This window comes from Sphaerospermopsis sp. FACHB-1094 (assembly GCF_014696195.1).
Lineage (GTDB): Bacteria > Cyanobacteriota > Cyanobacteriia > Cyanobacteriales > Nostocaceae > Sphaerospermopsis > Sphaerospermopsis kisseleviana.
Genome location: NZ_JACJPT010000015.1, coordinates 1 through 56,637 on the forward strand (window position 1 = coordinate 1; position 56,637 = coordinate 56,637).

Annotated in this window: 63 protein-coding genes, 1 tRNA gene and 3 pseudogenes (1 of these 67 only partly in view); 24 read left to right on the top strand and 43 right to left on the bottom strand. The window is 37.8% G+C overall.

Annotated elements, in window-relative coordinates; translation table 11 throughout:
• The 3 genes from H6F47_RS06770 to H6F47_RS06780 all read right to left on the bottom strand — a co-directional run.
• The coding region (locus tag H6F47_RS06770; RefSeq protein ID WP_190648140.1) for an adenylyl-sulfate kinase at window positions 1–1,110 on the bottom strand (1,110 nt) is incomplete at its 3' end.
• Window positions 1,111–1,600: 490 nt separating this feature from the next.
• A complete protein-coding gene (rplY, locus tag H6F47_RS06775; protein WP_096570713.1) occupies window positions 1,601–1,897 on the bottom strand; it encodes a 50S ribosomal protein L25 in 297 nt (98 codons plus the stop codon).
• 64 nt (window positions 1,898–1,961) lie between these two features.
• Complete coding sequence (locus tag H6F47_RS06780) at window positions 1,962–3,290, bottom strand: adenylosuccinate synthase (RefSeq protein WP_190346809.1); 1,329 nt, start codon at window positions 3,288–3,290, stop codon at window positions 1,962–1,964.
• Between the two features lie 176 nt (window positions 3,291–3,466).
• Here H6F47_RS06780 and H6F47_RS06785 point away from each other — a divergent pair, with 176 nt between their 5' ends.
• Window positions 3,467–4,501 carry an adenosine deaminase gene (locus tag H6F47_RS06785; RefSeq protein ID WP_190346810.1) on the top strand — a complete coding sequence of 345 codons (1,035 nt, stop codon included), beginning with the start codon at window positions 3,467–3,469 and terminating at the stop codon, window positions 4,499–4,501.
• Window positions 4,502–4,721: 220 nt separating this feature from the next.
• On the opposite strand, the gene H6F47_RS06790 is transcribed toward H6F47_RS06785, so the two are convergent.
• Complete coding sequence (locus tag H6F47_RS06790) at window positions 4,722–5,048, bottom strand: rhodanese-like domain-containing protein (RefSeq protein WP_096570707.1); 327 nt, start codon at window positions 5,046–5,048, stop codon at window positions 4,722–4,724.
• 211 nt (window positions 5,049–5,259) lie between these two features.
• Here H6F47_RS06790 and mutL point away from each other — a divergent pair, with 211 nt between their 5' ends.
• Window positions 5,260–6,912 carry a DNA mismatch repair endonuclease MutL gene (gene mutL, locus H6F47_RS06795; protein WP_190648143.1) on the top strand — a complete coding sequence of 551 codons (1,653 nt, stop codon included), beginning with the start codon at window positions 5,260–5,262 and terminating at the stop codon, window positions 6,910–6,912.
• A gap of 242 nt (window positions 6,913–7,154) precedes the next feature.
• Window positions 7,155–8,252: a glycosyltransferase family 1 protein gene (locus H6F47_RS06800; RefSeq protein ID WP_190648145.1), complete on the top strand. Its 1,098-nt coding sequence runs from the start codon at window positions 7,155–7,157 to the stop codon at window positions 8,250–8,252.
• A gap of 65 nt (window positions 8,253–8,317) precedes the next feature.
• On the opposite strand, the gene H6F47_RS06805 is transcribed toward H6F47_RS06800, so the two are convergent.
• The 4 genes from H6F47_RS06805 to H6F47_RS06820 form a co-directional block, all read right to left on the bottom strand.
• On the bottom strand, window positions 8,318–8,791 hold the full coding sequence (locus H6F47_RS06805; RefSeq protein WP_190648147.1) for a DUF29 domain-containing protein: 474 nt from the start codon (window positions 8,789–8,791) through the stop codon (window positions 8,318–8,320).
• 76 nt (window positions 8,792–8,867) lie between these two features.
• Window positions 8,868–9,326 carry a DUF29 domain-containing protein gene (locus H6F47_RS06810; RefSeq protein ID WP_137668485.1) on the bottom strand — a complete coding sequence of 153 codons (459 nt, stop codon included), beginning with the start codon at window positions 9,324–9,326 and terminating at the stop codon, window positions 8,868–8,870.
• Window positions 9,327–9,405: 79 nt separating this feature from the next.
• Window positions 9,406–11,013 carry an NAD(P)H-hydrate dehydratase gene (locus H6F47_RS06815; protein ID WP_190648148.1) on the bottom strand — a complete coding sequence of 536 codons (1,608 nt, stop codon included), beginning with the start codon at window positions 11,011–11,013 and terminating at the stop codon, window positions 9,406–9,408.
• 117 nt (window positions 11,014–11,130) lie between these two features.
• A complete protein-coding gene (locus H6F47_RS06820; protein WP_187039074.1) occupies window positions 11,131–11,859 on the bottom strand; it encodes a hypothetical protein in 729 nt (242 codons plus the stop codon).
• A gap of 222 nt (window positions 11,860–12,081) precedes the next feature.
• Here H6F47_RS06820 and mnmA point away from each other — a divergent pair, with 222 nt between their 5' ends.
• Window positions 12,082–13,137: a tRNA 2-thiouridine(34) synthase MnmA gene (gene mnmA, locus H6F47_RS06825; protein ID WP_096570694.1), complete on the top strand. Its 1,056-nt coding sequence runs from the start codon at window positions 12,082–12,084 to the stop codon at window positions 13,135–13,137.
• A gap of 9 nt (window positions 13,138–13,146) precedes the next feature.
• Window positions 13,147–13,389, top strand: a complete 243-nt coding sequence (locus tag H6F47_RS06830; RefSeq protein ID WP_272110719.1) for a Uma2 family endonuclease — start codon at window positions 13,147–13,149, stop codon at window positions 13,387–13,389.
• A gap of 36 nt (window positions 13,390–13,425) precedes the next feature.
• On the opposite strand, the gene H6F47_RS06835 is transcribed toward H6F47_RS06830, so the two are convergent.
• The 3 genes from H6F47_RS06835 to H6F47_RS06845 all read right to left on the bottom strand — a co-directional run bounded on the left by H6F47_RS06835 (window position 13,426) and on the right by H6F47_RS06845 (window position 14,693).
• Window positions 13,426–13,845 carry a hypothetical protein gene (locus H6F47_RS06835; protein WP_199291085.1) on the bottom strand — a complete coding sequence of 140 codons (420 nt, stop codon included), beginning with the start codon at window positions 13,843–13,845 and terminating at the stop codon, window positions 13,426–13,428.
• Entirely contained in the window at window positions 13,838–14,281 is a 444-nt protein-coding gene (locus H6F47_RS06840) for a type II toxin-antitoxin system antitoxin SocA domain-containing protein (RefSeq protein WP_096570692.1), read from the bottom strand. Before H6F47_RS06840 ends, H6F47_RS06835 begins: the two co-directional genes overlap by 8 nt.
• 187 nt (window positions 14,282–14,468) lie before the next feature.
• A complete protein-coding gene (locus H6F47_RS06845) occupies window positions 14,469–14,693 on the bottom strand; it encodes a CopG family transcriptional regulator (protein WP_190648240.1) in 225 nt (74 codons plus the stop codon).
• A gap of 303 nt (window positions 14,694–14,996) precedes the next feature.
• Here H6F47_RS06845 and sat point away from each other — a divergent pair, with 303 nt between their 5' ends.
• Together sat and H6F47_RS06855 are read left to right on the top strand one after the other, a co-directional pair.
• Entirely contained in the window at window positions 14,997–16,181 is a 1,185-nt protein-coding gene (sat, locus tag H6F47_RS06850) for a sulfate adenylyltransferase (protein WP_137668957.1), read from the top strand.
• Window positions 16,182–16,281: 100 nt separating this feature from the next.
• A complete protein-coding gene (locus tag H6F47_RS06855; RefSeq protein ID WP_190648151.1) occupies window positions 16,282–18,417 on the top strand; it encodes a caspase family protein in 2,136 nt (711 codons plus the stop codon).
• Here the strand turns inward: H6F47_RS06855 and H6F47_RS06860 are convergent.
• Window positions 18,360–18,548 (bottom strand): hypothetical protein, encoded by a 189-nt coding sequence (locus H6F47_RS06860; RefSeq protein ID WP_190648152.1) that lies wholly within the window; start codon window positions 18,546–18,548, stop codon window positions 18,360–18,362. The genes H6F47_RS06855 and H6F47_RS06860 overlap by 58 nt on opposite strands.
• A gap of 25 nt (window positions 18,549–18,573) precedes the next feature.
• Entirely contained in the window at window positions 18,574–19,446 is an 873-nt protein-coding gene (locus tag H6F47_RS06865; protein ID WP_096570686.1) for an S-methyl-5'-thioadenosine phosphorylase, read from the bottom strand.
• Between the two features lie 188 nt (window positions 19,447–19,634).
• Between H6F47_RS06865 and H6F47_RS06870 the strand changes: the two genes are divergently transcribed.
• Window positions 19,635–19,790, top strand: coding sequence for a hypothetical protein (locus H6F47_RS06870; RefSeq protein ID WP_190648154.1), 156 nt, complete (start codon window positions 19,635–19,637; stop codon window positions 19,788–19,790).
• 138 nt (window positions 19,791–19,928) lie between these two features.
• On the top strand, window positions 19,929–20,912 hold the full coding sequence (locus tag H6F47_RS06875; RefSeq protein WP_190648156.1) for a folate-binding protein YgfZ: 984 nt from the start codon (window positions 19,929–19,931) through the stop codon (window positions 20,910–20,912).
• Between the two features lie 332 nt (window positions 20,913–21,244).
• Here the strand turns inward: H6F47_RS06875 and H6F47_RS06880 are convergent, their stop codons facing one another.
• From H6F47_RS06880 to glmM, 8 genes and pseudogenes are all read right to left on the bottom strand, one after another.
• Window positions 21,245–21,919 (bottom strand): DUF5331 domain-containing protein, encoded by a 675-nt coding sequence (locus H6F47_RS06880; RefSeq protein ID WP_190648242.1) that lies wholly within the window; start codon window positions 21,917–21,919, stop codon window positions 21,245–21,247.
• Window positions 21,920–21,974: 55 nt separating this feature from the next.
• Window positions 21,975–22,289 carry a (2Fe-2S) ferredoxin domain-containing protein gene (locus H6F47_RS06885; RefSeq protein ID WP_137669177.1) on the bottom strand — a complete coding sequence of 105 codons (315 nt, stop codon included), beginning with the start codon at window positions 22,287–22,289 and terminating at the stop codon, window positions 21,975–21,977.
• Between the two features lie 153 nt (window positions 22,290–22,442).
• On the bottom strand, window positions 22,443–23,216 hold the full coding sequence (locus H6F47_RS06890; protein ID WP_190648158.1) for a peroxiredoxin-like family protein: 774 nt from the start codon (window positions 23,214–23,216) through the stop codon (window positions 22,443–22,445).
• A 158-nt stretch (window positions 23,217–23,374) separates the two neighbouring features.
• On the bottom strand, window positions 23,375–24,349 hold the full coding sequence (locus H6F47_RS06895; RefSeq protein WP_190648160.1) for a cysteine synthase A: 975 nt from the start codon (window positions 24,347–24,349) through the stop codon (window positions 23,375–23,377).
• Window positions 24,350–24,868: 519 nt separating this feature from the next.
• Window positions 24,869–25,453 (bottom strand): Uma2 family endonuclease, encoded by a 585-nt coding sequence (locus H6F47_RS06900; RefSeq protein ID WP_190346825.1) that lies wholly within the window; start codon window positions 25,451–25,453, stop codon window positions 24,869–24,871.
• Window positions 25,454–25,560: 107 nt separating this feature from the next.
• Complete coding sequence (locus H6F47_RS06905) at window positions 25,561–26,199, bottom strand: peroxiredoxin (protein WP_096570672.1); 639 nt, start codon at window positions 26,197–26,199, stop codon at window positions 25,561–25,563.
• A 141-nt stretch (window positions 26,200–26,340) separates the two neighbouring features.
• A pseudogene (locus H6F47_RS27805) lies at window positions 26,341–26,520 on the bottom strand (glycosyl transferase group 1); the annotation flags it as partial.
• Between the two features lie 160 nt (window positions 26,521–26,680).
• Window positions 26,681–28,147, bottom strand: coding sequence for a phosphoglucosamine mutase (gene glmM / locus H6F47_RS06910; protein ID WP_190648162.1), 1,467 nt, complete (start codon window positions 28,145–28,147; stop codon window positions 26,681–26,683).
• Between the two features lie 397 nt (window positions 28,148–28,544).
• On the opposite strand from glmM, the gene H6F47_RS06915 reads away from it, so the two are divergent.
• The 3 genes from H6F47_RS06915 to H6F47_RS06925 all read left to right on the top strand — a co-directional run bounded on the left by H6F47_RS06915 (window position 28,545) and on the right by H6F47_RS06925 (window position 30,088).
• Window positions 28,545–29,261 (top strand): heme oxygenase (biliverdin-producing), encoded by a 717-nt coding sequence (locus H6F47_RS06915; protein WP_096570668.1) that lies wholly within the window; start codon window positions 28,545–28,547, stop codon window positions 29,259–29,261.
• Between the two features lie 284 nt (window positions 29,262–29,545).
• Window positions 29,546–29,806, top strand: coding sequence for a hypothetical protein (locus H6F47_RS06920; protein WP_137667643.1), 261 nt, complete (start codon window positions 29,546–29,548; stop codon window positions 29,804–29,806).
• An 18-nt stretch (window positions 29,807–29,824) separates the two neighbouring features.
• A complete protein-coding gene (locus H6F47_RS06925; protein ID WP_190648164.1) occupies window positions 29,825–30,088 on the top strand; it encodes a UPF0175 family protein in 264 nt (87 codons plus the stop codon).
• Here the strand turns inward: H6F47_RS06925 and H6F47_RS27810 are convergent.
• The 4 genes and pseudogenes from H6F47_RS27810 to H6F47_RS06945 form a co-directional block, all read right to left on the bottom strand.
• Window positions 30,085–30,441: pseudogene (locus tag H6F47_RS27810) on the bottom strand (XisI protein). The gene H6F47_RS06925 and the pseudogene H6F47_RS27810 sit on opposite strands and share 4 nt — an antisense overlap.
• Window positions 30,438–30,758 carry a type II toxin-antitoxin system HicB family antitoxin gene (locus tag H6F47_RS06935; protein ID WP_137667641.1) on the bottom strand — a complete coding sequence of 107 codons (321 nt, stop codon included), beginning with the start codon at window positions 30,756–30,758 and terminating at the stop codon, window positions 30,438–30,440. The pseudogene H6F47_RS27810 and the gene H6F47_RS06935 overlap by 4 nt, the downstream one beginning before the upstream one ends.
• 23 nt (window positions 30,759–30,781) lie before the next feature.
• The gene (locus tag H6F47_RS06940; protein ID WP_137667640.1) at window positions 30,782–31,543 is read right to left on the bottom strand and encodes a DUF1828 domain-containing protein; all 762 of its coding nucleotides are present in this window, start codon (window positions 31,541–31,543) and stop codon (window positions 30,782–30,784) included.
• The gene (locus H6F47_RS06945; RefSeq protein WP_190648166.1) at window positions 31,543–31,998 is read right to left on the bottom strand and encodes a hypothetical protein; all 456 of its coding nucleotides are present in this window, start codon (window positions 31,996–31,998) and stop codon (window positions 31,543–31,545) included. Before H6F47_RS06945 ends, H6F47_RS06940 begins: the two co-directional genes overlap by 1 nt.
• Before the next feature lie 156 nt (window positions 31,999–32,154).
• On the opposite strand from H6F47_RS06945, the gene H6F47_RS27815 reads away from it, so the two are divergent.
• The 3 genes from H6F47_RS27815 to H6F47_RS06960 all read left to right on the top strand — a co-directional run bounded on the left by H6F47_RS27815 (window position 32,155) and on the right by H6F47_RS06960 (window position 35,056).
• On the top strand, window positions 32,155–33,231 hold the full coding sequence (locus H6F47_RS27815) for a pentapeptide repeat-containing protein (RefSeq protein WP_190648168.1): 1,077 nt from the start codon (window positions 32,155–32,157) through the stop codon (window positions 33,229–33,231).
• Between the two features lie 192 nt (window positions 33,232–33,423).
• A complete protein-coding gene (gene cobW / locus H6F47_RS06955; RefSeq protein ID WP_190648170.1) occupies window positions 33,424–34,476 on the top strand; it encodes a cobalamin biosynthesis protein CobW in 1,053 nt (350 codons plus the stop codon).
• A 118-nt stretch (window positions 34,477–34,594) separates the two neighbouring features.
• On the top strand, window positions 34,595–35,056 hold the full coding sequence (locus H6F47_RS06960) for an ABA4-like family protein (protein WP_190648172.1): 462 nt from the start codon (window positions 34,595–34,597) through the stop codon (window positions 35,054–35,056).
• Window positions 35,057–35,137: 81 nt separating this feature from the next.
• Here H6F47_RS06960 and H6F47_RS06965 read toward each other — a convergent pair whose 3' ends face one another.
• From H6F47_RS06965 to moaC, 5 genes are all read right to left on the bottom strand, one after another.
• A complete protein-coding gene (locus tag H6F47_RS06965) occupies window positions 35,138–35,356 on the bottom strand; it encodes an acetyltransferase (RefSeq protein WP_096570654.1) in 219 nt (72 codons plus the stop codon).
• A gap of 85 nt (window positions 35,357–35,441) precedes the next feature.
• Window positions 35,442–35,798 (bottom strand): hypothetical protein, encoded by a 357-nt coding sequence (locus H6F47_RS06970; RefSeq protein WP_190648175.1) that lies wholly within the window; start codon window positions 35,796–35,798, stop codon window positions 35,442–35,444.
• Between the two features lie 31 nt (window positions 35,799–35,829).
• Window positions 35,830–36,138, bottom strand: a complete 309-nt coding sequence (locus H6F47_RS06975) for a DUF3181 family protein (protein WP_096570650.1) — start codon at window positions 36,136–36,138, stop codon at window positions 35,830–35,832.
• 129 nt (window positions 36,139–36,267) lie between these two features.
• On the bottom strand, window positions 36,268–36,525 hold the full coding sequence (locus tag H6F47_RS06980) for a hypothetical protein (RefSeq protein ID WP_096570648.1): 258 nt from the start codon (window positions 36,523–36,525) through the stop codon (window positions 36,268–36,270).
• Window positions 36,526–36,706: 181 nt separating this feature from the next.
• Window positions 36,707–37,228 carry a cyclic pyranopterin monophosphate synthase MoaC gene (moaC, locus tag H6F47_RS06985; protein WP_096570646.1) on the bottom strand — a complete coding sequence of 174 codons (522 nt, stop codon included), beginning with the start codon at window positions 37,226–37,228 and terminating at the stop codon, window positions 36,707–36,709.
• A gap of 37 nt (window positions 37,229–37,265) precedes the next feature.
• Here moaC and H6F47_RS06990 point away from each other — a divergent pair.
• Window positions 37,266–37,339, top strand: a tRNA-Arg gene (locus tag H6F47_RS06990).
• Window positions 37,340–37,613: 274 nt separating this feature from the next.
• Here the strand turns inward: H6F47_RS06990 and H6F47_RS06995 are convergent.
• The 7 genes and pseudogenes from H6F47_RS06995 to H6F47_RS07025 form a co-directional block, all read right to left on the bottom strand.
• On the bottom strand, window positions 37,614–38,846 hold the full coding sequence (locus H6F47_RS06995) for an MFS transporter (protein WP_137667636.1): 1,233 nt from the start codon (window positions 38,844–38,846) through the stop codon (window positions 37,614–37,616).
• 47 nt (window positions 38,847–38,893) lie between these two features.
• Window positions 38,894–39,904 carry a glycosyltransferase family 2 protein gene (locus tag H6F47_RS07000; protein WP_096572779.1) on the bottom strand — a complete coding sequence of 337 codons (1,011 nt, stop codon included), beginning with the start codon at window positions 39,902–39,904 and terminating at the stop codon, window positions 38,894–38,896.
• Window positions 39,905–39,996: 92 nt separating this feature from the next.
• On the bottom strand, window positions 39,997–40,710 hold the full coding sequence (locus H6F47_RS07005; RefSeq protein WP_096570642.1) for a C40 family peptidase: 714 nt from the start codon (window positions 40,708–40,710) through the stop codon (window positions 39,997–39,999).
• A 284-nt stretch (window positions 40,711–40,994) separates the two neighbouring features.
• A complete protein-coding gene (locus tag H6F47_RS07010) occupies window positions 40,995–41,120 on the bottom strand; it encodes a type II toxin-antitoxin system HicA family toxin (protein ID WP_190346830.1) in 126 nt (41 codons plus the stop codon).
• Window positions 41,117–41,320, bottom strand: a pseudogene (locus H6F47_RS07015) (type II toxin-antitoxin system HicB family antitoxin). The gene H6F47_RS07010 and the pseudogene H6F47_RS07015 overlap by 4 nt, the downstream one beginning before the upstream one ends.
• 99 nt (window positions 41,321–41,419) lie before the next feature.
• Window positions 41,420–41,782, bottom strand: a complete 363-nt coding sequence (locus H6F47_RS07020) for a hypothetical protein (protein ID WP_199291088.1) — start codon at window positions 41,780–41,782, stop codon at window positions 41,420–41,422.
• A gap of 123 nt (window positions 41,783–41,905) precedes the next feature.
• On the bottom strand, window positions 41,906–42,712 hold the full coding sequence (locus tag H6F47_RS07025) for an Rpn family recombination-promoting nuclease/putative transposase (protein WP_242027349.1): 807 nt from the start codon (window positions 42,710–42,712) through the stop codon (window positions 41,906–41,908).
• Window positions 42,713–42,856: 144 nt separating this feature from the next.
• Between H6F47_RS07025 and H6F47_RS07030 the strand changes: the two genes are divergently transcribed.
• Window positions 42,857–43,795 carry a serine hydrolase gene (locus H6F47_RS07030; protein WP_096570635.1) on the top strand — a complete coding sequence of 313 codons (939 nt, stop codon included), beginning with the start codon at window positions 42,857–42,859 and terminating at the stop codon, window positions 43,793–43,795.
• A gap of 98 nt (window positions 43,796–43,893) precedes the next feature.
• Here the strand turns inward: H6F47_RS07030 and H6F47_RS07035 are convergent, their stop codons facing one another.
• The 3 genes from H6F47_RS07035 to H6F47_RS07045 form a co-directional block, all read right to left on the bottom strand.
• Window positions 43,894–44,505, bottom strand: a complete 612-nt coding sequence (locus tag H6F47_RS07035; protein ID WP_190346866.1) for a Uma2 family endonuclease — start codon at window positions 44,503–44,505, stop codon at window positions 43,894–43,896.
• Between the two features lie 61 nt (window positions 44,506–44,566).
• Window positions 44,567–45,634 carry a CDF family Co(II)/Ni(II) efflux transporter DmeF gene (gene dmeF, locus H6F47_RS07040; protein ID WP_199291089.1) on the bottom strand — a complete coding sequence of 356 codons (1,068 nt, stop codon included), beginning with the start codon at window positions 45,632–45,634 and terminating at the stop codon, window positions 44,567–44,569.
• Window positions 45,635–45,703: 69 nt separating this feature from the next.
• The gene (locus H6F47_RS07045) at window positions 45,704–48,913 is read right to left on the bottom strand and encodes a glycoside hydrolase family 15 protein (protein ID WP_096570631.1); all 3,210 of its coding nucleotides are present in this window, start codon (window positions 48,911–48,913) and stop codon (window positions 45,704–45,706) included.
• A 522-nt stretch (window positions 48,914–49,435) separates the two neighbouring features.
• On the opposite strand from H6F47_RS07045, the gene H6F47_RS28435 reads away from it, so the two are divergent.
• The 3 genes from H6F47_RS28435 (at window position 49,436) to H6F47_RS07055 (ending at window position 50,531) form a co-directional block, all read left to right on the top strand.
• The gene (locus H6F47_RS28435) at window positions 49,436–49,570 is read left to right on the top strand and encodes a hypothetical protein (protein WP_268932421.1); all 135 of its coding nucleotides are present in this window, start codon (window positions 49,436–49,438) and stop codon (window positions 49,568–49,570) included.
• Window positions 49,571–49,890: 320 nt separating this feature from the next.
• Window positions 49,891–50,166, top strand: a complete 276-nt coding sequence (locus tag H6F47_RS07050) for a ribbon-helix-helix domain-containing protein (protein WP_096570629.1) — start codon at window positions 49,891–49,893, stop codon at window positions 50,164–50,166.
• On the top strand, window positions 50,163–50,531 hold the full coding sequence (locus H6F47_RS07055; protein ID WP_187039041.1) for a type II toxin-antitoxin system PemK/MazF family toxin: 369 nt from the start codon (window positions 50,163–50,165) through the stop codon (window positions 50,529–50,531). The genes H6F47_RS07050 and H6F47_RS07055 overlap by 4 nt, the downstream gene beginning before the upstream one ends.
• A gap of 194 nt (window positions 50,532–50,725) precedes the next feature.
• Here H6F47_RS07055 and H6F47_RS07060 read toward each other — a convergent pair whose 3' ends face one another.
• The gene (locus tag H6F47_RS07060; protein WP_096570625.1) at window positions 50,726–50,887 is read right to left on the bottom strand and encodes a hypothetical protein; all 162 of its coding nucleotides are present in this window, start codon (window positions 50,885–50,887) and stop codon (window positions 50,726–50,728) included.
• A gap of 7 nt (window positions 50,888–50,894) precedes the next feature.
• Window positions 50,895–50,981, bottom strand: coding sequence for a cytochrome b6-f complex subunit PetN (petN, locus tag H6F47_RS07065; protein WP_013189847.1), 87 nt, complete (start codon window positions 50,979–50,981; stop codon window positions 50,895–50,897).
• A gap of 35 nt (window positions 50,982–51,016) precedes the next feature.
• Here petN and H6F47_RS07070 point away from each other — a divergent pair, with 35 nt between their 5' ends.
• Window positions 51,017–51,631, top strand: coding sequence for a hypothetical protein (locus tag H6F47_RS07070; RefSeq protein ID WP_347239068.1), 615 nt, complete (start codon window positions 51,017–51,019; stop codon window positions 51,629–51,631).
• 56 nt (window positions 51,632–51,687) lie between these two features.
• On the opposite strand, the gene H6F47_RS07075 is transcribed toward H6F47_RS07070, so the two are convergent.
• Window positions 51,688–52,932 carry a glycosyltransferase gene (locus H6F47_RS07075; RefSeq protein WP_190648177.1) on the bottom strand — a complete coding sequence of 415 codons (1,245 nt, stop codon included), beginning with the start codon at window positions 52,930–52,932 and terminating at the stop codon, window positions 51,688–51,690.
• A 410-nt stretch (window positions 52,933–53,342) separates the two neighbouring features.
• Between H6F47_RS07075 and cofH the strand changes: the two genes are divergently transcribed.
• The 3 genes from cofH to H6F47_RS07090 form a co-directional block, all read left to right on the top strand.
• On the top strand, window positions 53,343–54,482 hold the full coding sequence (gene cofH, locus H6F47_RS07080) for a 7,8-didemethyl-8-hydroxy-5-deazariboflavin synthase subunit CofH (RefSeq protein WP_137667093.1): 1,140 nt from the start codon (window positions 53,343–53,345) through the stop codon (window positions 54,480–54,482).
• A 124-nt stretch (window positions 54,483–54,606) separates the two neighbouring features.
• Window positions 54,607–55,005, top strand: coding sequence for a photosystem II protein Psb27 (psb27, locus tag H6F47_RS07085; protein WP_190346867.1), 399 nt, complete (start codon window positions 54,607–54,609; stop codon window positions 55,003–55,005).
• 392 nt (window positions 55,006–55,397) lie between these two features.
• A protein-coding gene (locus H6F47_RS07090; RefSeq protein ID WP_190648179.1) for a family 10 glycosylhydrolase crosses the window boundary here: on the top strand, window positions 55,398–56,637 show its 5' portion. 260 nt of this gene lie beyond the right edge of the window; only the first 1,240 of its 1,500 coding nucleotides appear in the window; the start codon lies at window positions 55,398–55,400; its stop codon lies beyond the right edge, outside the window.

A 56,637-nucleotide genomic window follows, 5' to 3' on the forward strand; every position in this document is an offset into this window, starting at 1 on the left:
GTGAACTGCTCCTAGTTTACGCGCTAAATATCTAGCAGTGGTACTTTTACCAGAACCTGATAACCCGGACATTAAAATCAATTGTCCTTGTTTGGGTTTAGTATACTCCCAAGCTTGACGATAATATGCAGATGCTGTTTTTGCGGCTTCTTCTTTCACATCTGCGGGTACACTAGGATCATCTAATAAAAATGATGTCACTTTTGCCCGCACATAAGCTTGACGACTTAAATATAAAGGTAATACCTGTAAACCTTCCCAGTCTCCAGTTTGTTCAACATAAGCATTTAAAAAAGCATTTGCTAAATCTTTCCGCCCTTTTGCTTCAATATCCATGACCGTAAATGCCACATCATACATGACATCTACAAAGCGAAACGGCTCATTAAATTCTATACAATCGAATAACATGATTTTATCATGCCAAAGAGCAATATTTCGCAGGTGTAAATCCCCGTGACATTCACGGATGTAGTTATTGGTAATTCTGCTAGTAAATAATTCTGGATTTTGGTTAAAAAAGTTATCTGTATATGCTTTTGTTTCTGTAAACTGTTGCTGGGTTTGGGGACCACCAATATACTTTAAAGTTTGGTTATAATTCTCATTAATAGTCAACCGCACTTCTGAGATTTGCCCAAAACTGCGAATGTAATCATTTGTCTGGGACTTTGCATGGTATTCAGATACTACCCGTCCTAATTCCTGCAAGTGCATTTCATTTAACTTACCCTGGGAAAAAAGTTCACTAAATAAGGCATCTTGGGGAAATTGACGCATTTTTAGCGCATATTCTACAACTTCCCCCGTTCCCGCTAAATGGTATTGTTCTCCTGTGCAGGTAATAGGTAATACTTGCAAATACAGTTCACCTGCGCCTCGCTGATTTAAACGTAACTCTTCCTGGCAACAATGTAACCGCTTTTCTAATGTGGAATAATCTAAAAAGCCAAAATTTATAGGTTTTTTCAGTTTATAGACATATTCTCCAGTGAGTAACACATAAGAAGCATGAGTTTGAATCAGTTGAATTGGTTCTGTTACCCCATGAGGATAAAATCCTGGTTGTAACATTTGTTCAATTAAAGCTGGAAGATTAGCTTGTGTCATAATATTTATACCAGTGTTGGATGTTGGAAGTTAGATTTTTGGAAGTTGGATTTTTAGCCGCAGATAAACACAGGTCAACCCATACAAGTATCAGCGGAAATAATTTTATAAGATATAGCTGTAGACAGAGTAGTTAGGACATTCTCAAAAGCTAAAAGCTAGTGATAATAAGGGTTTTACTCCTGACTCCTGTACGGGCGTTCGCGAAGCGTGCTGGAAGCATCAGCATTCGGGCGACCAATTATCAATTTTATGAAAAGGCTATTTTCCTGTAAGGGCGAAGCATTCAGGCGATAAATTATCAATTTTATGAAAAGGTTATTTTCCGAATGCTTCGCCCCTACTTCGCCCCTACGACTCCTGACTCCTGCTATATTAACCCTGATAGCTTAACAAAAAAAACCAGGGGTTTAACCCTGGTTCATTCAGCAATTATGACAAAATTTAAGTGCTATTTAAGTGCTATTGAAGATAAAATGCACACCATCTTTTAGGCTTTAGCAGCAAAAAAACTGAGATGGTAAGGTGTACCCTTGGCTGGGTGAATTTGAACTTCGCGGAGTACGGTTTTACCAGTCCACTGAAGTTCAGGAATATTGAGTTCAATTTCGGTTTTGTTGGGAGCAGCTTGTTTGAGCAAGCGTTCAACGGTTTTTGCATCAACTACTAAAGAAATTGATTCCGCACCGTTGTGTCCGTACAAATTCGCGGGGATTAAACCAGAACGTCGCAAAGCATTGGGCTTGCTACCTTCTGGACGTTTGTGAGATTCTAATGCGATCGCCATACTACTCTTAATGTTTTAGTGGTTGGTTGTTAGTTGTCAATTGTCAATTGTCAATTGTCAATTATTAAACTGGTGTACCATCTGCGTGCAACAGTGCGCGTTTTGGTCCGTGAATTGGATCTTCCACAATGATAGTTTGATCACGACTTGCTCCTAAGGAAACGATCGCGATCGGGACTTCCATCAATTCTGCTAAGAATTTAAGATAGTCCAATGCTTGCTTTGGCAAGTCTTCCAAGCTACGGCATTCAGTGGTTGGTACTTGCCATCCTGGTAAGGTTTTATAAATCGGACGACAACGGGCAAACTGACGGGCGCTGGTGGGGAAGTGATCACAGCGTTGGCCATCTATTTCATAAGCCACGCAAACTTTGATTTCCTCTAACTCATCTAGCACATCTAACTTAGTTAGTGCCATACAATCCATGCCATTAATACGGACTGCATAACGTCCAATCACGGCATCAAACCAACCACAACGGCGTTTTCTACCTGTGGTTGTGCCAAATTCTGCACCGCGATCGCCCAATAAATCACCAATTTCCCCATCTAATTCTGTGGGGAATGGTCCTTCGCCGACTCTAGTGGTATATGCTTTGGATACCCCTATTACCCGATCTATCATTGTCGGTCCTAGACCAGTGCCCACGCAAGCACCCCCAGCTACAGGATTAGAAGAGGTGACATAAGGATAGGTCCCATGATCTAAATCCAGTAGAGTTCCTTGTGCGCCTTCAAACAAAATGTTACGTCGTTTTTGCACCGCATCATATATTTTTATTGATGTGTCCACCACAAAAGGACGCAACCTTTCTGCATAGCCCAAATACTCCTCAATCACTTCTTGGGGGTCAAGAGGAGGAATATCATACAGCTTTTCTAAAATTGTGTTTTTATAATTTATTGTCCATTCCAACTGCTCACGTAATCCAACCGGATCCATCAAGTCTAACATCCTGATGCCAGTCCGCTCGGATTTATCCGCGTAGGTAGGACCTATACCTCTACCAGTCGTGCCGATTTTATGCGTTCCCCGGCGTTCTTCTGATGCCTTATCAATTAACCGATGGTAAGGCATGGTAACATGAGCCGTCTCTGATATCAGCAGATTAGCAGTAGAAATATTTAGGTGTTCAAGTTGTTCAAGTTCTTGTATCAAAACCTGTGGATCAATAACTGTCCCACAGCCGATGATACATTCGGTATCTGGATACAATATACCAGAGGGAATTAAGTGCAGTTTAAATGTCTGACCTTGGACTACTATTGTGTGTCCAGCGTTAACTCCTCCCTGGTAACGTACCACCACATCTGCGGAGCGGCTGAGTAAGTCAGTTATTTTACCTTTTCCTTCATCGCCCCATTGAGCGCCTATGACAATGACGTTAGCCAAGAGATTATATTAAAGGGTAAAGTTTCCACAAATACCAATTATTAGCAGTTTTTTTAGCTTTTGTCAATAACTTTGTGACTGATGACTGGGTACTGGTGGTTGATAAAATTATTAATATATTTTTTATTTATAAATTTTGTTACAATTAATAAAATTTTTATCTAAAAGTTACCATTATGGCCTTATACGCTGAGTTACATAGACACCTGGGGGGTTCCGTCGTCCCCCGTGTGTTGTGGCGGTATTTTCAGCGCCATGCTACAGATTTAATTTCTCGGTTTGCTGAATATTCTGAATTTGAGGATTTTTACACCCGTCCCCGCAATACTTTAGATGAGTATTTAGAATTGCATACTTTAGTGGAAAGTGTGCAAACTGTGGAAACTTTACCTTACTTTATCTATCGTTTGTTGCGTGGTGCGTATATCTTTGAAAATTTGGCTTATTTAGAATTGCGTTATACTCCCTATTTACGCACTCCTGAACATCTAAATCAAAACGCCAGAATTGATAAGATGGCGGAAATTGTGGAAATTGTGGGTAAAGCGAGTCATTCTTTGGAATATCCCATTGTTAATAGTCAAATTCTCTGTATGCACTCTCGTTTACCTTTTGAGGTAAATAAGGCTATTGTGGATTTAGCAGCACAAAATAGAGAATATGTTTGTGCGGTGGATGTGGCAGGTGGCGATCGCATTTATGGGGAAAGAATGCCAGAATGGATTAGTTTATATAACTATGCCCGTTCTTTGGGTTTGAAGACTACCGGACATCTTTATGAAACCAAAGATGGTTGTTATCCCGAACTTTTACCTTATTTAATGCGAATTGGTCACGGTATCCAAATTCCTTTACTTTATCCTCAATTATTGCCAGATTTAGCCAGAAGAGGACAATGTTTAGAAGTTTGTCCCACGACTTACTTAAAAACAGGAACTTTACAGGATATCCGGCAGTTAAAATTGGTTTTTGATCGATGTTTTGAAACTGGGGTTGATATTGCCATCTGTACTGATAACGCAGGTTTACATAATGTCCGTTTACCTTTTGAATATGAAAATCTGCTAACTTACGACATTATTAATTTCCAACAACTTCAAGCCTGTCAAGATGCCGCTTTTCGCCATGCTTTCGCTTGGCCTCATGATCAACGTCCTGCATCTTTGTTAAGTGGTTTATTGAAACCTGAACCAGCTAAGGTTTTGATATAGACAGGAATTAAGCAAAACAGAACAAAAGTAGGGGTAATTCATGAATTACCCCTACGCAATAATGAGGTTTTTAGTCCAATCTTGCGTCACTTCTCATAGACAATATTGAGGAAGAAGCAAAGGCAGAGAACACAAGATAAAATTGATAAAAGTTGATAAAAGTTGATTAATTTTTATCAACTTTTGCCTGTTGCCTTTTGCCTGTTGCCTTCATTAACTGTTAAACGCCTTCTGTCGCGCCACCCACTGTTTTCCAAGCGTCTAGGCCACCTTGAATAACACAGACATCTCTAAACCCGGCAGCGCCTAAAATACTAACTGCCAGATTAGCATGGGTATCATGGTCGCCATAAACGTAGATTTGGCGTTGTTTATGCAAGCTGGTTTTTGCACGGTCGGCTAAGTCGTTGAGGGGAATGGAAATAGCACCTGTGATATGGCCGTGGTTGTAGGTAAGGCGATCGCGTACATCAATAATTGTAAAGGCGGGTTGACCCCATTCTAGACGCGATATTAATTCATTAACATCAGCAACTAAATTACTCATTGGCGTTTTTAGTTTAAGACTTTACCAGCAATCTATCAAAAATACTTTGAAAATTCGGTTTTTTTGACAATTTATCTAAAATTCTTTAGAGATGTTAACTAAAATTATGATTACAGTTTATAAGCCTAAAATAAACCTAAATATTGTAAACTAATTATCTGTACATCCCGACAATTTTTAATCTTTAATTTTTAATTTTCAATTCTGGAACATGGCATCTACAATACAATCTTTACCTACAGAAGTCGTATATCTGATTACAGCAGGAGAAGTAATAGATAGTTTTGCTTCTGTGGTTCGGGAATTAGTAGAAAATTCCTTAGATGCTGGTGCAACGCGCATTGTAGTTTCTCTATGGTCACAGCAATGGCGAGTGCGGGTAGCTGATAATGGTTATGGTATGAATTTAGATGATTTACAACAAGCGGCAACAGCACATACTACCAGTAAAATTCATTCTTCAGATGATTTGTGGAAAATTAAAAGTTTAGGTTTTCGTGGAGAAGCGTTACATAGTTTAGCAACTTTAGCAGATTTAGAAATTTTTAGCCGTCCGGTGGGAGGAAATGAAGGATGGCGGGTTGTTTATGGCAATGATGGGGAAGTTATTAAAACAGAAGTAGTAGCGATCGCTTCTGGTACTGTTGTTACTGTTGATAATTTATTTGCTAATTATCCCGCACGTCGTCAAGGTTTACCGAACGCCACACAGCAAATGAAAGCTGTACAAACAATCATTCAACAAATTGCTTTATGTCATCCTCATATTACTTATCAAGTTTGGCAAAATGATCGGGAATGGTTCACTATTTGTCAAACTGCAAGTCCAGGTAAATTAATTCCGCAAATTCTCACCCAAATTAAACCAGGTGATTTAAAAGAATTAAAAATAGAAATACCCAATCCGCAATCTACAATTAACTTAGTAATAGGTTTACCTGATAGATGTCACCGTCATAAACCTGACTGGGTAAAAGTAGCCATTAATGGCAGAATCATTAAATCACCAGAATTAGAACAAACAATTTTTTCAGCATTTCATAAAACCTTACCACGCGATCGCTATCCGGTTTGTTTTTTACATCTTACCATTTCCCCTGATCAAATTAACTGGAATCGCCACCCTGCCAAAACAGAAATTTATTTAAATGAAATTAATGCTTGGCAAGAAAAAATTAGCGAAACGATTAATCAAGCATTCTATATTTCTGAAGCTAATTTAAAAGATTCAGTTCACACAACTCGAGTAAGTAACTTACTTAAAGTTGCAGAAAAAAAAGGTAGTTATAACTTTAGTTCTAAAAATGCAGATACAAAAACACAGAATTACTTAAAAGCCGTTGCCCAAGTGAGCAATATGTATATTGTTGCCGAACATCCAGGAGGAATGTGGTTAGTAGAACAACACATTGCCCATGAAAGAGTTTTATATGAAAAAATCTGTGATGAATGGGAAATAGTACCTGTAGAAACACCAATTATTCTTTATCAATTATTACCTTCTCAGGTTGCCCAATTACAAAGAATTAACTTAGATATTGAAACTTTTGGGGAAAAACTTTGGGCTGTACGTACAGTTCCCGCAATGTTAAAAACACGGGAAGATTGCGCCGAAGCATTATTAGAATTAAGTTTAGGAGGAGACTTACAAACCGCCCAGGTTGCGGTTGCTTGTCGCAGTGCTATCCGCAATGGTACACCAATGACTTTACCAGAAATGCAGCAATTATTAGATGATTGGCAACGCACCCGCAACCCCCAGACCTGCCCACATGGTAGACCAATTTATTTATCTTTGGAAGAGTCTGCTTTATCTCGCTTTTTCCGTCGTCATTGGGTGGTTGGTAAAAGTCATGGTATCTAAGGAGTCAGGAGAAATTAATTACAAAAGAATTATGAATTTTACATGATGATTTTGTATAACTGTCTTGTCTACACGAGAAAGTATAGAAAAACTGAAGCAAGGCTATTTTAGAAAAGGCCGCTGAGAAATAAACAGCTAATACTTAGACATCCAACTTAATTTGAGAGTTTGGGGTTTTATGTCTTAGTGTTTTTTTTATCTCAAAAACTTGGGTAAATTCTCACAAATCCTTCCCACATTATATGGCTGTAATTACTGCTCTTGCTAATCAGTATTATCTCTATATCCGCAAAGATCAAAAACCTGTTGCTTGGGATATATACGATCCTAAACCACCCATTGACTTTGCTTTAACTACTTATTTCGGTAAAGTATTTCAAGCAATAGAAAAAAGTTCTCTTATCAGTAGTTTAGTCTTTTATGTCACTTGGAATGAAATTGATGAACTACCATCTTATGGGGAAAATGTGGTAGTTTTTGTATTGGGTGATGAATGGTATCGTATACCCAAATATGCTCACAAAGTCAGGGCGGTATTTAAGTGTGTAGGTACAAATTCCATTCTCGGATGTAACCCTATTGTACAACCTTCATTGTTAAACTTACTGACACTAATTCAGTTTTTAAGAATTTTATTAGTTGGTGTACCAAGCCGGGTTAATTATTATTGGCATCAATTCAAAAGTTTGGTATTAGGTAAAGGTCTAATTCCTCCTATCTATGATCTTCCCTTGGGTTACAATAACTCCAAGGATTTACCCATCAAAAATATCGCAGATCGGCTTTATGATACTTATTTTTCCGGGAGTGTTGTCCACAGACAATATCCTATCTGGTCTTTTAAATCTTGGTTAGGAACTCCTAAAGCATTATCTAGAAAATTGATGTTATCAACTTTAAAAAGTTTCCAAGAAAAACATCCTGAATTTAACGTTGAATTATCAATTACTGGTGGTTATCACAATAGAACTCAAGCGGATGAACGCAGCTATTGTGAAATCATGATGGATACAAAAATCTGTCTTGTTCCTAGAGGTACATCTTTTGAAACCACTCGGTTATTTGAGGGGATGAAATATGGTTGTGTTTTAGTCACAGAAGCTTTACCTTCTCGATGGTATTTAGAAGGTGCGCCGGTGATTAAAATAAAAAATTGGCAAGAATTACCAAAGGTGTTAAAAAATCTGTTGGAAAATAAAGAACTGATGGAAGAAATGCACTATAAATCATTAATTTTTTGGCAAAATAACTGTTCTGAAACTGTGGTTGCAAATTATGTAATTGAAAAGTTGAATAGGGAACTTTTTGTAAATTCTGGGGTTAATTTAGATCCACCCTAGTTTGATTTTACATCTCCCCAACCCCCTTAAAAAGGGGGGCTAATATTTATAAAATAATCATATATTTAATCAGGGAAAAAGTCTTGATTCAAACATTCATCGGTATTAAAAGGAGATTCTACAGGAAAAATATCAAGTAACAAACCTGTTTCTATAGACGCTTGCTGACGTGCATCTTGATAACATTCGGCAAATGTTTCTAAAAAAAAATTTTTTAAACTAGTTTTTAAACTAGGACTATCTTGGAAATGTTTATTTAATCTCCGGCGATGTTCAAAGATAGTCGAAAGGCAGCTTTTAGAGCGTTTTTCTGGCTGACATTTATATTTTAATAAGTGCATTAAAAGCACTACTAAATTACTTTCTAATGTTCTTTTTTCAATTCTTCCCATGCTTTCAATTTCTTCAATCAGATTTTCTAAATCAATTTCTGCAAATTTCCCTGCTTTTAATTGTTTGGCGGTTGTTTCTATCCATAGGTAAAAATCTTGTTCATAAAGATTAGTTTTTGTGGTACTTTTTAGCTGAGGTGTTGTCATTTTTAGCCTCCTGTAGTTGTTGATCAAAATAAGTTAGATTTGGTTTTATATTTCAGGGAGAACAAATTTAACTATTCTACATATCTAAACCACTATTCATAACTTCATCTAAACTAAAAGGAGACTCTTGAGGAAAGAAATTTAGTTTAATTCCTGTTTCTTGAGATGCTTTCAGACGAGCTTTATTATAACAATCTGCAAATAATTCTGTGAATAAAGGTTGTAAACTTGGACTGTCTTCTAATAATTCTTCAAGACAAATTCTTTGTTCAGTAATTGTACTCTGCCAACTTGCACTACGTTTTTCAGGTTGATAATGCCATTTTAATAAGTGCATTAGTAGCACAATTAAACGGCTTTTTAACTCTCGTTTTTCACTTCTTCCCATGCTTTCGATTTCTTCTATTAAATTTCCTAAATCAACTTCTGTAAAATCTCCTTTTCTTAAATGTTGGGCGGTTGTTTCTATCCATAGGTAAAAATCTTGTTCATAAAGATTAGTTTTTGTGGTACTTTTTAGCTGAGGTGTTGCCATTTTTTTACCTCCTGTGGGTACTTATCAATATTATACAATATTTTCCATTGAATGCAGATAAACTCAGATAATCTAATACCTACAAAATATCTTCAATACTTAACTTTAAAACCCTGATTAAATATTGCGTCAAAGTAAACGCATCAACCCCTAATTCTGTCCTTTCTTTTACTGCTAAAATACCCCCTTGAGAATGCCACCAAGCCGCAGCAGCTACCACATCTTCAATATTAACTTGTTTATTAACAACCCGCGCCAAAATTCCGCCCATTAAACCAGTTAAGACATCACCACTACCACCACGAGCTAAAGCTGGCGTACTTTCCGCATTGATCCAAACGACACCTTCAGGGTTAGAAATGGCGGTTCTTGCCCCTTTTAACAGCACTACAGCCCCTGTTTGTGATGCTGCTGTTTGTACTGCTTTCACCCTATCTTGATAATTAATATCAGGAAATAAACGATGAAATTCACCTGTGTGGGGTGTGAGAATTGTTGTATTTTGGCGTTTTTGTAAAGTGGAAATAGTCCCTAATTGTGCCAAGATATTTAAACCATCGGCATCCAAAATTAACGGCACATCACTATTAATTACCTGTTCAATAATTGGGGTAGCATCTGTAGTTAAACCTGGTCCACAAGCAATAGCATTAAATGAACTCAAATCTGTATTTGGAGGTAATTGTAAATGAGAAATTGCCCCGGTTTCCGTTTCAGGACATCCGATAATTAACGCTTCTGGTAAATGGGAAATTAAAAGCGGTTTAATACTTTCAGGTACGGCAATTGATAACATTCCTACACCCGAAGCACGCGCACCTAAACCCGTTAAAATTGCTCCCCCTGCATAACGTTTTGAGCCAGAAATTAATAGTAAATGTCCAGATTTATATTTGTGGGTTGTAGGGGAAAGAGGTAAAGATAAGGTATCAAATACTGTGGTTTTGGTAATGCGTTTAATTTTGGTAACTTCACCTAAAATCGCATGAATATCAGCTAAGGGAATATCAAAATCAATTAATTCTGCTTGTCCAATATATTCTAATGCTTGTTCTTGCAATAAACCCTGTTTCCATAAACCTAAACAAAAGGTATGAGTTGCACGAATAGCAGTACCTAAAACTTCCCCTGTATCTGTGTGTAAACCAGAAGGTAAGTCAATACTAAAAATCGGTTTATTCCAATCATTAAAATGGTTAATTGCTTCTGCAATATTCCCGGTAATTTCTCTTTCTAAACCAAAGCCAAATAACCCATCAATTAAAAAATCACAACTTGGTAATTCTGCCAGTTCTGTAAAACAAGGAATCCCCAAATTTTGGGCATATTGTAAATGTTGAGAAGTTAATTCTTTGAGTTTAGCAAAAGGTTGATAAATCCAAACTTGATAACCTTGAAAATGTAACTCTCTGGCTACAACTAAAGCATCACCTCCATTGTGTCCTGGACCTGCTAAAATTCCTACATTAGATCCCCCTTGAAAAGAGGGACTTTTAAACGAGGAGCTTTTAAAAGGGTGGCTAAGAGGTATGATAGATTGTAGGCGTTGCCAGTGGCGAGCGAAGCTATCGCTAATTAATCTCCCTACTTTTTCCATCAAAGCTGCAACCGGCATTCCCGCAGCAAATATTCGTCCTTCAATGTCACGCATTTGAGCAGCAGTGACTACAAATTGTTCTTTAGTCATTAGTATTAGTCATTAGTGATTAGTTATTAGTCATTAGTGATTAGTTATTAGTGATTAGTCATTAGTTATTCTTTTCTATCACCAATCACCAATCACCAATCACCTGTCACCTGTCACCTATCTTCCATAATAAACCCTAGCATTAGCATAACCTAAATTTCGCAAATAATTATTCCATTGTTCTGCTTCTTGGCGTTCTCTAAAACCTCCTACAGCTATATGCGCTCCTCGTGGTTGAGTTCTCATAAAAACATTAGTATTACCATCTATTTTTTGTCGAATTTCTCTACCAAGCAAGGGTAAGTTATTACTGCTGGTGGGAATGATAACGTAGTAATATCTACCTTGTTCTCTTTGAACATTAGGATTTACATTACGAAAATTATCTCCAGTAGAATAAGGTACTTCTCTACCAGAGAAATAGGAGATTTGTTCTGGGTTAGAAAAGCTGAGAATGCGAGCGCCACTAATACCATTTAATTCTAATTCTCTCACACGCTGTTGGGCGTTAGATGGTTTGCTAAAAACACCTGACTGAATAATATTACGTCCATTAAACGGACGAATATAAGCACTACTTTCAATTTGACGCACTTGTTGTAGAATTTGGGAGTTATCGCTATCAACATAGACAACATATCTTTCAAAGTTTTGTCCATATTGACTAATTTGTGTAGGTTGAGAAGTTTGATAGTTTTGATTATTTTGATAAAACTCCACTGCTGGTTGCAATTCTGGTAATCTGGTCTGTGCTAGACTATCTTCGCAAGTGAGCATCAAGCATCCACCCACAAGTAAAGAAATTACGGGTACAGTGGTAATTTGACGTGTTATTAAATGAGACATATTTGTAACCAGGGTTTCTCAAAATTTTCTACTAGCCATTATTTTAATCAGGATAATAAAAAATTACGGAGATGGGTGAAACCCCAAAACGAAAGAATTTTGTCAGGGTTTAGCTTTGCTAAAGCCCTACTTATGCTACTATGGGAGAGTGTTTGCCTTGTGCTAAAATCAAAAACCCTTATTATAGATGAACAGTAGCAAGCACTGTTAAAAGTGTAAATTATGAAAAAAGTTGTCGTTGGTCTTTCTGGTGGCGTTGACAGTTCTGTAGCTGCCGCTATTTTACACAATCAGGGCTATGATGTAATTGGTTTGACCCTTTGGTTAATGAAAGGTAAGGGTCAATGTTGCTCTGAAGGAATGATCGACGCGGCTAGTATTTGTGAACAATTGGGTGTTCCCCACGAAATTGTCGATATTCGGGATGTCTTTCAAGCGAATATTGTTGATTATTTAGTCTCTGGTTATAGTGTGGGAATTACGCCCCTGCCTTGTTCTCAATGTAACAAGACGGTGAAGTTTGGACCAATGGTGGAATATGCACGGGAGAAGTTAGAAAGTAATTACATAGCTACCGGTCATTATGCGCGAATTACTTATGATGAAACCACTGGACGTTATCAATTATTACGCGCCGTTGACCGCAACAAGGATCAATCTTATTTCCTATATGATTTGTCTCAAGATTTACTTGGGGCTTCGATCTTTCCTTTGGGAGAATTAAATAAAAGCGATACCCGCAAAATAGCTGCCGAATATGGGTTAAAAACCGCCGATAAACCAGAAAGTCAAGATTTATGCTTGGTAGAAAGTAACGGTTCAATGCGGGCATTTTTAGATAAATATTTAGCACCAAAACCAGGTGATATTGTGGATACCACTGGTAAGGTTTTGGGTAAACATGATGGTGTCCATCATTACACAATTGGTCAGCGTAAAGGTTTAGGAATTGCTGCTGCTGAACCTTTGTATGTGATTGAATTAGATGCAGTTAATAATCGTGTGGTAGTGGGCGATCGCACCAAAGGAACTCAAGGAGAATGCACAGTCAACCGGGTAAACTGGGTGTCTATTGCTGAACCTGCAACCCCCATCCGTGCAGAAGTGCAAATTCGTTATCGTTCCCAACCTGTAGCGGTGACGGTGATACCTTTAGAAAATGACAGAGTGCGGTTAGTTTTTGATGAACCTCAGTTCAGCATTACCCCAGGACAAGCTGCGGTTTGGTATGAAGGGGAAAAGGTATTAGGTGGGGGAATAATTGAACAGTTTAGTTAAGTAGTGTAAATAAACGACTACGCCCGTAAAGTCGAAGATTACGCTTTATTAGGTGTACCTGAATATTTGATTGTAGATTATTTGGGAATTGGAGGAAGAGAATATATTGGTAAACCCAAACAACCAACAATTACTATTTGTACCTTAGTTGGTGATGAATATGAAAAGCAATTGTTTCAAAATAACGATCAACTTGTTTCTTCCATCTTTCCTAACTTGCAATTAACAGCACAACAAATCTTTACAGTGTAATTGTTAGATGAAAAATGTACTATCTGCAAACAGCAATTAACCATGATTGTAAAGAGTAAAATTTCTATCTAACCAAATAACATAAAATATAGCACCATCTCTATAGCCTACCATTGCTTTTATACCGGAAAAGCGAAAAGCAATAAAATTGACATCTTCTGTAATAAATTTGGGAATTGGTGCTTTAATAGCATCCCTAGAAATTTTTTCATAACCAAGTTGGTGTCTACCTTGCGAGTGTATTTGACTCCAGGTTAATTTACTCAGTCTATGCAATTTTAAAGCAAATGCAACCTGATCATCTTTCTCACACTTAGTTAAACAATATTCACCCTCTAGGTAACGTAGAGAAAATACAGGTGGAGCTTTTTCTGGAGAAATTTCTTTTTGATCATTTGGAGTTGTTAGTTTATTACCCCTATCTTTTTGGGGTTGTTTAATTTTTTTCTTACTCATCTTCATCTAAAAGCTGAGTTTTAAAATATTTTTTTAGACATTCATGAGTAATAACATCACTTACATCTGTGTCTTTCCAAGGTTCTTCATTATGAGTCATATTTCTCAATTTCCAAGCTGAAAATTGACCATATACGCTATAAACTTCATCTAGTAAATCAACAGTTTTTTCATCGTATATCGAAAAATCAATATCTTCAGGAATGGGAATTGCACTAGAAGCAAAGTTTTTATACTCATGATAAACTTCCGGTACAACTGGTCCATGAATCCAAGCTTCAACAGGCTCAGGAAACAAAGGTTCGTTATACAGTGCTAAATGAAAACCTTGTGCGTAGTAAAGTAATTTTTGTAGTTTCAGATTAGAAATTAAATCCCCAGCATCTTCATCAGCTTGAGATAGAAAATACTTTGCAACATCATGACAACTGAGCATACTTGTTTCCTTCGATTTTGATAATTCCAGCAACTATTCTTAGTAATAAAAAGTATCTTAAATTTTTTCCTTCGAGCGAATAATATATATTTCTAAAATACTATTGTACTACACAATATTAATTAAAGCAACCGTTCAGGTATCCATTTCTGACCCTACTGCGGGACTGAGGTTAGCAAAATAAATTTCACCACGTTTCATCTTTCAACCCATCCTCTAGGGTTAATTCCCATTCTGGGTCAATTTCCGCTGATGCTTCCCGATATGCTTGTTCCAACTCTTGAAATATCAATAAATCTAATGCTAACTCAATTACTTGAGAACGAGATTTACAACCTTTGGTAATTTTGTAGTTCTCCACAAACTGCAATAAAGCTGTTGGCAAGGAAATAGATATTTTTCCCGTTTGCATAGTATTACCATTTGGCAATCTCATATTTCTTACTCAAAGGTAGCATAAGTTAAGTAGGGTTTGCGGAGAAAGTCTTTTAGTAGAGGCAGGGAATAGGGAATAGTAAGAATTTAGTTTTTACCCAGTCACCAGTCACCAGTCACCAGTCACCAGTCCCCAGTCCCCAGTCACCAATCCCCAATCACACCCTTTCCGACCGGCAATAGAAAATTTTTTTTGTGAACTTGTAACACAAAGTACCCACAATTTGATAACTTAGTACATAGATTGCAACAATATTTATAAATTACGGAAGGAATCACGTTGAGTTACCAACCAGATGCGATCGCCCCCCACGGCGGAGAATTAATTAACAGAATTGCTTCAACTGAACAAAGAGAATTATTTCTTTCCAAAGCAGAATTTTTACAACGAGTAACCCTTGATGAGCGAGCCGTTTCCGATCTAGAAATGATTGCGATCGGTGGTTTTAGTCCGCTGACTGGTTTCATGAACCAAGCCGACTATAATCGCGTAGTCGCAGAAATGCGATTGGCTAACGGTACTGTTTGGTCAATTCCCATTACACTATCTGTCACAGAAGAAGTTGCCGCCCCTCTCCAAGTAGGTGGTTTAGTGCGTCTGGATAACCCCAATGGCGAGTACATTGGGGTTTTGGAACTAAGCGAAAAATATACTTACGACAAAAAACGCGAAGCTGTAAATGTATATCGCACAGATGAAGCCAAACACCCTGGAGTACAGGTAGTATATAACCAAGGTTCTGTGAATCTGGCTGGGGATATCTGGTTACTGCAACGTGATCCTCATCCCCAGTTTCCCGCCTACCAAATAGATCCCGCTGCTTCCCGGCAAATGTTTAGAGAAAAAGGTTGGAAAACTATCGTTGGTTTCCAAACCCGCAACCCCATCCACCGCGCCCATGAGTACATTCAAAAGTGCGCCTTGGAAACAGTTGATGGTCTATTTTTACACCCATTAGTCGGTGCAACCAAAGAAGACGACATCGCTGCGGATGTACGGATGCGTTGTTATGAAATATTAATGGATCATTATTACCCCTTAGATCGAGTAATTCTGGCAATTAACCCAGCGGCAATGCGTTATGCAGGACCCAGAGAAGCTATTTTCCATGCTCTAGTGCGTAAAAATTACGGCTGTACACATTTTATAGTTGGGCGAGATCATGCGGGAGTAGGTGACTACTACGGCACTTATGACGCTCAATATATATTTGATGAGTTTGCGCCAGAAGAACTGGGCATTGTGCCAATGAAGTTTGAACACGCTTTCTACTGCACACGCACCAAACAAATGGCCACCACTAAAACCAGTCCTAGCAAACCAGAGGAACGGGTTCACCTATCGGGAACAAAAGTTAGAGAAATGTTGCGTCGTGGTGAGTTACCCCCACCAGAATTTTCTCGTCCAGAAGTGGCAGCCGAGTTAGCCAGAGCAATGTCTATCCAACAACCAGCTTTGGTTTAAAGAGACTGAAAAAGTAGCAAAAAGTCTAATTTCAAACTTTACTCTTTAGCCCTCAGCCCTTTAAGCTGTACCTTATCGACTGAGGGTTAACAGCTAATTTATGAAACGGCGTGCGTTTTTAGGAAGAATTGGCTCTATACTGGCACTATTGGGTTTAACTCAAGCTGAGTGGTTGACTTTGGGAAATCACTATTATCAAGCTTTAGCAGCACCCAATAGCCGCAAGTTGGCATTGCTAATAGGTATAAATCAATATCCACAAAGTCCCGCCCTTGGTGGTTGTCTGACAGATGTGGAATTGCAAAAAGAACTTTTGATTCACCGTTTTGGCTTTGCAACTTCAGATATTCTTACCTTAACTGAGGAACAAGCCAGTCGAGAATTTATTGAGGCAGCTATTTTAGATCACTTGGGTAAACAAGCAAAAGCCGATGATGTTGTGATTTTCCACTTTAGCGGCTATGGTAGTCGTGTCAAGTTGGGTACTTTCCCAGAAAATTTGCAGAATGCCCTGATCCCAGTTGACGAAAATTCACAGAATATAAATTTTGTCAACTATTTATTAGAAGAAAATCTTTTAGGATTATTGCGATCGCTCCCCACAGACCGAGTAACAGCAGTATTAGATACTAGCTACTATGCTAAAAGTACATTACATCCTGCCGGTTTGCGATTTCGCGCCCGTCCAGAACCATCAACAGCAAAGTTAGCACTCAAAGAACTGGATCTGTTCAACCACCTGCAAACACAGAACTCAGTTGCTAACAATGTCATGGTGATAAAAGCAACTTCACAACCAGAGCAAACAGCAGGAGAATTATTGTTTTCTGGTTTCAGTGCGGGTTTATTTACCTACGTTCTGACTCAATATCTATGGGAAGCAACCCCAGCCACAACAATTCAAGTTCTGCTATCTCATGCTAGTAGTTCTATGTACAAACTGGGTAGTGAACAGCAACCAGGGTTACTCAGTGAGAAGAAAAATCCTCAAAGTGTTTTAATTAATGAGAATTTTCCCATAGAAAGCACTACAGCAGAAGGAGTAGTGAAAGCTAAGGATGACGATGGTAAAACAGTACAATTATGGTTAGGAGGAATCCCCCCGCACGTTTGGCAATACTATGGTGTTAATTCGAGATTGACTTTGCCGACTGGAGAACAGTTAATATTAAAGTCCCGCAGTGGCTTAACTGCAAAAGCACAGATATCTAGTCAAGAACATAGCAAATCTCTACAAGTTGGGCAACTGGTACAGGAATCTGTACGTATGTTACCCCGGAATATTAATTTAACAGTAGCCTTAGATTCGGGACTGGAAAGAATTGAGCGTGTAGACGCTACCAGTGCCTTTGCAGCCATTACCCGCATGATAAATATTGCCTCAGCAGATCAGGGCGCTGATTACGTATTTGGTAAAGTGGAAAATGTTCCTAGTCGTTATGGTCTTTTTTCTCTCAGTGGTGAGCTAATACATAATACTTCTGGAGAAATTGGAGAAGCAGTTAAAGTTGCAGTACAAAGATTAACACCCAAATTTTCCACCTTGTTAGCCGCCAAGTTATGGCGACTGACAGAAAATGAAGGTTCTTCTCGTTTACCTGTGAAAGCGAGTTTGGAGATGATGAACAAAATCTCGCCCCGTGTAGTGATGCAGCGACAAACATGGCGCAATCTGAGTGGGGAAACTACAACTAACAAAGCATTTACCACCCCAGGAACAGTTGTTCCTACAGTTCCCGTGGGTAGTAGGATGCAGTACCGGGTAGAAAATTTGAGCGATCGCCCAATTTATGTAATGCTGGTGGGGTTAAATAATACTAGAAGTGCCATAGCTTTTTACCCTTGGCAAATGTCCCCAGAAGCAAGTGCTTCTGACACCAAACCCGATCTGCAAGAAATAATCATTCCCCCAGGACAAATCCTCAAATTCCCCCAAAATGATACTACCTTTGGCTGGTTGTTACCTACACGAGCATTGTTTTGTGAACATCAACTAATTTTGAGTACATCTCCTTTTACGGAAACTTTAGCAGCCTTGGTAACGGCTAGGTATCCCACCGCTGATCAACAGCCCATTAGTCAGTTAGTTAATGCCTTAGAAGTTGCCCAAGCTTTACTGCAAGACTTACATAATGGTACTAAGGCTAAAGCGGAAATCAATGGAACTACTACTGATTCTTATGTATTAAATGTGAATAACTGGGCAAGTCTGAATTTTAGTTTTAAGGTAGTGTGAGGGGACTGGGGACTGGGGACTGGTGACTGGTGACTGGGGACTGGGGACTGGTGACTGGGGACTGGTGACTGGTGACTGGTGACTGGGGACTGGTGACTGGTGACTGGGAGGATGAATAACCCAATTCCCAATTCCCAATTCCCAATGCCCAATGCCCTATAAATACTTCTCCAACAACAAACTTAACTTCTCCTTAGTTGCGGCTGGTGCATTTGCTAAATTTGTCAAAATTGCATATTTCAAAGCAGAATGGGCATCACTTTGAGGGGGGTTTTCACTTAACCGCTTTACAGTTTCTTGAATTACTTTTTGGGCATTTACCCCATTGCGTTGTAAATTGCCAATCACCATCTCTACTGTGACATTATCATGATCTGGATGCCAACAATCATAATCTGTAACTAAAGCCAAAGTTGCATAAGCAATTTCCGCTTCTCTGGCTAACTTTGCTTCTGGTAAATTGGTCATGCCAATAATTGTTGCACCCCAACTGCGATAAAGATTTGATTCAGCTTTGGTAGAAAATGCAGGACCCTCCATACAGACATAAGTACCTTCACGGTGAAGAGTGACATCAGGTAAATTTAGAGAAGCGATCGCATCAGCTAAAACAGCCGCCAAATTTTTACAAATTGGATCACCAAATGCAATATGCGCTACAATTCCTTCACCAAAAAACGTGGAAATACGGTTTTTAGTTCTGTCAATAAACTGATCTGGAACTACCATATCTAATGGTTTTACCTCTGCTTTCAACGAACCAACTGCACTAGCAGAAATTAAGTATTTTACTCCTAATTGCTTCATAGCATAGATATTGGCACAGAACGGCAATTCAGAAGGTAATAACGTATGATTACGACCATGACGAGCCAAAAAGGCAACTTTTGTATCTGCTAAAGTGCCGATAATTACCGCATCTGATGGTGAGCCAAAAGGTGTTTCTATTTCTATTTCTTCTACATCCTTCAGAGATTCCATTTTGTATAAACCACTGCCACCAATAATTCCAATTTCCGCTAATGTCATATTTTATAAACCTGTGAACTTTTAAACATCTAAGTTATTTTACCGAAAAAATGAATAACCTAAAGCTACAAATTTGCAATTAGATTAAATTTTGTGCGTTTCCGTAGCGCTACGAATGTAAACTTTATCAAAAGTTGATATTTTAGAATAGATTAGCATCGAAAATAAATAAACTGCGAGGTGGAAATATGCAATTTATAGCTAATTCAGATCCCAGCAATTTAGAAGCAATCTTGCAACGCATATTTACCAATCGCCGAATTACGCGCCAAGATCAACATATTATGCAAATCAATCAAGTATTTGATGGTTTAAAAAAAGGCTTAATTAGAGTTGTAGATTAAGAAATTTGAAATTTTAGATTTTGGATTAACTCCATACATCTCAGGTGTTTTATTATCAACATCACTGGTAAGCAGGTATCTATATTTGTTAATATTTGTGATGTAAAAAACCTGAAAATAGGGTAAGTCTTGATTACTATGCCAACATCTGCAATTGATAATAAAAATGCAGCAGCTATTCATGCAGCTAAAGAAAAAGTTGCTGTGTGCGATCGCTCCCATTGGGGACGCATCCGTGTTTCTAGTGATGACAGTCTGCGGTTTTTACACAACCAAAGCACCAATGATTTTCAACGCCTCAAACCAGGTGAAGGTTGTGATACTGTAATGGTTACATCCACAGCCAGAACTATAGATTTAGTAACTGGTTATGTTCTCGATGATGCAGTGTTACTTTTAGTTTCACCCCATCGACGAGAATTTTTGATGTCATGGTTAGATCGTTACATATTTTTTGCAGACAAGGTAACGTTAACCGATATCACTGATGAAACTACAACTTTTAGCCTCATCGGACCCCAAAGCGATGCTATTGTAGAAAAATTGGGGGCTGGTTCACTGATTGGTAAACCCAATAATAGTCACATTGTGGTTGATAATATGATTTTTGCCGTGGGTAGTGGGTTAGCTATCCCTGGATATACTCTCATTTTCCCTGTAGCGGAAAAACAAAAACTGTGGGAGAAAATATTAGAATATGATGCGGTAGAATTGAGCGATCGCCATTGGGAAACTTTGCGAATATTACAAGGTCGTCCTGTACCCGATGCAGAAATCACTGATGAGTATAATCCCTTGGAGATCGGTTTGTGGCAAACTGTATCTTTTAATAAAGGTTGTTACATTGGTCAAGAAACCATTGCTAGATTAAACACCTATAAAGGTGTAAAACAATATTTATGGGGAATTAGTCTTAACGCTCCCGCAGCACCAGGAAGCGTGATTACCATAGGAGATGAAAAAGTCGGTAAACTTACCAGTTACACAGAAACCCCTGAAGGTCATTTTGGACTAGGTTACATTCGTTCTAAAGCTGGTGGTGTAGGGTTAAAAGTGCAAGTAGGAAACAGTGAAGGAGAAGTTGTTTCCATCCCCTTTGTTTCTCATGAATATCCATTATAGGTGATTGGTGATTGGTGATTGGGTTATTAACTTCCCCTTGCACCCTACCCCCCTGCTTTCTTCCCAGTCCCCAGTCCCTCACAAGGGTAGGTATTTTACATTGTCGTCAGGGCAAGACTTGGTGGACAAGGTGGACAAGGTGACAAGGGAGGAAAACAGTACAAAGTCTGTATTCTTAGTCACAAAAATAGTCCGTCAAAAAACCATTGTCCGTATAAAATCTTCCTTGTCCATCCCTTCGACTACGCTCAGGACAAGCCTTCCTTGTCTTCCTGGTCTTGCCTTCACAGATTATATTAAAAACCTACCCCTGTGAGGTCCCCAGTCCCCAGTCACCTATTCACCCCTGGACAAAATTCATCCATCCAAGCGGGTAAACTGCGGGCGTTAGTAGTAGCAGAAATATAAGAAATTTCTTTGACGGGAAGACCTGTAAATTGATATTTGATAGGAATTGGTTCTGTGATATTTGGTAATCGCCCAATTCCTAATCTATGGGTTTTCTGAGATATTTCTTCCCTAGCTGCGGTAAAATGATGATCTACTGGTTTGCTAATTGTCACCGCAGAAACAGATTGCTGTTTGTGTTCAACACTGGGAACAATTCTTAACAATACCTGTTTTTTTTTCGGTTCAACCCTAGACTGAAAATCTTGTTTTATCTGTGTATCTGTATGAGAACAAGTCACAGAATTTTTGTGAACAATTTGGTTTTTAGCTAAAGATTTTTCTAATTCTAATAAACGCAACTCCTCATCAGGATTAAAATTCAACCCTAAAGCAGCGACTATTTGATCAGGATTATTATTTAACTCCAGAATAAAAGGAAGTATGTGCTGTAAACGCGGTTCTAAAACCGAGAGAGTGGCTAAAATATAACCAGATGAAGGTCGTCTCACACCATCATAGGTGTGCCAAATTTGCATTTTTGTTAACCAAGAAATATTTTCTTGATAGTAAGTTAACCACTTTAATTTTAAAACTTGGCGTAGCTGCTTAATGTCCATCAGTTTTCTCGCTTCCGTGAACAAGATGCTGTTTTCGGATATTTTTTCATCAGCATTATCTCTGAGGATGAAAACGATGATATAGCATTCTGCGGACTCTTTGACCACCTATTAAATGTTTTTCCACCACTAGGTGTACTTCCAGAGGTAAAACCCGACAATACCACACCATCTCAGGTAACACTAGCACCATTGGACCATTACCACACTGACCCAAGCAGCCACTAGCTGTAACTGTCACATCAGGAACGGATGAAGCTTGAAAAGCTGCTAATACTTCTTTTGCACCTTGTTTGATACAGCTACGATGTTGACACACCTGCACACATTTAGTAGATTCTACTTGATCTTCTGTTGGTAGATTTAACATTACGAATAACCTAAATTTTGAATTATAGCAGGAGGCAGGAGGCAGGAGGCAGGAGGAAAACTGGCTTGGTGAGTGGCTTTAAACTTAAATGCTGTACCTCATCAATCTGCAATCTGCGATATCTTGAATAAAACAATTATCAATTGTCAATTTTCAATTATCAATTGGTAAAAATGATAGAGGTTGACTCATGTTAGCAGCAAAACCTAAAATTCCTGGATCTCGATGTTCATAAAGTAATTCACCTTGATTATTAAATAAAAATGTTCCACCACGTTGAGTTAAATAAGCAGATGATGGTACATAAGTTGACCAATTTTTTAATACTTCTACCATATTTTTCAGTCGCAGAGTAGCTAATTCAAAAGGACGTTGAAAACCACTACCTCCAGCTAGTTTAAAAAACGAACCTTTAAAAGCTGGTAAAGGAGTACCTTCAATCATTTCATCATCTGCTATAAGTTGGGGTGCTTGTTTATCTCCTTTATATCCTCTAAAAACTTCTTTTAATGTTCCAGGACTACCAATACCTGCACACATTAACATTAAATTTAACCAAGATTTCTGACCTAGAGAAAGTCCAGGAACAGAAACTTTTAAACCTGGATAAAGATTCAGTTTTTGATGTAATTCGGCATTTTCATCAACAAATAAATTTTCTTGGGGAAATCCTGTATATTCACAGAATTTTCTTCCAGAAGTGAGATTCCCAATACCTACTGCACGAATAGCAATTTTTTGATTTGCTAAATTTTGCGCTTCTCGCTGTAACCACCAGGCATATTCTAAACTATCAAAATCTCCCAGTTGTGGCAATACTAAAACTAGGATTTTTGCAGCACTTTCGCAATTTTCTAACAACGGTTTTATAGTGCCATCACTCACACATTGAAGTTTGGTTTGAGAAAAAATAGTGTAGGGATTCATAGGATTTTAGATTTTAGATTTTGGATTTTGGATTTTAGATTTTATCAGTTTTAAGTAAATCAACTTTCAAAAATATCATCCCCAGATCCCCGACTTCTGCGATAAATTCACAATTTATTGACACGATCATCAAAGAAGTCGGGGATCTTATCAACCCTTTAACTAACAGACAACCCTTTACTAGCTAACCATTCTTTGTTAAATATCCGTGATTGATAGCGAGATCCGCTGTCACAAAGAATAGTCACAATAGTATGTCCGGGTCCCAATTGTTTCGCTAAAGCCACCGCAGCACCAACATTAATTCCTGTTGAACCACCCATTAATAAACCATCTTTTCTTAATAGTTGATAAACCACTCGTAAAGCTTCTTGATCATCAATTTGAATGGCATCATCAATGGGTACGCCTTCCATATTAGCGGTAATTCTACTGTTACCAATACCTTCAGTAATAGAACTACCTTCGATTTTGATTTCGCCGGTTTTCACATAGCTATATAAACCGCTACCCATCGGATCGGCAACAACACATTTAACATTGGGGTTCTTTTCTTTCAAACACATTGCCACACCTGCAAAAGTTCCACCTGTACCGGTTGCAGCTACCCAACCATCAATTTTACCCCCTGTTTGTCGCCAAATTTCCTCACCGGTGGTTTCGTAATGGGCTTGACGATTTGCTAAATTATCAAATTGATTCGCCCAAATGGCGTTTTCCATCTCGGCGGCAATTCTACCAGATAATTTAACGTAATTATTAGGATCTTTGTAGGGTACAGCCGGAACGGGACGAACTTCCGCCCCCAAGGTTGTCAGCGCGTCTATTTTTTCTTGAGATTGGGTATTGGGAATAATAATTAGGCATTTATAACCTTTAGCATTACAGATATGCGCTAATCCTATTCCTGTATTACCCGCAGTTCCTTCTACTACTGTACCACCGGGTTTAAGTAAACCTTTTTTTTCTGCATCTTCAATAATGTACAATGCTGCACGATCTTTGACAGAACCTCCGGGATTGAGAAATTCTGCTTTGGCTAAAATTTCGCAACCAGTTTCTTCACTAAAGCTGTTTAAACGTATCAGTGGCGTGTTACCAATAGTACCTACAAATCCTTGTTTTATATCCATATTCAAATCTATCTGAGTTCTACCCTTTCAAATTTTGCCTTTATTTGCATCTATTCACAATCTTTTACACTTCCCCAGGTGAAAAATTTGTACATCATTTCCTGGAAGTAGCTCAAAAAGCGTAGGTTATAATACAGGGTAATTGACTACAGAGATAAAAGCAATATGACATCGCCAAATGAATACAATAGAGAAATGTAACGACGAGTAGATAAGCGACTGAGGGAAATAGATAATCTCATAAATTCTCATGAAGCACCTTTTTATCAAACACAAAAACATCAGCCAGAAAATTCTCAAAAACCAGAAAAGAAAATAGTAATTTTTGCGGCTAAATTTTCGGGACTTGCTGTTGCTGCCGTGGTTGTCGTGCAGATATTATTATTTATAGCAAGAATTGTTGTAATTGCTGCTTTAGCTTTTTTTGTTTATAAACTATTTCTAGAATCAAAATTACCAAAGATGAAATAAAATTTGTTGGATGAATATTAATATTTTCCATTAAACCAACAATCACAATCACCAAATTTTCGCCATATTCAAAACAAACCCTGGTAAAATAGGATCACAATTTACGGTTTCAGGATTTTCTAAACATTCCACTGGTTGTCCAGGACGATAAATATAAACTCGGCGATGTTTACGATCAATTAATAATCCTAATTGTATTCCGGGTTCTTCCATGTATTCCATCATTTTCTCTTTTAATGGTTGCAAATTATCGGAAGCTGACCTTAATTCAATGATAAAATCTGGACAAATAGGAGCAAACTTTTTCTGTTGTTCTGGTGTCAAAGTATTCCATCTTTCTAATTTTATCCAGGAAGCATCGGGAGAACGTTCTGCACTTGTGGAAAGTTTAAAACCTGTACTGGAAGAAAAAGCAATACCCGTACCATCTTTTTCTGTCCATACCCACAACTGTCCTAGAATATTAATCTCTCTGTTTCCGGTTTCTGATCCTGCTGGTGACATAATTGATATTTCTCCAAATTTATTTCTCTCAATGCGTAAGTTACGGTTAATTTGACAGAAATCAAAAAATTGTTCATCTGTCATTTTAACTGATGATGGTAATTGAAAAACTATAGGTGATGATAGCATTATCTTTAATCCTACTTTGCTGATCTAACTTATTGTATTATATAAAAAAACGGTGGGTTATAAAATCTTTAACCCACCCTACGAATGAATATTTATGGTAATGAAAACTATTTATTAGGTTGGGGAGTCATGCGTAAATAAGGTTTAATTTCTTGATAACCTTTGGGGAATTTCTCTTTGAGAACTTCGGGATCTTTTAAGGATGGAACAATTACACAATCATCACCATCTTTCCAGTCTGCTGGTGTAGCAACACTGTAGTTATCTGTCAATTGTAAAGAGTCAATTACCCGCAATAATTCATCGAAGTTGCGGCCAGTGCTGGGGGGGTAGGTGAAAGAAAGACGTAATTTTTTGTTGGGATCGATAATGAATACAGAACGCACTGTGATGTTTGCGGCCGCGTTAGGATGAATCATATCATAAAGGTCAGAAACCTTTTTGTCTGCATCTGCCAAAATTGGGTAGTTGAGGGCGGTGTTTTGGGTTTCTTCGATATCACCTACCCAACCGTTATGAGATTCTACATCATCAACACTGAGAGCGATCGCTTTCACGTTGCGTTTGTCAAATTCGGGTTTTAACTTTGCAACTGTACCTAATTCTGTGGTGCAAACAGGTGTATAGTCAGCAGGGTGAGAAAATAATACTACCCAGCTATCACCCGCCCATTCATAAAAATTGATGTCGCCGTGTGTAGACGCTTGTGTAAAGTTAGGTACTGTATCACCAAGACGGAGAGCCATGCTAGATTCCCTGTAATTAGAAAAGATAGTTATTTTACTTTGACAGTATGACACAAATCAACTATTATCCTATGGACATTTTGCAGATTGCAACAAAATTTTAAGTTTCTTAACTCTGAGGATATCAATCCCATTAATTCTTTATTCTGACTCCTGACTCCTGGCTCCTGCCATAATTTCTTGATATGCTTGAATTACTTGTTGTGCGATCGCATCGCAGCTAAAATTATTTAACGCATATTCTTTAGCATTTAACCCCCGTCGTTGACATTCTTGGATATTTGATAAAGCTGTTTTTAATAACTCAAAAATTGATTCAACTTGGTTTTTTTCTTGGTTTTGAACATACAGCAGATTTCATTATTATGAGGTACAAATCATAATTATGAAACTCTTGTGGGGTGGGCATACTTCGACAAGCTCAGTACAAGTCTTGCCCGCCAATCGTGTACCTCATTACAAAGGAAAGTGCTGTAACTGTTTACGCTATGTGTTCTTGAACTTGTGAAACTAATTCCTTTGTCCAATAGTTTACCAATTCCGTATCCGCAGCTTCTACCATAACTCTAATTACTGGTTCTGTGCCAGATGCACGGACTAATATCCGTCCATTATCACCCATTGCGGCTTTGGCTTTGGCGATCGCTCTCTGTACTGGTTCGCATTTTTCCCAACCTAAGCGTTTTTCTCTGTCTTCTACTCTCACGTTTTGTAATAGTTGCGGATAGGTTTGAAAACTTTGATCTACCATTTCTGCTAAGGAAACTCCTGCTGCTTTCACCACTGCGGCTAAATGTAATCCTGTTAATAAACCATCTCCAGTCATGCCATAATGACGACATAGGATATGTCCTGATTGTTCTCCCCCTAACATTCCCCCAGTTTTTAACATTTCTGCTTGTACGTACTGATCCCCGACGGCGGTACGAATTAATTTACCACCCTGCTTTTCCCAAGCTTTCTCAAATCCCAGGTTAGCCATGACTGTGGAAATAATCAAGTTATCTGGTAATTTTTGTTGCTCTTGCAAATGACAACCCCAAAGGTAAAGAATGTAATCACCGTTTACTTGTCTACCAGTATTATCTACAGCTAATACTCGATCTGCATCGCCATCAAAGGCAAAACCCATATCGGCTTTATACTCTTTCACTGCGTCAGCTAAAATATCTAAATGGGTAGAACCGCAATTGACGTTAATGCGATCGCCATCCGCTTGGTTATGCAAGCAAATTACATCCGCGCCCATCTGAGTAAATACGGTCGATGCTAACCCCACAGCCGCACCCCAAGCCACATCTAAGACAATTTTCATTCCTTGCAGATTTACTTGTGGCTGTAATGGTTGTTGCAGTGCCTGTCCGTAATCTCCAATTAATTCTGTTCTTAAATAATGCTTTCCACAGTTGCTTACACTGCTAACAGTTGCCAGTTTACCCCGCAAACCCGCTTCTATTTGCCCTTGTAATTCTTTTGACAGCTTTGTACCATTTGCCCCAAAGATTTTAATACCATTATCTTCTGGTGGGTTATGGCTGGCAGATATCATTACACCACCGATAGCTTCTGTGATGCTGGTAAGATAAGCAACGCAAGGAGTGGGACATAAACCCAAATACCAAACTTCTAGCCCTGCGGCGGTTAAACCTGCACTTAACGCCATTGCCAGCATATCACTAGAATTTCTGGAGTCTTGACCTAAAATTATCGGTCCATTTTTTGCTAAACCATTATTTGCAGCATGATCACGTAAAACAATACCCGCCCAAAAACCAACCTGTAAAGCCAAAGGAGCATTTAACAATTCTCCCACTTTTCCCCGAATGCCATCTGTACCAAATAACGGCGTTTTTGGCAAGGATAGCAAACTAGGAACAAAATTACTTGCAAGACTGGCCACATAACCATCAGATATACTGCTTTGAGTCCGAGTTATAGAAGAAACCATATTTTTCAACACTCCACACCATTAAACATTTCGGAGAATAACACTTTAATCCCTGTTCAACAATTCTGAGGAATTATTAACAAACAGTACACCTGTAATTTTTCCTGAATGACTATGAACTTTAACGATTTTATGTTAAGTAACATTACAGGTGCTTATTAATTGTTTACTATAAAAAATCCTCATTGTTGGCTAAATCAAGCAATTAGCTTTGTATTTATAACCTAATAAATGTCTATTGCCAGAATTAAGGTATAAATAAATACTAAAACACTGTAACTTAATGAATTTTAATATAAATTCTCATCAAATAGTTCTAATGTAACCTTTTAGTGGCATTTTTTCGCCATTTGTCAAAAATCCCAACAGTTGACTTTTTAAAGTAGAGAAATTTAGCATGAGCAGTAATTTAGCCTCCAAGTTACGAGTAGGTACAAAAAAAGCGCATACAATGGCAGAAAACGTTGGTTTTGTCAAGTGCTTTTTAAAAGGAGTGGTAGAAAAAAATTCATACCGGAAACTGGTTGCTAACTTTTATTTCATCTACTCAGCAATGGAAGAGGAGATGGAAAAGCACAAAAATCACCCTGTTGTGGGTAAAATTTATTTTCCTGAACTGAACCGCAAGCATTCTTTAGAGCAGGATTTAGCTTACTACTATGGTTATAACTGGCGGGAGCAGATCAAATTATCCCCTGCTGGTGAGACTTATGTAAACCGCATTCGGGAAATTTCCGCTACAGCACCCGAATTGTTGGTTGCACATTCCTATACTCGTTATTTGGGTGACTTGTCTGGTGGACAAATTCTTAAAAACATTGCTGTAACTGCGATGAACCTGGGTGAAGCTGAAGGTACAGCTTTTTATGAATTTGCAGATATTAGCGATGAGAAGGGATTTAAAGCCAAATATCGGCAAAATTTGGATGAAATGCCCATTGATGATGCTACAGGCGATCGCATTGTCGAAGAAGCTAACGACGCTTTTGGTGTAAACATGAAGATGTTCAAAGAGTTAGAAGGTAATTTGATCAAGGCGATCGGTATCATGGTTTATAACACCTTGACTCGTAAGCGGACAAAAGGTAGTACAGAATTGGTGACTGCTGAGTAATTAGGTGACAGGTGACAGGTGACAGGTGACAGTATTAAAAGCCTTTCATTGTCTCGTCTATAATTAACAACCATTGAATTAGGGGTAATTTCCCTGTGATTGTTTTCTGTGGATGAAAGCAAGCGGAGGGAAGTTACCCCTAAATTTTAAAATCATCTATATTAGGACTTACGCACTAGAGAGATTGTGCGTCAGTCCTGTAAAATAAAGTCAGTTCAATTCACCTCACTTTTACTTCTGACTCCTGACTTCTGACTCCTGACTCCTGCTGTAATGAGGTAATTATGGAAAAAACAATTACTATTACTTTCACACCAGAAGGAAATTTAGAACTTCCTCCAGAAATTCGAGAACAATTTGTTAATGGTGAAAAATATGCAGTTAGCTTCACAGAAGATGGTATTTTCTTTAAAAAAGCTCCTAAAATAGATTGGCAGGAATTAAGAAAGAGAAGAGAAGCAGTAAATGATCCTAACCCATTAACAACAGAAGAAATTTGTGAAGTTGTGCGAGAAGTTCGCAGGGGAAATATTCAATTAAACTAAGATAAATTACGCAATCTTATGACTAAAGTAGAATTTACCATTCCCATCCATGCAGTTACAGATACTATCAGACAAGAAGCAGAGATTAAAGCAAAGGAAGCTTATGTGATGACGCTGCTGAAACATGGAGAAATTAGCAGTGGTAAAGCAGGTCAATTATTAGGAATATCTCGATTAGATGTGATTAAATTAATGTCTCAATATGAGATATCTATTTTTGATGATAGTATGAGTTTAGAGGAATTTCAGGCAGAAGTAAATCAGGCAAAAATGAAATATTAACTAATAGCAAAGTTTGTATATTGTCTGATTTGAGGATGACGAAAACCAAGCACAATATCCTGTGTAGGAACACCTGCTGCTATAAAATCATTAGCAATACCTTCTTCTGTATCATCATATTGAATCCAAATTTTATGATCAATCAAATCTACATGAATAGGTGTGGTATGTAGATATTAATCATCATTCCAACCAATATCTAATACTAGATAAAGTCCATGTTCATCATCAAATAAAACTTGGGAGTTATAACCATCAGGTATAGAAGCACGATATTCGGCGATTTCTGTTAATATGCTTTTGATGATGTCTTGATATTTTAATTTTGTATCCATAAGTAATTGACTATTCATTCATATAATTCTTGATCTATATTTTGCGCTAAACTCCCATTTTCTACTACTCCAATAAACTCAGCTAGTGGATCATTTATGATATTTTTTTCACTGGGTAAAGGAATATTATCACCCGCTTCATAAGCTGTTTCAATCCATAATTCCCGCGCTTCATTGATATTTGTTATTATCTCTTCTAGGGTTTCTCCTTGAGTGAGACATCCGGGTAAGTCTTTGATTTCTGCTACATATCCACCTTGTTCTGCGTCAGGGTAAAGAGTGACAGAATATTTAAGGTTTAAATAGTATTCTAAAGATTGTTTTACAAATTTCATTAATTTACTTATGAAAAATGATATTATATGAGGAGCATTTCTTGAAATTCAGCTTTGCGCGACCAGTATGCTACATTAGACACTTGTTCTAGAAGAGTAATATTTTCAAGTTTCCAAATGTCTATAGTATCGTCAAATAATGAAATAAATTTGTAATTTCTTTCTTGAAGGTAGCTAAGGTCTGACCAAACAGTAAAAACATTATCAGCCCTACTATTACCTGCTGTCACACTTGCTGTACTTAGTACATCAATTAATGATGTGTGTTGGCGATATTCGGTGCAAAAATCTACTTTTCGGGAACGCCCAGAACGTCCTGCAAATTTCTTATTTTGTTCAAAAGGTATTTGTTTGTCTGTTAAAAATTCTGCGACTTCTTCTAGAATTGACTCAAAAGCTCTAGTCTTAAATGTAAACCAAATATCAGAAATTCTAAATGCTGCTTGCGATAAAGTTGTGACAGCAGAAGCTAAGTTTTCATTTCCTTGTATCCTAATTATTAACATTCCTTTGTATTTTTCAACACCATGAGTTAATAGTGTATCTTGAATTAGCGTTTCTTGCTTTTCTGACCTTTTCTCAGATATAGTTTGCATCCGTAGCCAGCGTAAAGTTTCACCTAAATCTGTCAAGATATATTGACCCTTTTTTTCCTTTAGATATATATCAATAACGTCACCGTCAGGATAAAGTAATGGGGTACGTATACGGATATAGTCGTTGACCGTTGAACAAGTAAACAACTCTCCAATCGTTCTGGCAATTTCTTGGCAAGGGGTTAACATTAAAGGAATAAATCTAGCTGTAATGGCGGTGGATCTTGCATAATTCCATTATGCTTTATTTTTGACTCTAGACAAAACTGCTGCCATACTTTAACTGGATCAGTGACAGGAGCAGTTATATCCGGTGGAACATAAGCTTCTTTATCTCGATACGACTCTTTCCAGCGATGCTTGTGTTTTTCTCCTACTAGGTTTCCATCAGGATTTTTATGATCTTGTCCTAAATCCAAAGCATATATTCTACCAGCAGCCCGATGGATGAGTGCGTAGGTCAGTTTTTCTGTTAGCGGGTTATAACTACCTTTGACAAAAATGGGATAACCAGGATTTGAGGTAAGCTCAACACGAAATTCTACGGTAGGAGAATGGTCTTCATCTTCAATCCATAAAATATCACCATCAATTTGTTTTGTTGTATCATTTATAAATTCCTCAAATTCTGCTTGAGTCAACATCAGTAGCTGAAAAACACAACATAAGTTATTGTGTCATATAAAACACTAAAAAACCTAGTTAACTCCAAATGCGATCGCTATTTTGATTACATTCTCAGCTTAATAAAATTAGTTTAAAATTCCAATATTGGCAATTTTAGGTATAAAAACTAGATTATGGCAAATCCAGAGCATTTAGCAATACTGAAGCAAGGGATAGGGGTTTGGAATAAGTGGATAGAGGAAAATCAGGATGTAATACCTGACCTAAGTAGTGCTGACCTTTGTCAAGCTAACCTGAGAGATGCTGACCTGAGAGACGCTAACCTGAGAGATGCTAACCTGAGAGACGCTAACCTATGTCAAGCTAACCTGAGAGATGCTAACCTGAGAGATGCTAACCTAGTTAATGCCAACCTAATAAGGGCTAAGGTGCAATATGCTGACCTAAGTGGGGCTAATCTGAGTGGGGCTGATCTGAGTGGGGCTAGATTAGATACTTCCGACCTAAGTAGGGCTAATCTGAGTGGGGCTAATCTGGGTGGGGCTAATTTAGCCAATTCTCAAGTAATTGGTACAAATTTTGATAATGCAACTTTAACAGGTTGTTATATCAAAGATTGGCTAATTAGCAGTAAAACAAACTTAGATAAAGTAATTTGCGAATATGTTTATCTTAGTAATACTTCATTCTATAGACAAACACAAAAACGACCCATAAATGGTAATTATGCACCTGGAGAATTTGCCAGTTTATATAAAAAGATTATAGAAACTACAGATTTAATTTTAAGCAAAACTACCGAAATTGAGAATACTGTTAATAAGCCAGAAAAAAATATTGATGTAGATAATACTTCTAATAACCAAGGAGTTAAATTTTATTCAAACTCAACAATTCACACTTGGGAAAACCTACGTTTCCGCTCAAAAACAGAAATCAAAATTGCTGAAGCATTAGACAGAACTGGAGTTTTATTTGTCCCCAACTCATTAGCAAGACTCACCACATCCAAAGGTAGAGAAAATAAAGAAGCTGATTTTCTTATTTGTTATAACGGTAAATGGGGAGTTTTAGAAGTTGATGGACCATTTCACACCGCAGAACGCAGAGTAGAAGAACAAGAAAGAGAACGCATTTTCAAGAAAAACGGTATCAAAGTTGTAGAAAGATTTGATGCCCAAAGATGTTATAACAATCCTGATGAAGTAGTGCAGGAATTTTTCAAGATGATAGAAATTGGATATTCTTAATACTTCCTTCTTCCTTCTTCTCTTCTTCCTTCGTGTCCTTCGTGCCTTCGTGGTTCAATAAAATAAGATCATAAAATAAGATCCCCGACTTCTGAGATTAATTGACAATTTATTGACAAGTTGAAAAAAGAAGTCGGGGATCTGGGTCTGGCGATATATGGTAAAATCAAATAACAAAACAACACACCAAACATGGCAACAAAAATCCCCGTAACAGTCATCACAGGCTTTTTAGGAAGCGGTAAAACCAGCCTCATCCGTCACCTACTGCAAAACAACGAAGGACGACGCATAGCAGTATTAGTTAACGAATTTGGCGAACTTGGAATAGATGGAGAATTATTAAAATCCTGCCAAATTTGCCCCGAAGATGAAATACAAGAAAATCCAGAAAATACTAATATATTTGAACTGACAAACGGCTGTTTATGCTGCACCGTGCAAGAGGAATTTTACCCCACAATGCGGGAATTAATCAAACGCCGTGATAGTATTGATTGTATTGTTATTGAAACCTCTGGTTTAGCATTACCAAAACCCTTAGTTAAAGCCTTTCGTTGGCAAGAAATCCGCAATGCTGCTACAGTAGATGCAGTAATTACAGTGGTAGATTGTGCTGCTGTTGCTGCGGGAACTTTTGCAAGTGATTTAGAAGCGATCGCCGCACAAAGACAAGAAGATGATAGTCTAGAACATGAAACACCGTTACAAGAATTGTTTGAAGATCAGCTTGCTTGTGCAGATTTAGTGATTTTGAATAAAACCGATTTAGTTGATGATCAACAAAAATACCAAGTTGTAGAATTAGTCAAAAATGAATTACCTAGAGAAGTGAAAATCGTCTCTAGTGATTATGGTAAACTTGACCCATCTATATTGTTAGGATTTGAATCCGCAGTTGAAGATAATTTAGATTCTCGTCCTAGTCATCACGACACAGAAGAAGACCATGATCACGATGATGAAATAAATTCAACTCACGTCATTTTAGATCGTACCTTTGACCCGGAAAAACTGCAAGAAACATTAAAGAAACTTGCAGAACAACAAGAAATTTACAGAATTAAAGGTTTTGTCGCAGTTGCTAATAAACCCATGCGGTTAGTGATGCAAGGTGTAGGGACAAGATTTGAAAAATTTTATGATCGTCCTTGGAAACCAGAAGAAGCAAAACAAACCCGTTTAGTTTTTATCGGTCGTGATTTACAATCATCAGAAATAGAATCTCAATTAGTAGCTTTGTAAGATATAGAAGGAGTCAGGAGTCAGGAGTCAGGAAATCAAGGAGTCTGTAGGTTTTTAATCACCCATTCCCAATTCCCAATTCCCAATTCCCAATTCCCCATTCCCCATTCCCTAATATATGAATATCACCGATTTATTCAACATTGCCAATTTGTTTGTTTTACCCTTTTGGGCTGTAATGATTTTGTTACCTAACTGGAAAGTCACCCGCAAGGTAATGGAATCTTTTCTTCCTTTTGTGGTTTTAGCTGCTGCTTATGTGTATTTATTTGTCAGCAGTATTACCCCAGAAAATGCCGCTGCTTTATCAAATCCTCAGTTAGCAGATATTGCGAGATTTTTTGCAGATGAAAAAGCTGCTGCTACAGGTTGGATTCATTTTCTGGTGATGGATTTATTTGTCGGAAGATGGATTTATTGGGAAGGTCAAAAAACCGGAGTTTGGACAATTCACTCTTTAGCTTTGTGTTTATTTGCAGGTCCAATGGGTGTACTTTCTCATATTTTCACAGCTTGGATTTTTAAAGCATTTTCTAAAGGTGAAAGTGTGACAGTAGAAGAAAAAGCTGCTGTTAATTAGATGCAAAATTGAGAATTGATAAAAATGTAGGGGTTTAGCATTGCTAAACCCCTACAATATCTACCATGATATTTAATTCTACTATGCAGCGTGCGCTGTTTGGTAATTAGCATCTAACCAACAACGTGGTAATTTTTCCCCTGATGGAAAAACCAAATCTTCCTTTTGATAGGTGTCTGTTTCCTGTTCTTCTTGTCCTTCTTGATCTTTAGCGTGTACAATCTCACTATTAGGATCAATTAATTCTTGAAAATCAACAATTTTGACTAAATCCCGACTATTTTTGATTTGTAAAAACATACCAAAAATCCTCCTTTAATTATGTTATTTAGTATTGAAGGATGTGTGAATTTACAACCGATAATAACGTCGATTAACAGGTAAATCAAGTCAATTTTACTTCTGACTCCTGTACGGGCGAAGTAGGGGCGAAGTAGGGGCGAAGTAGGGGCGAAGCATTCGGAAAATAACCTGTGATAAAAATTGATAATTTATCGGCCGAATGCTTCGCCCTTACAGGAAAATAACCTGTGATAAAAATTGATAATTTATCGGCCGAATGCTTCGCCCTTACAGGAAAATAACCTGTGATAAAAATTGATAATTTATCGGCCGAATGCTTCGCCCTTACAGGAAAATAACCTGTGATAAAAATTGATAATTTATCGGCCGAATGCTTCGCCCTTACAGGAAAATAACCTGTGATAAAAATTGATAATTTATCGGCCGAATGCTTCGCCATTAAGACTCCTGACTCCTGACTCCTGAATAACTTAAACTTCCCGTTGATATTTTTCCAATATATCAACCAAGCTTACTTGACATTGCAGCGGCAATAAATCAATCAAAGGTAGTTCTTTTCTCCCACCACCAATTTTCACAGGGATGGATGCTAATAATTGTAAAACTCTGTCTTCATTGACATTTCTATCAACAATTAAAGGATATAATTTTTCAGCAACGACGGTATGAAGTTTGGCATCAGATAGGTAAAGATGCCATTTAGCAATATCTATATAGACATTTTCGCCTATTTCTGCTGCTAGGGCTTCTAGTATTTCTGTGGTAGGAGTTGTAGCCATAAAATAACCTCATTACAAAACAAGGGCGCAGATTTTTAGTTGATTTCAGCTTATTTCATATTATGGCGCAATTAGCTAGACTGTATCTACTACCATCGGTGACAACGCCCCAGCATTAGCAGTCAGTCTTCAGGTTGATGAGGGTGGAGTTTCTGAGTAATTAGCGATCGCACTAATATAAATGAAATGCAGCAATATTACCCCTACCCAACCTAGAGTTAATGGTGTCAACCATTCCCAGGATGTAGATTTCAAGATGTGGAAAAACCACAACCCAGAATTAACAGTAGCAGCAACAGCTACATGAAAAGCAAAATTCATCCGATCATCTAACTTACGGAACTCTGGATCTTTACGATCTGGTTTGCGTGGCCAACGAGGAGGCATAAATAATTAATATTTGTGAATTTGTGAATTTGTTACAGATGTTAACACATTCTCGTTATTATTGGTGACTGGTGATTGGGTACTGGTGACTGGTGACTGGTGACTGGGTAATCTATGTTATTTTTTCCAATTAGCAATTAGCAATTACCAATTACCCAATCCAAAATTTAAAATCCAAAATCTAAAATTGCTGATAATTTCCAGATTTTCCACCTGTCTTACTGACTAAACTAATAGATTCAATTTGAATCGACTTTTCCAGAGCTTTAGCCATATCATATAAGGTAAGAGCAGCAACAGAAACCGCTGTTAAAGCTTCCATTTCTACACCAGTTTCCGCCTTGGTTTTGACTGTGGCATAAATTTGATAACCGGGTAGTTGTGCATCTGGTGTGATATCAACAGTAATCTTTTGCAAAGGTAAGGGATGACAAAGGGGAATTAAATTAGCTGTTTGTTTAGCAGCCATAATACCCGCTAACCTAGCAGTTGCCACAACATCCCCTTTAGGAGTATTCCCCGCTTCAATAGCTGCTAACGTTTCTGGGAGCATTCGCACTTTAGCAGTAGCCACAGCTTCCCGCACAGTGGCGACTTTCCCAGACACATCAACCATTTGCGCCTCTCCCTGGGGGGTGAGATGAGAAAGTTGAGAAATATTTTGAGAATTATGGGAAGAATTTGAAAAAACCTCTTGCGTCATTTGGGAAGTGTGTGTTATTATAAGATTCATTGGTTAAGGGCGTGTAGCTCAGTGGACTAGAGCACGTGGCTACGGACCACGGTGTCGGGGGTTCGAATCCCTCCTCGCCCGTTAAATAACAATCATCGCACAAACTCGGTAAGTGGGTTTGTGCAATTTTTTTAGGTGACTAGTGATTGGTGACTGGGGAATAGGTTTCAATAATGGACAATTAACAATGAACAATTGACAATTACTTCTCCGTTCAAGGAAGAGGATTGAGAAAGCGGAATTTTTGGCTTTTTCCCCATGAAAGAGGAGGTTTTAAACCGTATGGCTAACGCTCACGGCGGAAGCCTTGAATGAAACAATTATCAATTGTCAATTATCAATTATCAATTGATAACTACACCCTGCTTTTTAAAGCATAGGCATCTTCACCACGGCCAAGGGCAAAGCGGAAAGATTTGGTAACACTTTTACTCGACTGTGTAATAAAAATCAGCACAGCCAGTAAAGTTAAGCCCATAGCAAAACCAAACATACTGCGATAGCCGATTTGTTGGGCAATAGAACCTACAACTGGACCGGCTATAGCTAGTCCTACATCAAATCCCATTAAAGACACGCCAAAAATTCGCCCTCTTTCATGGGGTAAGGCTCTATCTGTCATCATTGCAGAAATCATGGGAATAGCAGTTCCAGAAGCCGCACCTTCAACAACTGCACCTATTAAAAATGTTAAGGCGCTGTTTGCTTGCCAAATAAATAACAGTGCCATAGTAAAAGAAATCAAACTCAAAGTAACAAATAAACCGCGTCCATATTTGTCAGAAGCCCGCCCTGCAAATAATCTGACACTAAAACTGGATATGGCAGCGGCGGTAAAAAACAACCCTGCATTTAAATCTACTCCTGTTGATTTCACGTACAAGGCAATAAAGGTATGTATTGTCCCTAACGATAAACCAATCAGTAACAAAACTATAGCAGGTACACGGACGCGGGGACTGGTAATAAGTTGCCAAAATTTATCTTCTGTAAAGTCTTTAGGTTTTTCAATCACAGGTGGATTAACAACGGGTAAAAGACAGAGTAAGCCCAAAAAACCTAAAGTTGTAGATGCGATAAATAAAGGTGTGTAGCCTACTGTGGCTTGTAAATATCCCCCTAAAGCTGGACCTAGTGCCATACCGATGGGATTAACTAAACTCATATAACCAATGATTTCGCCCCGACGGTGTTCTGGTGCTAAGTCTCCCACTAAGGCAATAAAACCAGTACCAAAGGCAGCAATACTGATACCATGAAAGGCACGAATTACCATTAATAAGGGTAGTGATTTTACTGCTAAATACCCCAAAGGTGCGATCGCTGCTACTGCCAACCCAATCAGTAACACAATTTTTCTACCCTGACGGTCTGCTAAAATCCCCAATTGGGGACGAAATACCAACATCCCGATGGCAAAACAGCCCATGACAATGCCAATTTGTTGTTTTGTTGCCCCTAGAGATTCTATATATAAAGGTAATGTTGGCAACAAAGAAGCTAAAGCCGACCAGAATAATAAACCTGCTGCAAATAATATTAGTAGGTTGCGCCGCAAATTAGCGTCAATAGTCTCAAAATTTTTCACGGCAGATGCAATGTAATATTTAGTAATTTTATATTTCTATTGTTACGTTACTTAACATTTTTTGCCACTACTTCCCGCACTCGATATATTGGCCTTCCCTGAGATTCGTGGTAAGTACGCATTAATAATTCTGCTAACAAACCAAAGCAGAATAACTGTACACCAGTAACTAACAATAAAACCGCTAAAATTAATAAAGGACGATTACCAATATCTGCACCAAAAGCCAGTTTCAGGAAAGTTAAATAAATTCCTAGTCCGCCACCTGTAACCATTGACAACAAGCCAAACAACCCAAAAACGTGCATAGGACGGGTGAGGAATTTTTTCATAAAAAGAATTGTTAATAAATCCATCAACACCCGAAAAGTCCGAGAAATGCCATATTTACTTTTACCAAAGCGTCGCGCATGATGACGCACAGGCATTTCGGTGATTCTTGCCCCTTCTATATAAGCTAAAGCTGGTAAAAATCGGTGTAGTTCTCCGTAAAGGTTCATATCTGCAACTAATTCTGCACGATAGGCTTTGAGAGAACAACCATAGTCGTGAATATAGACGCTAGTGGTACGACGAATTAACCAATTAGCAATTTTTGAAGGAAGTAACCGATTTATTGCCCCATCTTGACGATTTTTGCGCCAACCACTCACCAAATCATAACCCTCATCTAATTTTGCTAATAACATGGGGATATCAGCCGGATCATTTTGTAAATCAGCATCTAAGGTAATAATTGCTTTACCCGTAGCATAATTAAAACCCGCAGACATAGCCGCAGTTTGACCGTAATTACGCCGCAAAATCACCGCTTTTAAATCAGTGCGAATTTGTGCTTGTTCCTTGAGAAATTCTGGTGAACCATCCGTAGAACCATCATCTACACAGATAATTTCATAACTTAACTCACTAGCTGTTAAAGTTGTAGAAATGGATTCTAGTAATAAAGGCAAACTTTCTACTTCATCCTTAATCGGTACAACTACGGATACATCAGGTAATTGGGGATGGGTGATAGGTGATGGGTGATGGGTGATGGGTAGTTGGTAATTGGTCATTGCTGATAGGCGATCGCTGATGGTTGATTTTAACAAAAAATTGGGTTTATCTCGTTCCCAGTCCAATCTTGCGTAAGTCCTATAAATAATTATCAATTGTCAATTATCAATTGACTAACATAGCTTTTCACAACTCTACCAGCACCCCGTAATTGTTTATAGTATGACTGACTAACTTTATCTCCTTGTTCCGAAAGTTGATCAATTCCTATTCCATTGTGTCCTTGTTCTTTTCCTGAACTGTGAATATAATAACCATCACCTAAATATAAACCTACATGAGTTGCTTTTTGCGGAGTTCCAAAAAAGATTAAATCCCCTGGTTCGATATCATTAATATTAATCGGTTGGGTAAAAGCTTCTTGTTGATAAGCGTCTCTTGGCAACCACACACCCACAGATACAAAAGCAGCTTGCATTAAACCAGAACAATCATAATTGGGTCCTACTGTTCCACCCCACAAATAATAATTATTTTGCTGCATTGCTTGTTGAGTAAATTCAATTACCTCTGGGAGTAGTTTTTTAATTTCTGATTCAGTAAAAAATGCAGGTTCGTAGGGTGTGGTAGCAGGTTGTAATAATGACAAATCATTAACAGCAACCCATCCCGGATAATCATCTTCGCATAAACAAACTTGAACTGCTGTATCTTGATGATTTGATGTAATGCGTAAATTGCGACCAGCAGCAGCTTGAGTTGCTAACCGGACGCATTCAGGAGCATCATATAAATTGAGGTCAGCTAGACATTGATATTCGTTTGTTGGGGAATGGGGAATTAGTAAATTTAAATTTAAAGACATATTTTTGTCAGAATCAGGACACCTTTCGGGAAGTCAAAAGTCAAAAGTCAGAATTTTGTGATCAGAATCAGGATTTAAAGGATTATATCATGTTTGGTTTTAAAAAGAGTATTCTATTTGTAGATTAGAGTAAGTGGATAAACCCAACATTCCGAGAATTTAATCAAATTTATGTAATTGGCCATTCAGGAATGATCTGATCAATTTCTGTCATAATCTTTAATGTTTCTGTTAAAGCAACTACTATTTTTTGATAATGCAGAATATCATCAAAGGATAAACTTCTATTCGCTTTTTTGCGGTATTTTAACCCACTTGTGATGACTACCTTTCTGTGACACTAATTCAAACCCGTAATTTTTTAAGATAGTTTCAACTTCATCTGCATTCATTCTGCGGATACGAGTCATGTTACTAAAACCTCTCGCATGACTGCTCCTGGTTTTAATGTAATTGTGTCAGGTTCTAGATAAAGTGCGATCGCTTCACGAATATTTTCTAAAGCTTCTGCTTCTGTTTCACCTGCGGAAACACAACCAGGTAATTCTGGACATCAAACCGCCCAATCTCCGGTTTCATGATCGGGTTCTAAAATAACACGCCATTTCATATTTTTTCCTTCTGGGAATATTTAATCATAAAACAAATAGCGACTCCCTGCTGAATATCAAATACAGAAATTATGATAAAACTTGATCGTTAGCTCACCTCAAACAGAGAACGTGATAGTTTTTAACCGCATTTTACCATCAACATACCAGCGAAATTCTAGGTAATTTGTTAAAATAAAATTTGCCCCAATATGGGATTCTCGATATCGTTCTAATTGTTCTGTTTTTTCAATGTTTGCTAAATCTACACCTACATCTTTCGCTTCTACATAGCCTATTAATAAATCTCGTTTTCTGATGGTGAAATCAGGAATACCGGCTTTATTACCTTTTTCTTCTATGGTGGCTTCAATTTGTGCTGATGGTTGATCAAGTAAGCTTTTTAAAGCAGGGTAATGGGTGCGTTCACTACAACGTTGTAAGTTTTTTTGTAGGGATTGTAAATAATTTTCAAAGTTCATTATAAAATTCATTATAAAATTCATTTTTTTGATTTTGATAGATGGATAATTTATTGTTGTTAGCGAATTTTAAGCGAAAAAAGGGCAAAGGTAAACTTGTAACCTTTACCCGGAATTTAGACTTTATTTTTTCACCTCTGTTAACCAAGTTTCTAAATCAGCTAAACTGGTAAAATCTAACAATGCTTCGCTCAAATCTTCTAGTACAGATAACGGTAAATCAAAAATTTCAGCACGTCTTTCTGCTGATAATTCTCCAAACCGCTTAGTCAAAAGTCGGATCACTAAATTAATTGTTGCTTGTTCTGCACCTTCTTCTCTTCCTTCTTCTTTTATGTCTCGATAAAGTCTAGTTTCTTTGAGGGTTATTCCTAACATAGCTTCAGCCTCGCTACGGGTTAAGTTTTCAAATTTGTACGAGATGATCGTGGTGATCATTTCTATTATGACTTGATTTGATGGTGTTGGTATTTCTTGTTTAGTTCTTGTTAACAAATACCTTGCTGCTGCTGGTGCTTGACTTTCTTCTAAGGTTGTCAGTACCATCAATCCTACCCATACAGGTAATTGCTGAATATCTCCCAATTCATCTAAATATATACGATGAACTTGTTCACCATTCAATAGTGTACGATGAGGGTAAATATCGCTTTGTTCTGTGTTACGAGATGGGTAAATTATTACTGCTTGCCAATCACTAAATCTATCACGGTTGCGATAGAAATATAATGCAGATTCAGCAAATACTCTTTCATAGAGTTTTTCATCTTTCTGAAATTGCACCTCGCAGAAATAAACAGCACCCGGATTTTCGGTTTCAGGTGGTAAAAATACACCATCAATTTCAAATTTCGGTTCTTTGACTGCTACAGAATCAAATATATATTCGTCTGCATTTGCAGGTGGATTGTCTAAAAGCTGAAATAACAGCGATGGATATTGTTAAAAGAGTTTATAAAAAATGGAATCACGCCGCATGAATTATAATTTGTTGCACATAATAATTAGTATACAATTAATGTTAGAATAAATAAAGAAATTCACATTTTGATATTTTCAAGGAATTATTCGCAAATGGTTTTCTTCAATCACAACGAACAACTAGAAAATCTCGGTAATGAAATCTTAGAATCTACTTTTTCTAATTTTCCTAATTTAAACCGTGATCAAATTGCTTTAACTTGGGTTGTTTATGATCCTCCAATTCCTGTAAATACTGGTGGCGCTTTGACTCCTGACGCTTTTTGGGGTCATGGTGTGAGAGGTTTTAATTATCGTGGTGGAGAACGTATTTATCCTGCAAGTGTTGTCAAATTATTCTATTTAGTTGCTGTTCATGAATGGTTAGAAAAAGGCATGACTAACACCTCTAAGGAATTAGAACGGGCGTTAAGTGATATGATTATTGAATCCAGCAATGATGCTACCAGTTTAATAGTTGATATTCTCAGCGGTACTACTTCAGGACCAGAATTACCTATAGGACCTTTTGAAACTTGGAAATATCAACGCCAAATTATTAACCGTTATTATCAATCTTTGGGTTGGGAAGAAATGACAAATATTAATGTTTGTCAAAAAACTTGGGGTGATGGTCCTTTTGGTAGAGAAAGGGCGTTTTATGGGGAAATGTTTGAAAATAGAAATATGTTAACAACTAATGCCACTGCCAGGTTATTACATAGTATCGTGGGAGGGGTGGCGGTTTCCAGTGGGCGATCGCAACAAATGATGTCTTTACTCAAACGCAGTCTTAACCCTGATGAGTTACCCCAAGATGTGGAAGAAGACCAAGTTACAGGCTTTTTAGGCGGTGGTTTACCCCAAAATAGTCAAATCTGGTCAAAAGCCGGTTGGACAAGTTCTGTGCGCCATGATGCGGCTTATATTGAATTACCAGAACAGCGTCCTTATTTGTTAATAGTATTTACCGAAGGAAAAGCACAAGCTAAGAGTCGGGAAATTTTACCTTTTGTTTCAGGAAAAATTGCCGAAGCAGTTAGCAATTTATAAACATGAAATACATGGTGCGTTAAATGTTCTTAACGCACTCTAATAGATGAGTGATATTATCAGATGTTGTGTGTGAAAATATCGCTTTTAAATTTAATTTAAAATTTAATCCGTCGATAAATTTCTTTCATGGGAAGTTCTATATTTAAACTGTGCAGAAAAACTGACTGATCAATATGATCATTAGCTTTCAATTGCCAAAGATGGTTATTTTCTTCTTCCTGTTTATAATACTGCTCAATATAAGCTTCAGCTTGACTAACCAGTACATATTCACAAAAACTAGGAAGAGAACGATATTTTCTGAATTTATTCCCTCTATCATAACCTTCTGTTGAAGGTGAAAGAACTTCAATAATTAGGAGAGGATTGAGAATTTCATCCGTGCGATTATTATTAAACTCTGGTTCACCATTAATTACCATAACATCAGCATAGGTTCCATGATTAAAATTAGGAATCCAAACCCGCAAATCACCACCATAAAAACGAAAATCAGTATCTCTGAGCAAAAATCCCAAATAAATTAAAATATTACTAGCGATCGCACTATGAATTTCTGAACCTCCAGGCATAACAATAATCTCCCCATCGCGGTATTCGTGGCGTTCTTTAGCGATTTCCTCCATCTCTCTATACTCATTTGGAGTAAAGTGAGTTTTTGTGATCTCTGGGGTAATAATCGGCGGGTTGATATTAGCAATAACCATCATCTCACCTCCTGAATAATTAGAACTGAAACCATTATAACTTACAGCATCAGTCAGAATTTTAGACTGCATGAATATCTACACAAGGTTCACCTTGACAATGATTAACTTCCACAGCAACATGAGCAAGAGAAGGAATATCTTTGAGGAGATTTTTATAATATTCCGGTGTTTGTGGATAATGGGTAACTAAAGAAATTGTAGCAGCTAAATGATGCTGACCCACATACCAAATATGCAAATCTGTAACCTTATTATCAGCATTTTCTTCTATAGCATTAACAATAGCTAATTTGATTTGTTTATCACCTGATCCATCTAATAAAATTAAACCCGTATCACGCACCAAACCATAAGACCATTTAGCAATTACCGCAGCACCCACAAATCCCATTGCTGCATCCATCCACACCCAACCCAAAAATTTACCAGCAAATAAAGCAATAATCGCAAACACAGAAGTTAGTGCATCTGCCAAAACATGAATATAAGCAGCACGCAAATTATGATCTTGATGTTCATGATGATGATGTTCATGATGTTCATAATGATGATGTTCATGATGTTCATGATGATGATGTTCATGATGTTCATGATGATGATTATCTTGCAATAAAAAAGCACTGGCGATATTCACAACCAAGCCAATAATAGCCACACCAATTGCTTCATTAAAGTGAATATTTTGCGGTTCAAAAAACCGCCCCAGTGATTCCATTCCCATCACAAAAGCGATCACTGCCAACGCTACAGCACTAGCGAAACCACCCAAAACACTAACCTTTCCTGTGCCAAAAGTATACTTGGGATTATTGGCATTATTGCGTGCATATTGATAAGCAAAAATCGTAATTCCAAAAGCTGCAACATGAGTGGCCATGTGCCAACCATCAGCAAGCAAAGCCATCGAACCAAAAAACGTTCCTGCGGCAATTTCCGCAACCATTGTTAATGCCGTCAGCAGCATCACAATTTTAGTATTTTTTTCTGCCTGATTTTGATCTACAGAAAAATCGTGAGAATGCTGCCATTGTTCAAGGGTATGAATATGCACGGATTTTTTACACTCCTTGTAATAGGGGACTGGTGACTGGTGACTGGTGACTGGGTAGTAATTGATAATTACCAATTACCAATTACCAATTACCAGCCACAACTAGAAGTTGCATGATTTTGGATTAATGTCCTAATTTTGAGTTTAAAAATCCCTCGCAAATTCTGTCAAGAACTTCAAGGCTTTCAAAATATAATTAGCGCAATCTCTGGGTGAAGTGTTGTAAAATTGAGGCCATGCTAAACCTTTATCTTCATCATAGCGATCGCCCCGTTCAGGATTTTTTTCTAACCACGCTAACCGCACTGCGTGACCAATTAACACATCTAATACTATATAATCTTGAATTTGTAAATTAGGGTTATTCGCAGCTATAGCTCCTAACTCCATCAACGCTTCCACATTTACTTGGCGATATTCTGGCGCTTCAATTTTATTGAGTAAATGTTCAATTCTCAAGGCAAAATTTCTTTCACCCGCAGTCATTTCCGAAATCATCACCTCACTTTCTAAACGATTCCGTCTTTCCAACTTATCGCCAATCACCAAACCTTTACAATGGTGCATTAACAACCAAACTTGTTTAAAAAAGTCCTTGGGAACTCGATTTATTGCCCCTTCCGCTTGACGAAATCTCCGCCAATTTTCTGGAGTCACGGCAATTTCATCTTCACTAATTACAGGTTGCACTACCCAAGCAATATCACTTTCTTTTTGCTTAATATGCAGTGATTCTTGTTGACGTAATAAACCACTCACCCCACTATAACTTGTTAAAACTTTTTCCAAACGCAGTTTCACTTCATAAGGTGAAAGCTGCATCAGGTGATCATAAGCTTCGTCTTGGGTCACACCTAATTCTTGAGCTAATTCGCTAGTAATTAACAGAATTAAATAACCAACCCTCAGTGTTAAAAGTCCTTTAAATAATTCTGGTTCTGTTTTGATTAACACACCTAAATAAATGAGAATTTCTTGAGTTAAAACCCTGTCTCTGATATCTTCCCGACAGAAATTATTAATTTTCTCGGCAATTTCATGATGTGATTTTGGTACAATTATTAACGAAGCTTCACTATAAGCCCTACCTACAGCAATTTGTTTACCTCTTACCAAAATACTTGTCACCGCATCCGATAAACCAATATCCACCATTTGCCGTAAACCAGCAGCACGACGCACCACCGCCCACAAACCTAAATAACCTGCTTTAGTGTAAACTTCATCCAATAAATCACCCACTGTCACACTATAACCATCTTCACCATAACCAGTATCAAAATCCAAACCCTTTAACCGATTTAAAGTTTGCAGTAATTCAATTTGTTCATAGATATTTTCTGAGGAACGTAAATAACTTAGTAACAAATCTAAGTTAGTTTCACATTCCATTTGAAATTCTTGAGTATGTCCCAACCGCCAATTTTTCTCAGGCTGAGAAACCAAGTAATAACAACGTAATCTCGCATTTTTAACTGGAGGACAGAATAATTCTATATCTGTAATAAAATCAATTCTTTGAATTGCCCCAGTCAACATTAATTGATTTAACTTGCCTAATTTTACCTGCACACCACCGCAAACACCATTTTTCAGTTCTTGCATTAATGCTAATAATGCATCTGAACCTGTTTCTAGCATCGTGCGAGTAATCATCAATGTCAAAATAGGACGACCTAAATCACTCCAATATTTTTGGATATAAGCCAATTCACCTCTAATTTGATCCAGCAGAAAATGATAATCTAGCGTTAAATAAAACTGCTGTGCATCTAAGAAAGCAGGTAAAAATACAACAGTTTGATTTTGAATTTTAAATATTCTGGAAGTTGTCAAACTCCGCAACCTTCGCACCGGACGACCTGTTAAACCTAATTGATCATTGCGCCCAATTTGCGTATAAATTTCTGATAATTCCCCAGCTTGTCTCACTTGAATGGGTTCTACTTGGTTGGGTGTTTGACTTTCAATGCCATATACTTCTAATTGTGCTTGCACTTCTTCATTTTCTGCCAATAAAGCAATTTGTATCATTGCTTCCCGTTTTTTACCCACGCACAAATGTCTACCCAAGGGATCAATATCACCTACTGCGATTAAACCTTCACTCAACATTTGCCCCAGAAAATACAAACTTTGCGCCCAAACTAAGGGGATATTTTCATTAGGTAATCTTGTTTGGGAATGGGGATTTAATTTCTCCGCTTCAATCTTTTCCTCTGGTACATAATACAATTCTGGTAATAACTGGAAACCATCTCTTTCTACCAGTAATGCTGCTAACAATTCTTGGTATTTTTGCACTTGTTCCTGGTCTTGACGAAAAATACCATCAAGCACTAAATAAGTGAAAAATAGCGGCCATTCACATTCAATATCCTCAAATTGTTTCAGTTCCCAAGGTTCATAATGTAACCGATGAGTATCTTCTAAAATTGTTTGATGTCCATCTCTGAGGAAGCGTTTACAGCCATATTTACCAGCTAATTTATTAATAATTTCCTTATATGTGCGTTCCCTCAGTTGTGCATCTTCAACAGCAAAAGCAGGATAGCTAATAATACTCAATAATGCAGCATCAACTTCTTTAGATGCAGACTCTCTTGGTAATAAAGATTCTAAAGTAATTCTCGCTCTAGAAATTTCATCTGGTAAAACATGAATTACTGATGCTTGACTACCATGCACACCAAATAAATTCAGTCCATTGATAGCTTCTAGTGCAGCTTTTGCCATTCCCAGAGAACTAGCATTTAATTCTGCCTTACCATGATTAATTTTATTACCTCGCTCCCAAATTCCATAATCTGGTGTGCGGTAAGCTCTACCAATGTAATAAACTAAATTTTGGACAAAGTTAACTTCATCCAAGGTAAAAATAATTGATAAACCTGCTGCTGTCATTTCTGCCAACATCAGCAAATATATAGATGTGGCATCTAGTTGTAAATGTCCCCATTCATCATCACCAACAACAATATCACCAGTAGCTGTGTTGTATTTGGCATGCAGTCCATCTAACAAAGATTGGGTATGTTTAAATTTTTCAACTTTATGCGCCTGTCGCATCATAGCGAAGAGCAAACCACGCATTAATTTAACAACACTATATTCAAGTTCGTAAGTACGTCCTTGATCATTATCTATTTTTCGGTATGCCAGCGCTAAACCCCAAACTGCCAAAATGCTATAAACATTGTCTCGCACCCAAGCATCAGTATAATCACCATGAGCGGTAATTGCGGTACTCGCAGGCAACAAACCCGTGATAGGATTTTGACGAGCGAGAATAATGGTTTTGATTTGTTGGTAGTAGTAGTCTAAGCGAGTTGGCAGTTCTGTGGGTGTTTTCATAAGTAGGTAGGCATTAAAAATTGTCGTTATGGCAAGGCAGGAGGCAGAAGGCAGGAGGCAGAAGGGAATAGGTTTTTAGCAATTTTACATTTTTGTACTTGCTTGTTTTTTTTGTACCGACTTACTTAGTTTGTCAGTAAAGTTATAAATCAATTATACTCTGTAACTGTGACGTAAATTTCTCTTCCCAAGCAATCAATTAACTGGCAAATCATGAGGGAATTACATATCATAACCAGTTGTTATTTATATATGATTTTTTGGGTAACTAAATTGTGCTTTCAGTAAGTATATCTAATAATTTCCACTGACAACATTATTTGCTAACTTGTTCAAATCTTCATGATATTTACCGCTATTTTTCCCAAATTTAAGCTTTTCTTTGGTATTATAAAGTAAAGAGAAAAAAACACTCAATCAAGGCAATGCAAACTACAAACAACTTAAAAAACATCTTTATATTATAGAGATCAACTGCCTTGAAGACCAGAAAAATTTGTAACAGACAAGAGAGGATATGTTATGTGTTTACGTTACAATGAAAACCACTCTCCTTTGCTCAAAGTAGTTTACTCCCAAGTAAAAGCTAATGGCAAAACTGAATTAGTACCCCTAGAACTATATGCTGATGGTTCGCTTAAACGCGGTAAGTCTTAAATCAAAATCAAACAAGAGTATTCCAGTACCGATGATCATATATTTATTGCCCCAAGGTTATTTTTCCCAAGTGAATAATTAATTTATGGATATAGAGCCTGTTTTTTTGCAATTGCTAACCCCCCTGACATTTTCCGTTTGGGGGGTTTAAATTTGTTTGGGGGTGTAGAGGAGAATAATAACCCACCAATCACCAATTACCAATCACCAATTACCAATCACCAATTACCAATTACCAATGACAAATTTACAGTTCCTAATGGATGCCGAAAACGATATCATATAAGGCATCACTTCAGACATCACAGACTGAACGCGCCATGAAAGTAGAAACTATTCGCACGACGTTAACGATCCCGAAAGAATTGTTAGAAGCGACTGATAAAGCTGTGTTAGAGGGGAAAGCCAAAAGTAGAAATGAGTTTGTGGTGCAAGCCTTGAAGCGAGAACTAGCAGCACAAAGGCGAGCCGAAATTGATGCCGCTTTAGCGGAAATGACCAGAGATCCAGATTATCAAGCAGAAGTTTTAAGAATGGAGGCGGAATTTGCTACGGCTCAATGGGAGGCGTTGCAGCTAGGGGAATCTCCACGATGAGAAGGGGTGAAGTGTACGATGCGCGTCTAGAAATGACTGAAGGTTCAGAACAAGGAGGAACTCGCCCCGTAATTATTGTCAGTCGTGACGTAATTAATTTATCTAGCCCAGTTGTTTTGGCAGTACCTTGCACGACTTATCAAACCGGCAAGCGGGTTTACCCCACTCAAGTTTTAATTTTAGCACCAGATGGCGGACTGAGAAAAGACTCGATCGCAATGGCAGATCAGGTGCGGGTATTATCTAAAACGCGCTTTTTGCGATTACGAGGTGTACTTTCTGACGCAGTAATGGCACATCTAGCACAGGCTTTATTAATCGCTTTGGATCTACCAGGGGAAGTAGATATAGCAGGTGACAGGTGACAGGTGACAGCAAGAAGGGAATAAATAGGGAGTGAAGAAGATTTTAGATTGGAGATAACAAAAACAATCCAAAATCCAAAATCCAAAATCCAAAATAAAAAAGTCCTGCCTCCTGTTGCCATAAAATATGTGGAGACACGAATTTAATCATGTCCCCACATAAAGCTTTGTATGTGTTTGTATGGGCTGTAAAATCAGCGACGTTTGGCAGTGCTGCGTTTAAGTTCACGGGTTTCGTCTTCTCGACGACGGCGATCGCGCCAATCTGCCAAGGTTAAATAGACTACACCACCTGTAACTCCTACCAGCAGAACTAGGGCAACTATAGCCAAAATACTCAGTAATGGACTTTCCACGATTCCTCTAGAGTCCGTTCCGTCCCCAGACTACCATAGAAATCGACCAAGTGAACACAACCAGAAGTGATACCCAACCTAGTGTCAAAATCATAGTTCTACTTTTCAAATAATTGCAAAAGGTTTCTAATGTTTATCATACCGGGAAAAGGCGGTAGATTGTTCATTGGTGTTTACAGAAGGCTGGCCAGGTTTATGGAACTCATGCAAGAAAGGTTAGAATCTGTCAAAGCAGGTGTTATTGGTAGTTTATCCGTTGGTTCTGCTTTCTTAGTTACGACTGTTGTTAATGGGTTGTTGCTAAAGCAGTATTTTCCTATACTGAATATTCATCAAGGTTCGTCAATTGATTTACAAATAATTAATTTACAAATTTCACAAATTTCACAAATTTCACAAATTTCACAAATTTCACAAATTTCACAAATAATTAATTCACCAATTAATTTACAATTTATACTTAGTGCTGTAATTGCAGGTTTTTCTGGTTTTCTATTTGGTGTCACCTATCGCTATATCATCAGAGTAGATAAAAATAGTCACCTTAAATCTGGTGCGGTATTTGCTTTTGGTTTAGTACGCGGATTAACTCAAATAGAATTTGGTTGGAGTTTCAATAATGCAATTTTACCTTTTTTAATCTTAGCCGCAGAGAGTATTTTCTGGTTTGCCTTAGCAGTTACTCTTCTCGATCTTGCTATTTCTCTAACTTGGTTAAAACCATTTATAGGGAATAGGCAATAGTTAAGGAATTTCTCCCCAATCACCAATCACCAATCACCAATCACCAATCAAATTGATTATTTTACATCTGTCACCCGCCAGCTTAATTTGAGGTTAACCCAGAAATTCCAAATTGTTGCTACTGCGATCGCAATCAAGTTAGCAATATACTGATTAGGAATCAAGAAATTATAAACAACATTCAAAACCAAAACATTAATTACCAATCCTGCTAAACAAACCACATTAAATTTTAAAAACCTCTTAATGCGTTGTTTCCATCCTTTTTGCTGAATGGACACATCTGCAAATGTCCAAGCATCATTCCACAGGAAATTATTAAAAATGGCAATTTCACCAGCAATTATTTTACTGCGAGTTAAAGGTAAAGCCAAAGTAGAAGCATCACTGAGTAAATAAAGCACTGCCATATCTACAAACACCCCACTCAAACCCACTAAACCAAAGCGGATAAATTTGCCAATGGGGAAATCTATTCTGCGACTGATTTTACCTAACTTGCCAGTAGATACCCGTAAACGAATTAAATGTTGAATATACTCAACATATTGCTTCCACGTTACTTTACTTTCTCCTTCTGTTCTTTCGCGGAAGATATAACCCGCTTCAGCAATTTCTCTAACGTTACCTCTACCGATCACCTCCAAAAGAATTTTATACCCCACAGGATTCATCGTAGCACCAGCGATCGCACTTCGACGCACCATAAAATAACCACTCATCGGGTCAGTAACTCTACCCAATACCCCTGGTAAAATAATCAACCCTAAAACCTGCGCCCCACGGGATAAAAACCGCCTCACCACACTCCAACTACTGACACCACCACCCTCAACGTGACGACTAGCTAAAGCCAAATCCGCCCCTTGTTCTATTTTTTGTAATAGTTGTAATAATACTTCTGGCGGATGCTGCAAATCTCCATCAATCACACCCAAAACACGCCCTTTAGCGGCTTGCCAACCTCTAATTACCGCCGAAGAAAGTCCTCTTTCATCTTGACGACGCATTACCCGCAACTGCGGATAATCAGATATCAAAGATTGTGCTACCTGCCAGGTGAGGTCCGGGCTGTCATCATCAACTACAATTAATTCATAATTATTAGGTATCGCTGCATCTAGTAAACCAGTGAGGATATTGATGATATTCTCGATATTATCACGCTCTTTGTAAGTAGGAATTACCAGAGATAGGAGAAGATCATTGTTTCTAGCTACAACATCACTAGGTGGATGTTCCGCAATCTTTAATAAACCAGTAGGAACGTTTAATAGGGAATGAGAGGCATCGAAGTCCATAAATTAAAATTTCAAATATTTTAGTCTAAAAAATTAATTATTTTATTTATTTTATTTGCAAAAACTATAGGCATCCGGTTTGATATCTGAAATTATTTATTTAGGTAGATAAAAGGTACTCATGCACAATAAAACAGACGTTTGGAGGATGTTTAAAAAGTCTCACTTGGGTGATGAGAAATTACATCTACACAGCCAAAGCTACTTATACAGGTTTGAAACCCCTAATTTTTCCTTAGTTTACTGGTGAATTTTGTTTGTGTGGTAGCGATTTATATTCGCCTATAGCGTTAGCCCTCAACTTTTTAGAAAACCTCTTAAAAACCAATTTAACATATAGCCAAAGCATTAAAATAGTAAGTTAGCTTTTAATTCATTCCATTCATACATTAATAAAATTTTAAATAGCTGTGACTAATATAACCTTGGATTCTATTCTTGAGTGTTCCTTGCTAGGGTTTAATATATCACCATCTGAGGCAGTAGTTTTATTAAACCAAACTGACCAGGAATCTGTAAATACTATTCGGGAAACTGCTGACAAACTGCGACAAAAACAAGCTGGTGAGACTGTTACTTACGTAATCAACCGTAACATTAATTTTACTAACATTTGTGAACAGCACTGTAGTTTTTGTGCATTCAGAAGGGATGATGGTGATACGGATGCTTACTGGTTAGATTGGGCGCAGATTTTAGAAAAATCTACAGATGCAGTGCGTCGAGGGGCTAAAGAAATCTGTATGCAAGGGGGATTAAACCCACAAGCACAAATTAACGGTAAATCCTTACCTTATTACATTAAATTGGTAGAAACCATTAAACAAGAGTTTCCCCAGCTACATTTACACGCCTTTTCGCCCCAGGAAATCCAGTTTATTGCTAGAGTTGACGGAATTTCCTATACTCATGTCATAGAAGCTTTACGTGATGCGGGTGTGGGTTCAATGCCAGGAACAGCAGCCGAGGTGTTAGATGATCAAGTGAGAAAAGTATTATGTCCTGAAAAAATAGATACTGCAACTTGGTTAGAAATTGTCAGTACAGCGCACAAATTAGGTGTACCAACTACGAGTACCATGTTATCGGGGCATATTGAAACACCGGAACAGCAAATAGGACATTTAGAAAAATTGCGATCGCTGCAACAAACAGCCTTAGAAAAAGGATACCCAGCCAAAATTACAGAATTTATTTTATTACCCTTTGTGGGTCAAGAAGCACCTAAATCCTTACGTCGTCGAGTAGGAAGAGATCAACCAGTCTTAGCAGATGCGCTGTTACTAACTGCGGTAGCGCGGATATTCTTAGGAAACTGCATCCCTAACCATCAACCGAGTTGGGTGAAACTAGGGTTAGCTGGTGCAACAGAAGCCTTAACTTGGGGTTGTAACGATATTGGCGGTACTTTGATGGAAGAACACATTACCACAATGGCCGGGGCTATCGGTGGTACGTGCATGGAAGTAGAAACCCTGCAAAGTGCGATCGCCTCCCTCAACAGACCTTATCAACAACGGAATACTTTATATGAGGTGATTGGTGATTAGGGATTGGTGATTGGGAAAAATAAAAAATATAAGTAATTACTCATTACCCAGTCACCAGTCACCAGTCACCAGTCCCCTATTCCCTGATACGATGGACTGTGATTTACGTATTTAATTAATGGATATGAAGCATTATTGGTCGCGTCTGCTGGCACTACTTTTAGTAGTCACCATCGGTTTAATGGGTTGTTCTGGCAGTCCAGACGGCTTAACCGGAGATTATCGTCAAGACACCTTGGCCGTAGTCAAAGTCTTAAAACAAGCCGTAGAATTATCACCAGATGATCCTAATAAAGCAGCAATACAAGCAGAAGCACGTCAAAAAATCAATGACTTTTCTGCACGTTATCAAAGATCCAATGCCGTTTCTGGCTTGAGTTCCTTTACAACCATGAGAACCGCCCTGAACGCTTTAGCTGGACATTACAGTTCCTACCCTAACCGTCCCATACCTGAAAAGCTGAAAAATCGCCTAGAACAAGAATTTGCTCGTGTTGAAGCGGTCGTTAACCGTGGTGGTTAATTATTAGGCAAAAGTTGATAATTTTCAAATATTCTTAATAGCAGGCTTGGCCTGCTTTTTATGCAAAAATTTCTCTAGATTCATGAATATTTCTCCTATACGGGCGAAGCATTCAGGCGATAAATTATCAATTTTGATCACAGGTTATTGTCCTGTAAGAGCGTTTGCGAAGCGTGCTGGAAGCATCAGCATTCGGGTGATAAATTATCAATTGTGATCACAATTTTCCTGTAAGGGCGAAGCATTCGGCCGATAAATTATCAATTTTGATCACAGGTTATTGTCCGAATGCTTCGCCCCTACGACTCCTTAAATAAATTTTTCCTGTTGCCATACATTAATTAAGTAAGAAATTTAGCAAAAGATAGATCAATTAAGGTTAATTAAGAAATATGTACAAAACTCCTTTCAACTTTCCCACACCAAGATTATTGCGTCGCAGTCTATTTGCTGTTTTGTTTAGCAGTAGTATGTTAATTCCTAACTTTAGCACTCAACCAGCAGCAGCACAAGTAATGGAGTTATGTCAATTATCACCAAAAGCAGTTAAACAAAAAGAAGAACTACGTTTATCAGCCATTAAAGGCAATAAAGACGCTCAAAGTCGTTATCAAAAAATCCTCAAAGAACACGCAGAAGAATTACAAAATTGTCGCCGTCAAAATTGGCCACAAACTCAAGCTATCTGGTTACGTTTGTATCCCTGTGACTCTCAGCCAGGAGCAATTGATCAGATAATGGATCATATAGTCAATAGTGGCTATAACCAAGTTTATTTAGAAGCATTTTATGATGGACAGGTATTGTTACCAGTAGCAAATAATCCCACAGTTTGGCCATCTGTAGTTCGCACTCCTGGTAAAGAAAAAGTCGATTTATTAGCTGAAGGAATTAAAAAAGGACAAGCAAGAGGATTAAAAGTTTATGCTTGGATGTTTACAATAAATTTTGGCTACACTTATGGTCAAATTGAGAGTAGAAAAGATGCGATCGCTCGTAATGGAAAAGGTCAAACTAGCATAGAAGTTGTAGATAACCGTTCCCAAGTATTTGTAGACCCCTATAACACCCAAGCAAAAACCGATTTTTACCGCATGGTACAAGAAATAATGCGTCGTCGTCCTGATGGCTTATTATTAGACTATGTACGCTATCCCCGACAAGCTGGAACTGATTCCATAGCTACAAAAGTTGGCGATTTATGGTTATTTACTCCGGCAATTCAAGAAGCTTTATTGCGTCGTGCCAAAAATAATAAAGGACTAGAATTAATTCGCCGGTTTTTAAGTAAAGGATACATCACAGCAGGAGATGTAGGAGAAGTTGATCAACTTTATCCCCAAGAAGATGAACCAATGTGGGAAGGTCGTATTCCTCCAGTTGCAGAAAAATCATTACTCACAGCAAACGATAAACAACCAATTTTACAAACAGATTTATGGCTTTTGGCAGTTGCTCACGCCATGCAAGGTATATTAGATTTTGTTGCCCTAGCTAGTTATCCAGCCACACAAAATAATATTCCAGCGGGAGTAGTATTTTTCCCAGAAGGTAATCAAACAATAGGAAAAGGTTATGATTCCCGTTTACAACCTTGGGATAGATTTCCTAATACTTTAGAATGGCATCCTA

Bases quoted from the DNA above. Each gene is read 5' to 3' on its own strand.
- H6F47_RS07045 (WP_096570631.1), bottom strand. From the start codon at position 48,913: ATGAAAACACCCACAGAACTGCCAACTCGCTTAGACTACTACTACCAA.
- H6F47_RS06820 (WP_187039074.1), bottom strand. From the start codon at position 11,859: ATGTCTCATTTAATAACACGTCAAATTACCACTGTACCCGTAATTTCT.
- H6F47_RS06800 (WP_190648145.1), top strand. From the start codon at position 7,155: ATGGCTGTAATTACTGCTCTTGCTAATCAGTATTATCTCTATATCCGC.
- H6F47_RS06965 (WP_096570654.1), bottom strand. From the start codon at position 35,356: ATGTTTTTACAAATCAAAAATAGTCGGGATTTAGTCAAAATTGTTGAT.
- H6F47_RS06960 (WP_190648172.1), top strand. From the start codon at position 34,595: ATGAATATCACCGATTTATTCAACATTGCCAATTTGTTTGTTTTACCC.
- H6F47_RS06785 (WP_190346810.1), top strand. From the start codon at position 3,467: ATGGCCTTATACGCTGAGTTACATAGACACCTGGGGGGTTCCGTCGTC.
- H6F47_RS06890 (WP_190648158.1), bottom strand. From the start codon at position 23,216: ATGAATCCCTACACTATTTTTTCTCAAACCAAACTTCAATGTGTGAGT.
- H6F47_RS06865 (WP_096570686.1), bottom strand. From the start codon at position 19,446: ATGACATTAGCGGAAATTGGAATTATTGGTGGCAGTGGTTTATACAAA.
- H6F47_RS07075 (WP_190648177.1), bottom strand. From the start codon at position 52,932: ATGGACTTCGATGCCTCTCATTCCCTATTAAACGTTCCTACTGGTTTA.
- H6F47_RS06915 (WP_096570668.1), top strand. From the start codon at position 28,545: ATGAGCAGTAATTTAGCCTCCAAGTTACGAGTAGGTACAAAAAAAGCG.
- petN (WP_013189847.1), bottom strand. From the start codon at position 50,981: ATGATTTTGACACTAGGTTGGGTATCACTTCTGGTTGTGTTCACTTGG.
- H6F47_RS06945 (WP_190648166.1), bottom strand. From the start codon at position 31,998: ATGTTGACTCAAGCAGAATTTGAGGAATTTATAAATGATACAACAAAA.
- H6F47_RS07000 (WP_096572779.1), bottom strand. From the start codon at position 39,904: ATGACCAATTACCAACTACCCATCACCCATCACCCATCACCTATCACC.
- H6F47_RS06935 (WP_137667641.1), bottom strand. From the start codon at position 30,758: ATGAAATTTGTAAAACAATCTTTAGAATACTATTTAAACCTTAAATAT.
- H6F47_RS07010 (WP_190346830.1), bottom strand. From the start codon at position 41,120: ATGACTCGTATCCGCAGAATGAATGCAGATGAAGTTGAAACTATCTTA.
- H6F47_RS06940 (WP_137667640.1), bottom strand. From the start codon at position 31,543: ATGTTAACCCCTTGCCAAGAAATTGCCAGAACGATTGGAGAGTTGTTT.
- H6F47_RS06970 (WP_190648175.1), bottom strand. From the start codon at position 35,798: ATGGCGAAGCATTCGGCCGATAAATTATCAATTTTTATCACAGGTTAT.
- H6F47_RS06840 (WP_096570692.1), bottom strand. From the start codon at position 14,281: ATGCTCAGTTGTCATGATGTTGCAAAGTATTTTCTATCTCAAGCTGAT.
- H6F47_RS06885 (WP_137669177.1), bottom strand. From the start codon at position 22,289: ATGTTAAATCTACCAACAGAAGATCAAGTAGAATCTACTAAATGTGTG.
- H6F47_RS06975 (WP_096570650.1), bottom strand. From the start codon at position 36,138: ATGGCTACAACTCCTACCACAGAAATACTAGAAGCCCTAGCAGCAGAA.
- H6F47_RS07005 (WP_096570642.1), bottom strand. From the start codon at position 40,710: ATGTCTTTAAATTTAAATTTACTAATTCCCCATTCCCCAACAAACGAA.
- mutL (WP_190648143.1), top strand. From the start codon at position 5,260: ATGGCATCTACAATACAATCTTTACCTACAGAAGTCGTATATCTGATT.
- H6F47_RS06920 (WP_137667643.1), top strand. From the start codon at position 29,546: ATGGAAAAAACAATTACTATTACTTTCACACCAGAAGGAAATTTAGAA.
- H6F47_RS06815 (WP_190648148.1), bottom strand. From the start codon at position 11,013: ATGACTAAAGAACAATTTGTAGTCACTGCTGCTCAAATGCGTGACATT.
- H6F47_RS07030 (WP_096570635.1), top strand. From the start codon at position 42,857: ATGGTTTTCTTCAATCACAACGAACAACTAGAAAATCTCGGTAATGAA.
- H6F47_RS06895 (WP_190648160.1), bottom strand. From the start codon at position 24,349: ATGGATATAAAACAAGGATTTGTAGGTACTATTGGTAACACGCCACTG.
- psb27 (WP_190346867.1), top strand. From the start codon at position 54,607: ATGAAGCATTATTGGTCGCGTCTGCTGGCACTACTTTTAGTAGTCACC.
- H6F47_RS06880 (WP_190648242.1), bottom strand. From the start codon at position 21,919: ATGGACATTAAGCAGCTACGCCAAGTTTTAAAATTAAAGTGGTTAACT.
- cobW (WP_190648170.1), top strand. From the start codon at position 33,424: ATGGCAACAAAAATCCCCGTAACAGTCATCACAGGCTTTTTAGGAAGC.
- H6F47_RS28435 (WP_268932421.1), top strand. From the start codon at position 49,436: ATGTGTTTACGTTACAATGAAAACCACTCTCCTTTGCTCAAAGTAGTT.
- H6F47_RS07055 (WP_187039041.1), top strand. From the start codon at position 50,163: ATGAGAAGGGGTGAAGTGTACGATGCGCGTCTAGAAATGACTGAAGGT.
- H6F47_RS07020 (WP_199291088.1), bottom strand. From the start codon at position 41,782: ATGAACTTTGAAAATTATTTACAATCCCTACAAAAAAACTTACAACGT.
- H6F47_RS06855 (WP_190648151.1), top strand. From the start codon at position 16,282: ATGAAACGGCGTGCGTTTTTAGGAAGAATTGGCTCTATACTGGCACTA.
- H6F47_RS06925 (WP_190648164.1), top strand. From the start codon at position 29,825: ATGACTAAAGTAGAATTTACCATTCCCATCCATGCAGTTACAGATACT.
- H6F47_RS06980 (WP_096570648.1), bottom strand. From the start codon at position 36,525: ATGCCTCCTCGTTGGCCACGCAAACCAGATCGTAAAGATCCAGAGTTC.
- H6F47_RS06810 (WP_137668485.1), bottom strand. From the start codon at position 9,326: ATGGCAACACCTCAGCTAAAAAGTACCACAAAAACTAATCTTTATGAA.
- moaC (WP_096570646.1), bottom strand. From the start codon at position 37,228: ATGACGCAAGAGGTTTTTTCAAATTCTTCCCATAATTCTCAAAATATT.
- H6F47_RS06845 (WP_190648240.1), bottom strand. From the start codon at position 14,693: ATGCAAACGGGAAAAATATCTATTTCCTTGCCAACAGCTTTATTGCAG.
- H6F47_RS07035 (WP_190346866.1), bottom strand. From the start codon at position 44,505: ATGGTTATTGCTAATATCAACCCGCCGATTATTACCCCAGAGATCACA.
- mnmA (WP_096570694.1), top strand. From the start codon at position 12,082: ATGAAAAAAGTTGTCGTTGGTCTTTCTGGTGGCGTTGACAGTTCTGTA.
- H6F47_RS06905 (WP_096570672.1), bottom strand. From the start codon at position 26,199: ATGGCTCTCCGTCTTGGTGATACAGTACCTAACTTTACACAAGCGTCT.
- rplY (WP_096570713.1), bottom strand. From the start codon at position 1,897: ATGGCGATCGCATTAGAATCTCACAAACGTCCAGAAGGTAGCAAGCCC.
- H6F47_RS06835 (WP_199291085.1), bottom strand. From the start codon at position 13,845: ATGAGTAAGAAAAAAATTAAACAACCCCAAAAAGATAGGGGTAATAAA.
- H6F47_RS07070 (WP_347239068.1), top strand. From the start codon at position 51,017: ATGTTTATCATACCGGGAAAAGGCGGTAGATTGTTCATTGGTGTTTAC.
- H6F47_RS06870 (WP_190648154.1), top strand. From the start codon at position 19,635: ATGCAATTTATAGCTAATTCAGATCCCAGCAATTTAGAAGCAATCTTG.
- H6F47_RS06875 (WP_190648156.1), top strand. From the start codon at position 19,929: ATGCCAACATCTGCAATTGATAATAAAAATGCAGCAGCTATTCATGCA.
- H6F47_RS06790 (WP_096570707.1), bottom strand. From the start codon at position 5,048: ATGAGTAATTTAGTTGCTGATGTTAATGAATTAATATCGCGTCTAGAA.
- glmM (WP_190648162.1), bottom strand. From the start codon at position 28,147: ATGGTTTCTTCTATAACTCGGACTCAAAGCAGTATATCTGATGGTTAT.
- H6F47_RS06900 (WP_190346825.1), bottom strand. From the start codon at position 25,453: ATGCTATCATCACCTATAGTTTTTCAATTACCATCATCAGTTAAAATG.
- H6F47_RS06805 (WP_190648147.1), bottom strand. From the start codon at position 8,791: ATGACAACACCTCAGCTAAAAAGTACCACAAAAACTAATCTTTATGAA.
- H6F47_RS27815 (WP_190648168.1), top strand. From the start codon at position 32,155: ATGGCAAATCCAGAGCATTTAGCAATACTGAAGCAAGGGATAGGGGTT.
- H6F47_RS07050 (WP_096570629.1), top strand. From the start codon at position 49,891: ATGAAAGTAGAAACTATTCGCACGACGTTAACGATCCCGAAAGAATTG.